35 protein-coding genes (1 of these 35 running past the window's edge) are annotated in these 42,415 nt (G+C 69.6%); 19 read left to right on the top strand and 16 right to left on the bottom strand.

Annotated elements, in window-relative coordinates:
- The 7 genes from DFO65_RS15715 to DFO65_RS15685 form a co-directional block, all read left to right on the top strand.
- Positions 1 to 1,441 (top strand): sensor histidine kinase (locus DFO65_RS15715; protein ID WP_147233383.1); only part of this gene is annotated, 1,441 nt, incomplete at its 5' end.
- Entirely contained in the window at positions 1,429 to 2,073 is a 645-nt protein-coding gene (locus tag DFO65_RS15710) for a response regulator transcription factor (RefSeq protein WP_113905388.1), read from the top strand. The genes DFO65_RS15715 and DFO65_RS15710, both read left to right, overlap by 13 nt.
- A gap of 1 nt (position 2,074) precedes the next feature.
- The gene (locus DFO65_RS15705) at positions 2,075 to 3,124 is read left to right on the top strand and encodes a DUF4097 family beta strand repeat-containing protein (RefSeq protein ID WP_113905387.1); all 1,050 of its coding nucleotides are present in this window, start codon (positions 2,075 to 2,077) and stop codon (positions 3,122 to 3,124) included.
- Positions 3,125 to 3,267: 143 nt separating this feature from the next.
- Positions 3,268 to 4,152 carry a helix-turn-helix transcriptional regulator gene (locus DFO65_RS15700; protein ID WP_113905386.1) on the top strand — a complete coding sequence of 295 codons (885 nt, stop codon included), beginning with the start codon at positions 3,268 to 3,270 and terminating at the stop codon, positions 4,150 to 4,152.
- Positions 4,153 to 4,259: 107 nt separating this feature from the next.
- On the top strand, positions 4,260 to 5,210 hold the full coding sequence (locus DFO65_RS15695; protein WP_113905385.1) for an alpha/beta hydrolase: 951 nt from the start codon (positions 4,260 to 4,262) through the stop codon (positions 5,208 to 5,210).
- Positions 5,211 to 5,350: 140 nt separating this feature from the next.
- Positions 5,351 to 6,217 carry a ribonuclease FAU-1 family protein gene (locus DFO65_RS15690; protein ID WP_113905384.1) on the top strand — a complete coding sequence of 289 codons (867 nt, stop codon included), beginning with the start codon at positions 5,351 to 5,353 and terminating at the stop codon, positions 6,215 to 6,217.
- A 63-nt stretch (positions 6,218 to 6,280) separates the two neighbouring features.
- Positions 6,281 to 7,303: an NADP-dependent oxidoreductase gene (locus tag DFO65_RS15685; protein WP_113905383.1), complete on the top strand. Its 1,023-nt coding sequence runs from the start codon at positions 6,281 to 6,283 to the stop codon at positions 7,301 to 7,303.
- Positions 7,304 to 7,351: 48 nt separating this feature from the next.
- Here DFO65_RS15685 and DFO65_RS15680 read toward each other — a convergent pair whose 3' ends face one another.
- Positions 7,352 to 8,341: an asparaginase domain-containing protein gene (locus DFO65_RS15680; protein ID WP_113905382.1), complete on the bottom strand. Its 990-nt coding sequence runs from the start codon at positions 8,339 to 8,341 to the stop codon at positions 7,352 to 7,354.
- Between the two features lie 121 nt (positions 8,342 to 8,462).
- Here DFO65_RS15680 and DFO65_RS15675 point away from each other — a divergent pair, with 121 nt between their 5' ends.
- Complete coding sequence (locus DFO65_RS15675; protein WP_113905381.1) at positions 8,463 to 8,861, top strand: MmcQ/YjbR family DNA-binding protein; 399 nt, start codon at positions 8,463 to 8,465, stop codon at positions 8,859 to 8,861.
- A gap of 66 nt (positions 8,862 to 8,927) precedes the next feature.
- Here DFO65_RS15675 and DFO65_RS15670 read toward each other — a convergent pair whose 3' ends face one another.
- The gene (locus DFO65_RS15670; protein WP_113905380.1) at positions 8,928 to 9,890 is read right to left on the bottom strand and encodes a LysR family transcriptional regulator; all 963 of its coding nucleotides are present in this window, start codon (positions 9,888 to 9,890) and stop codon (positions 8,928 to 8,930) included.
- 123 nt (positions 9,891 to 10,013) lie between these two features.
- Here DFO65_RS15670 and DFO65_RS15665 point away from each other — a divergent pair, with 123 nt between their 5' ends.
- From DFO65_RS15665 to DFO65_RS15650, 4 genes are all read left to right on the top strand, one after another.
- Positions 10,014 to 11,009, top strand: coding sequence for an alcohol dehydrogenase catalytic domain-containing protein (locus DFO65_RS15665; protein WP_220151307.1), 996 nt, complete (start codon positions 10,014 to 10,016; stop codon positions 11,007 to 11,009).
- A 95-nt stretch (positions 11,010 to 11,104) separates the two neighbouring features.
- Complete coding sequence (locus tag DFO65_RS15660) at positions 11,105 to 12,490, top strand: MFS transporter (protein WP_245940825.1); 1,386 nt, start codon at positions 11,105 to 11,107, stop codon at positions 12,488 to 12,490.
- Positions 12,474 to 13,631, top strand: coding sequence for a flavin monoamine oxidase family protein (locus DFO65_RS15655; protein ID WP_113905379.1), 1,158 nt, complete (start codon positions 12,474 to 12,476; stop codon positions 13,629 to 13,631). The genes DFO65_RS15660 and DFO65_RS15655 overlap by 17 nt, the downstream gene beginning before the upstream one ends.
- Positions 13,632 to 13,638: 7 nt before the next feature.
- Positions 13,639 to 14,424 carry a PIG-L deacetylase family protein gene (locus DFO65_RS15650; RefSeq protein ID WP_181778754.1) on the top strand — a complete coding sequence of 262 codons (786 nt, stop codon included), beginning with the start codon at positions 13,639 to 13,641 and terminating at the stop codon, positions 14,422 to 14,424.
- Positions 14,425 to 14,474: 50 nt separating this feature from the next.
- Here DFO65_RS15650 and DFO65_RS15645 read toward each other — a convergent pair whose 3' ends face one another.
- Positions 14,475 to 15,884, bottom strand: a complete 1,410-nt coding sequence (locus DFO65_RS15645) for an APC family permease (protein WP_113905377.1) — start codon at positions 15,882 to 15,884, stop codon at positions 14,475 to 14,477.
- A gap of 202 nt (positions 15,885 to 16,086) precedes the next feature.
- Entirely contained in the window at positions 16,087 to 17,343 is a 1,257-nt protein-coding gene (locus DFO65_RS15640; RefSeq protein ID WP_113905376.1) for a MalY/PatB family protein, read from the bottom strand.
- A 112-nt stretch (positions 17,344 to 17,455) separates the two neighbouring features.
- Between DFO65_RS15640 and DFO65_RS15635 the strand changes: the two genes are divergently transcribed.
- Positions 17,456 to 17,914 (top strand): Lrp/AsnC family transcriptional regulator, encoded by a 459-nt coding sequence (locus DFO65_RS15635; RefSeq protein ID WP_113905375.1) that lies wholly within the window; start codon positions 17,456 to 17,458, stop codon positions 17,912 to 17,914.
- Positions 17,915 to 17,953: 39 nt separating this feature from the next.
- Here DFO65_RS15635 and DFO65_RS15630 read toward each other — a convergent pair whose 3' ends face one another.
- The 3 genes from DFO65_RS15630 to DFO65_RS15620 form a co-directional block, all read right to left on the bottom strand.
- Entirely contained in the window at positions 17,954 to 18,610 is a 657-nt protein-coding gene (locus DFO65_RS15630) for a hypothetical protein (RefSeq protein WP_147233381.1), read from the bottom strand.
- A gap of 113 nt (positions 18,611 to 18,723) precedes the next feature.
- Positions 18,724 to 19,104, bottom strand: a complete 381-nt coding sequence (gene trxA, locus DFO65_RS15625; RefSeq protein ID WP_113905373.1) for a thioredoxin — start codon at positions 19,102 to 19,104, stop codon at positions 18,724 to 18,726.
- 133 nt (positions 19,105 to 19,237) lie between these two features.
- Positions 19,238 to 19,846 (bottom strand): mycothiol-dependent nitroreductase Rv2466c family protein, encoded by a 609-nt coding sequence (locus tag DFO65_RS15620; RefSeq protein ID WP_181778753.1) that lies wholly within the window; start codon positions 19,844 to 19,846, stop codon positions 19,238 to 19,240.
- 178 nt (positions 19,847 to 20,024) lie between these two features.
- On the opposite strand from DFO65_RS15620, the gene DFO65_RS15615 reads away from it, so the two are divergent.
- The 5 genes from DFO65_RS15615 to DFO65_RS15595 all read left to right on the top strand — a co-directional run bounded on the left by DFO65_RS15615 (position 20,025) and on the right by DFO65_RS15595 (position 28,186).
- Positions 20,025 to 21,485 carry a DUF3375 domain-containing protein gene (locus DFO65_RS15615; RefSeq protein ID WP_113905371.1) on the top strand — a complete coding sequence of 487 codons (1,461 nt, stop codon included), beginning with the start codon at positions 20,025 to 20,027 and terminating at the stop codon, positions 21,483 to 21,485.
- The gene (locus DFO65_RS15610; RefSeq protein WP_113905370.1) at positions 21,482 to 22,282 is read left to right on the top strand and encodes a DUF4194 domain-containing protein; all 801 of its coding nucleotides are present in this window, start codon (positions 21,482 to 21,484) and stop codon (positions 22,280 to 22,282) included. Before DFO65_RS15615 ends, DFO65_RS15610 begins: the two co-directional genes overlap by 4 nt.
- The gene (locus tag DFO65_RS15605) at positions 22,279 to 25,641 is read left to right on the top strand and encodes an ATP-binding protein (RefSeq protein ID WP_245940824.1); all 3,363 of its coding nucleotides are present in this window, start codon (positions 22,279 to 22,281) and stop codon (positions 25,639 to 25,641) included. The genes DFO65_RS15610 and DFO65_RS15605 overlap by 4 nt, the downstream gene beginning before the upstream one ends.
- 13 nt (positions 25,642 to 25,654) lie before the next feature.
- Positions 25,655 to 26,935 (top strand): Wadjet anti-phage system protein JetD domain-containing protein, encoded by a 1,281-nt coding sequence (locus tag DFO65_RS15600; RefSeq protein WP_113905369.1) that lies wholly within the window; start codon positions 25,655 to 25,657, stop codon positions 26,933 to 26,935.
- A 75-nt stretch (positions 26,936 to 27,010) separates the two neighbouring features.
- Positions 27,011 to 28,186, top strand: coding sequence for an MFS transporter (locus DFO65_RS15595; RefSeq protein ID WP_113905368.1), 1,176 nt, complete (start codon positions 27,011 to 27,013; stop codon positions 28,184 to 28,186).
- Between the two features lie 61 nt (positions 28,187 to 28,247).
- Here the strand turns inward: DFO65_RS15595 and DFO65_RS15590 are convergent, their stop codons facing one another.
- The 5 genes from DFO65_RS15590 to DFO65_RS15570 form a co-directional block, all read right to left on the bottom strand.
- Positions 28,248 to 30,023, bottom strand: a complete 1,776-nt coding sequence (locus tag DFO65_RS15590; protein WP_181778752.1) for a glycoside hydrolase family 13 protein — start codon at positions 30,021 to 30,023, stop codon at positions 28,248 to 28,250.
- Positions 30,024 to 30,033: 10 nt separating this feature from the next.
- Entirely contained in the window at positions 30,034 to 32,148 is a 2,115-nt protein-coding gene (glgX, locus tag DFO65_RS15585; protein WP_113905366.1) for a glycogen debranching protein GlgX, read from the bottom strand.
- Complete coding sequence (glgA, locus tag DFO65_RS15580) at positions 32,145 to 33,611, bottom strand: glycogen synthase GlgA (protein ID WP_113905365.1); 1,467 nt, start codon at positions 33,609 to 33,611, stop codon at positions 32,145 to 32,147. The genes glgX and glgA overlap by 4 nt, the downstream gene beginning before the upstream one ends.
- 116 nt (positions 33,612 to 33,727) lie before the next feature.
- Positions 33,728 to 35,029 carry a glucose-1-phosphate adenylyltransferase gene (gene glgC / locus DFO65_RS15575; RefSeq protein WP_113905364.1) on the bottom strand — a complete coding sequence of 434 codons (1,302 nt, stop codon included), beginning with the start codon at positions 35,027 to 35,029 and terminating at the stop codon, positions 33,728 to 33,730.
- 105 nt (positions 35,030 to 35,134) lie between these two features.
- Positions 35,135 to 37,594 (bottom strand): glycogen/starch/alpha-glucan phosphorylase, encoded by a 2,460-nt coding sequence (locus DFO65_RS15570; RefSeq protein ID WP_113905363.1) that lies wholly within the window; start codon positions 37,592 to 37,594, stop codon positions 35,135 to 35,137.
- Between the two features lie 238 nt (positions 37,595 to 37,832).
- Between DFO65_RS15570 and poxB the strand changes: the two genes are divergently transcribed.
- Positions 37,833 to 39,548 (top strand): ubiquinone-dependent pyruvate dehydrogenase, encoded by a 1,716-nt coding sequence (gene poxB / locus DFO65_RS15565; RefSeq protein WP_113905362.1) that lies wholly within the window; start codon positions 37,833 to 37,835, stop codon positions 39,546 to 39,548.
- Positions 39,549 to 39,621: 73 nt separating this feature from the next.
- Here the strand turns inward: poxB and ribH are convergent, their stop codons facing one another.
- From ribH to ribD, 4 genes are all read right to left on the bottom strand, one after another.
- Positions 39,622 to 40,098 carry a 6,7-dimethyl-8-ribityllumazine synthase gene (ribH, locus tag DFO65_RS15560; RefSeq protein ID WP_113905361.1) on the bottom strand — a complete coding sequence of 159 codons (477 nt, stop codon included), beginning with the start codon at positions 40,096 to 40,098 and terminating at the stop codon, positions 39,622 to 39,624.
- A gap of 70 nt (positions 40,099 to 40,168) precedes the next feature.
- Positions 40,169 to 41,524, bottom strand: a complete 1,356-nt coding sequence (gene ribB, locus DFO65_RS15555) for a 3,4-dihydroxy-2-butanone-4-phosphate synthase (RefSeq protein WP_113905360.1) — start codon at positions 41,522 to 41,524, stop codon at positions 40,169 to 40,171.
- Entirely contained in the window at positions 41,517 to 42,320 is an 804-nt protein-coding gene (locus tag DFO65_RS15550) for a riboflavin synthase (RefSeq protein ID WP_113905359.1), read from the bottom strand. Before DFO65_RS15550 ends, ribB begins: the two co-directional genes overlap by 8 nt.
- A gap of 60 nt (positions 42,321 to 42,380) precedes the next feature.
- Positions 42,381 to 42,415, bottom strand: partial view of a bifunctional diaminohydroxyphosphoribosylaminopyrimidine deaminase/5-amino-6-(5-phosphoribosylamino)uracil reductase RibD gene (gene ribD, locus DFO65_RS15545; protein WP_245940823.1) — the final stretch only. Its footprint extends 1,024 nt past the window's final position; the window shows 35 of its 1,059 coding nt (coding positions 1,025–1,059); its start codon lies off the right edge, out of view; it ends in the stop codon at positions 42,381 to 42,383.

Here is a 42,415-nt window from a genome sequence, read left to right as displayed (position 1 = left end):
CCCCACCCACTCGGGCCCGCAGCCCGATGCCCACCCGGGCCCCCGCCCACTGCCCCCGGTGCAGCCGATGCCCTCGGCACGACAACCTCGGCGCCGGACTCCACGGGCTCAGGACATCGTCCTGCGGCCGGTGACCGGATCGCTGCCTCTGACCTCCGAGGCGACGGAGATCCCGGCCGAGGGCCCGATCGAATGGCCGCGTCGGCGGACCGGCATCGTCGGGGTCGCGAACCTGTTCCTCTCGGCGGTCATGGCCGTCGTCTGGGCGTGGATCCCGCTCGCCCTCCTCTTCACCGGGATCGGCGGCATCTTCGCCCTCGGGCTCGGCGTGCTCGCGCTCGTCGTCTGGGTCCTCGTCCAGCGCGGCGCGAATGTGTTCGAACGCTACCGGTCCGAGCTCGTCTACGCCGACCGCATCCCGGTGCCGACCATCGAACGCAGTGGACGCGAACCCGGGTTCACCCGGTTCCTCCATGACCAGTGGCTGCTCGTGAAGTCGGGATCGTTCTGGCGCTCGACCGCCCACCACTACGTGAAGATGCTCTTCGGCGCCGTCGTCGTCGGCGGAACGCTCGCGGCGATCTGCGCGTCGATCCTCGCGATCTTCGGCGCCATCAACCCCGACGGCATCACGACGTTCTTCCTCGGCGGTCCCGCCGGCGGGCTCGGCCGCATCGGCGTCGCGATCGGCGGCCTCATCGTCCTGGCCAGCTCGCTCGCCATCCTGTGGTTCGCCCCGTACCTCGATCGGGCCCTCGACCGCAGCCTCCTGCCTCCGGCCCGCACCGCGGCCCTGCAGGAGGAGGTCACCGAACTCGACCGCGCCCGCATGGCGGGCATCGAGGCCGCCGCCGCGGAACGCCTGCGCATCGAACGCGACCTCCACGACGGAGCCCAGCCGCGCCTCGTCGCCCTGAGCATGACGCTCGGGATGGCGAAGGCGAAGATCGACTACGATCCCGACCGCGCCAAGGAGCTCATCTCCGAGGCCCACGCCGAGGCGAAGGGGATCGTCAACGAGCTCCGTCAGCTCGCCCGCGGCATCCATCCCGCCGTGCTCACCGACCGGGGGCTCGACGCCGCGGTGTCCGCCCTGGCCGGGCGCTCGCCGATCCCCGTCGACGTCGACGTCCGCCTCGAGGGGCGGATCGAGCGGGAGGCCGAGGCTGTCGCGTACTTCGTCGTCGCCGAATGCCTGACGAACATCGCCAAGCATTCGTCGGCCACCCACGCCCGCGTCCTCATCGCACCGATCGACCACGCCGTCCAGATCGTCGTCACCGACAACGGCCGGGGAGGCGCCCGCATCGACCGCTCGGGCCGTCACACCGGGCTGGCCGGTCTCATCGATCGGGTCGAGGCCGCGCGTGGGACACTGAACCTGACCAGCCCCGCCGGTGGGCCGACTACTGTAGTTGTGGAGGTGCCATGCGCATCGTGATCGCCGAAGACTCCGCCATCCTCCGGGCCGGGCTGGAGCGTCTGCTCATCGACGCCGGCCACGAGGTGATTGCCGCCGTCGCCGACGCGAACGAGCTCCTCGCCGTCATCAACACGACTCCGCCGGACCTCGCCGTCATCGACGTGCGGATGCCGCCGACGTTCACCGACGAGGGGATCCGGGCCGCCGTGCTCATCCGCAAGCAGAATCCCGAGGTCAAGGCCCTCGTGTTCAGCCAGTACGTTGAGGAGCAGTACGCCTCCGAGCTCATCGCGGAGAACACCGGCGGGTTCGGCTACCTGCTCAAGGACCGGGTCGCCGACGTCGAGGACTTCCTCGACGCCGTGGAGAAGGTCGCCGCCGGCGGCACCGTGCTCGATCCCGAAGTCGTCTCGCAGATCCTCGTGCGCACCCGCAAGCGCGACGGGCTGGGCACGCTGAGCCCGCGCGAACTCGAAGTGCTCCAGCTCATGGCCGAGGGGAAGTCGAACGCCGCGATCGCCGGCACTCTCTACCTCAGCGCCGGTGCCGTCGAGAAGCACATCAGCTCGATCTTCACCAAGTTCGGTCTCACCGCCGACACCTCGGACAACCGCAGAGTCCTCGCCGTCCTCACTTTTCTCGGAGCCTAGAATGCCGTCCACAGTCCAGCTCAACCCCTCCACCCGTTCGACGCTGCGCGCCCTCATCGTCATCGCGGCGATCATCGTCATCCTCATCCCCGTCGGCATCACCGTCGCCCACGGCGTCTCCCGCCTCGGCTACGGCAAGGTCGAGGTCACCGAACCCCTGTCCGCCTCGATGACCGACCTCCAGTTCGCCCTCGACACCGGCGCCGAGGTGGTCGTGAGGACCACTCAGACGGACGCCCCGTCGGTGACGCTCACCGGAACCGGCCCTCGCGGCGAAGCGCCCGATCTCGAGGTCAGGGAGACCGGGACGACGACGATCGTCGCCGTCACCGGACGCGACTTCGAGAACGCCCGGATCGAGGCGTTCGTGCCCGCGCAGACCTCGGACGATGTCGCCCTCGACCTCAGCGGCGGCTACGGCACCATCGACGTCGCCGGTGACTTCAGGGAGGTCCTCGCCCAGAGCGACGGCGGTGAGATCGACATCCACGGCTCGGCCGATCGGGTGCGGACCACGACCGACTGGGGGATGACCACCCTGAGCGGCACCTTCGGCTCGATCGAGTCGAAGACGGACGTCGGAGCGTTCGACGGCATCGACCTCGCCGTGCGGGACCGCGTCGACGTGACCAGCACGACGGGAGCGATCTCCCTCGACTTCTCCAACCAGATGGTGCCGCTGTCCGGCATCGTCGCCAAGGCCGACGAAGGCGTCATCGAGGTCCGTCTGCCCCGCCTCGACGTCGCCCGGTCCACGATGGCCGCCGCGGCCGGGACCGGTGAAGGCACCGAGGGCACCGACGACGGCGCCGGTGCCGCTGGCGCCGAGGAGGCCGAGAACCCCGACGGTGCGGACCCGGCCGCGGCGGCCGCGCTCGCCCGGGAGCTCTTCTACCAGATCAATGCGAGCTCGACGTCGGGCACCGTCGACCTGGCGAAGGAACTCGAGAAGTACGACGCGTCCCGGGACACGAAGGACGCCGAGGGCAAGACCGTCATCCCCGTCTCGCTGAGCACCGACACCGGAACGATCGAGATCGACGAGAACTGAGCGATCGGCACCGGGCACCGGCGGCCGGCCGTCGCAGGGCGCGCGACGGTTCAGCGTCGTCAGTCCCGCGACGGCCCGGACCGCTCCAGGGGTGGGTCGGCAGCCCCTGGACGGGAGCCGGGCGAGGGACGAGGATGAATGCCATGGACGTCTCCACCCAGGTTCGAGAGTTCCTCATGTCGCGTCGAGCCAAGGTCACCCCCGAGATGGCCGGGCTGCCCCGCGGCGGCGGTCTGCGCCGGGTCCCCGGACTGCGCCGGGAAGAGGTCGCGACCCTGGCCGGGGTCAGCGCCGACTACTACACGCAGATCGAACGCGGCGACGTCTCCGGAGCCTCGGACGAGATCATCGAGGCGATCGCCTCGGCGCTGCTGCTCGACGAGATCGAACTGGGCCACCTGCATTCGCTCGTCCGCGCCAGCCGCCGGCAGCGGTCGCGGGGCCGGACGCGGCCGCTGCTGCCGCCCAACGCCCGGCGCATCATCGATGCGATGTCAGGCATCCCGGCGATCGTGCAGAACGACCGGCTCGACGTCGTCGCCGCGAACTCCCTGGGCCGTGGGCTCTTCGCCATGGTCTTCGAGTTCGCGCTCGAGGCCGGGGACGACGAGCCCAACTACGCCAAGTTCGTCTTCCTCGACGATCGCGCGAAGGATCTGTACGCGGACTGGGACGCCGTCGCCGAGGATGTCGTCAGTGCCCTGCGCCGCGAATCGGTCAGGTACTCCAACTCCCCGCTGTTCACCTCGTTGATCGGGCAGCTGTCGACGTCGAGCCCGGAGTTCCGGCAGCTGTGGGCGAAACAGGACGTCAATGCGTACAGGCGCGGTCGCAAGGTCATCCGGCATCCGATCGCCGGCGAACTGGCGCTCGACTACGAGGTCATGGTGCTGCCGGGCACCCATCAGTACTCCATCGTCACGTATCTGCCGGAACCCGGCTCCGCGAGCGAGGAGGCCCTGCGCTTCCTCGCCAGCTGGGATCAGCACTCCCACGACGCCGAGGCCCAGAGCCCGAAGCCGACCTGAGGTGGGTTGACGGCACCTGCCACCTCGAGCGGGCTGTCCCTAGGCTCGATACCGAACGGGAGAGAGCAACCCGTCACCCCAGAGACCCGATCGAGGAGAGATCTCGAATGACCGAGAAGACCGGCACCATCACGACCGTGACCATCGAGAACGAGAACATGATGTGGGACCTGTCCGCGGACATCCACTTCCCCACCGATTTCGACGAGACGAAGGCCTACCCGGCGATCGTCACCGCCCACCCCATCGGCAGCTGCAAGGAGCAGTGCTCGGGCAACGTCTACGCGCAGGCTCTGGCCGAGGCCGGTTACCTCGCGATCGCCTTCGACGCAGGATTCCAGGGCGCCAGCGGCGGTCGACCCCGGTTCAAGGAGGACCCGAACCTGCGGGTCGCCGATTTCAGCTCCGTCGTCGACCACCTCGTCACCCTCGACTACGTCGACGCCGACCGGATCGCCGTCCTCGGCGTCTGCGGAGGCGGCGGCTACGCGCTCAACGCGGCGATGCTCGAACGCCGGTTCAAAGCGGTCGTGAGCATCACCGGCGTCAACTACGGCCGGATGATGCGTGAGACAGCGGCGGAGAACGGAGGCCTCACCGCCGCCCTCGAAGCCATCGCCGCCCAGCGCACCGCGGAGGCGCGAGGTGCCGAACCCAGCATCGACGACCTGCTGCCGCCCTCGCCGGACGCGGTGAAGGAGCTCGGGCTCACCGACCCCGACCTCGTCGAGGCCGTCGACTACTACAAGACCGATCGTGGAGCGGCCCCGCACGGCTGCACGAGCTTCAACTTCGCCACTCTCGGCCCGGCACATGTGTGGGACGCCTTCGCCCATGCGGAGACCCTGCTCACCCAGCCGCTCTTCGTCGCCATCGGCGACAAGGTCGGTGCGTTCGGCGCCTACCGCGATGGGATGGAGATCTACCACCGCGCGGCATCGACGACGAAGGAGCTGCTGGTCCTTCCGGACACCACGCACTACGACCTCTACGACGGGCCGGAGGCCTCGGCCAAGGCTCTCGAACGGATCATCCCCTTCCTCGGCGCCAACCTCTGAGCCGCGGCCCGCGCTCGCCGAGGTGAGGTCGGCCCTCGGCGAGGCGACGTCCGCGCTCGCCGAGGCGCGGTCCGCCTCGAGGTGCGTCCCCGCTCGCCGGAGTTCGGCTCCCGCCAAGGTCGGATGTCTAGACTCACCGCATGGACCCCACCGACCCAGGCGCGTTCACCGATCCCTACGCCCTCGACGTCCCCGACGACGCCGGGTTCGTCGGGGAACCCCCGTTCTGGTCGCCCGGTGCCACGGTGACCTGGACGTTCAGACGCTTCGACTTCGACCGCGACGGCGCCGAGCTGCGTCGTCCGATGCAGGTGGTCGAGGACGGACCCGACGGCGCGGTGCTCTGGCTGCAGGGCGGGACGCCGACGATCGACACGCGGATCGTCGGCTGGGAGGACTCGAACCCCCACGACGTGCCCCTGCGACACCGGTTCGGACCGGCCGCTTCGGCGCCCCGGAGGGTCACGGTCGCCGGCTCCTGGCGCGGTCCCGGGGTGCTCAAGATCGTTCCCGCCCGAGTGCCGTTCTCCGTCTGGGTGCTGCTCAGGCCGGGCGGCTGGGCCGATTGGTACGTGAATCTCGAGGCCACGCATCGGCGCACGGAGTCGGCGATCCTCACCAGCGATCACATCCTCGACATCACGTTCCCGCAGGCCGGGGCTCAGCCGCACACCTCCCGCCTTCGCCCGAGCGAATTCCTCCGCCCCGAGCTGGCGGTGTTCAAGGATGTCGACGAGATCGCCGCCGCGGCGGCCTTCGGCATGTGGCCTGTCGAATGGTCGGACATCATCCGCGGCAACGGGATGAGGGTGCTCGAGAACCTCGACGACTTCGCCTGGGCTTTCGACATCCGATGGGAGAGGCTCGCCCGTGACCTCGCAACGGGAGGCCGGCAGCCCGGAGCCGCCTCGGCGAGCACTCGCGAAGCGACGCGAGGCACGGAGCCGGACGGCATCCGGGAATCACACAGAGTGGGCAGCGGTTGCTACCGACGTGACTGGATCTGATCCCCGGCCGCGAGCCCCCTCGACCGAGCCGGCTCCGGTCCACCCGTGAGAGAAAGGAAGCACATGACCTCCAACCACAGGATCCTCCTCAAATCCCGACCCGTCGGCGCTCCCACCGACGAGAACTTCCTCCACGACGAGGCGTCCGTCGAGTCCCCGCAGGACGGTGAGGTCCTCCTGCGCACCCTCTATCTCTCCCTGGACCCCTACATGCGCGGGCGGATGTCGGACGCGAAATCCTATGCCGCACCCGTCGAGATCGGCCAGGTGATGGTCGGGGCCACGGTCTCCGAGGTCGTCGAATCGAGGTCCTCGGAGTTCAGCGAGGGTGACATCGTCCTCGGATACGGCGGCTGGCAGGAGTACTCCGTCGAGAGGACGAACCACCTGCGCCGCGTCGACCCCGACATCGCACCGATCAGCACCGCCCTCGGCGTCCTCGGGATGCCCGGCTTCACCGCCTACTCGGGACTGCTCGAGATCGGCCAGCCCGAATCCGGCGAGACTGTCGCCGTTGCCGCCGCGACCGGGCCCGTCGGGTCCGCTGTCGGACAGATCGCGAAGATCAAGGGCGCCCGCACGGTCGGCATCGCGGGTGGGGAGAAGAAGGTCGCCCACATGAGGGAGCTCGGTTTCGACGTCGCCCTCGACCATCGTTCGGACAGCCTCGAGGAGGAGCTCGCCGAGGCGACTCCCGACGGCATCGACGTCTACTTCGAGAACGTCGGCGGCGAGGTGTTCTCCGCCGTCCTGCCCCGGCTCAACACCTTCGCCCGGGTTCCCGTGTGCGGGCTCGTCGCCACGTACAACCAGACCGAGCTGCCGCCCGGGCCCGACCGTTCGGGTCAGCTCATGGGCACGATCCTGTCGAAGTCGCTGACGGTGCGCGGGTTCATCCAGACGGAGTTCGCCGGCACGCTCTACGATTCGTTCCTGTCCGAGATGGGCGAATGGGTCCGTGACGGCAAGGTGAAGTACCGCGAGGACATCCGCCCCGGCCTCGAGCGCGCGCCCGAGTACTTAGGTGACCTGCTCACCGGAGGCAACTTCGGCAAGATGGTCGTCGCCGTCGGGGCCGAGGTCTGACGCAGGATCACGTGCCTCCCGCCCCGGTCGGGAGTGCGACCGTCCGGTTCACGCGACGGCGGCGAACACCTCGGCGGGGTCGAGGCCGTAGCTGAGGCTCAGCGACAGGAGCATCCGGGCCTTCCTCGCATCGAGGATGCCGGCGGGGATGAGGCCGGCGGTGAGCAGTCCGATCTCCCCGCCGGGGTAGCTGTAGGTGTCGCGCAGGCTCGCTCCTGACCCGGGGCGGGAGGCGAGGACGAGGGGCACGGTCTGGGCGAGCTCCTCGACCTCGGTGATGAGGTGCTCGGGGATGTGGCCGCCGCCGACGCCAGAGATCACGGCGCCGGCGAAGTCGGTCTCGACGATCGCCTGCAGCGCCTGCGGACCTTCGCCCATCCCCACCTCGACGAGGGCGATGGGTGCGAACGCAGCTGGCCGCCTCAGCCCGGCGAACGGCGAGGACCAGGGGCGGGGCGCATGCGGCGCGAGGACGGTCCTCTCACTGATCCAGCCGATCGCCCCGAGCACAGGACCCGAGGAGAAGGCGGCGGTCGAGGTGATGTGCGTCTTGCGCACGAACCGCGGGTCGTGGACCTCGTCGTTGAACACGAGCGTGCACGGCAGGTGACGGAGGGCGGGGCTGAGCACCGCCATGGCTGCCGCCCGCACGTTCGCGGGGCCGTCGGCGCCGGGCAGCGTGGGATTGCGCATCGCCCCGGTCGCGGCGATCGGAAGACCCGAGTCGTTGAGCAGCCAGAGACCGAAGGCGCTCTCCTCGAGCGTGTCGGTACCCTGGGTGAGGACGAGTCCGGATGCCCGCGAGGTGCGGGCGAGCTCGACGACGTCATGGAGGATGTCGAGGGTGACGTTCGCGCTCGAGACCTGGGCGACCTGTGCGAATTCGGCGTGCAGATCGGGCCAGATGTCCTCGAGTCCCGCAGCGGCGGCGATCTCGGCACCGGAGAGGGCAGGGGCCACCCCGCCGAGGTTGTTCGACGTCGACGCGATCGTCCCGCCGAGGGCGGCGAAGAGGAGGTGAGGAGCAGTGTCGGGCATGATTGCAGTGTATCGGCCACTGCGACAGAGCCGCTGTGTCCGCGTCGAGAGCCGCCGCGTCCGCGTCGAGCGGCTCGCGGCGGCCGATTCCGTGTCCGCGTCGTCTGCTAGCATCCGGCGCATGGAACCGGAGACCGTCCTCGACCTCGCCCATGACCAGGCGATGCAGTACCCGGGCGTCGACATCGAGCACCCCTTCGGCCCCGAGTACCGGGTCTACAAGGTGCGGGGGAAGATGTTCATGATGCACTTCGAGCTCCGCGGGACGCCGTGCATGAATCTCAAGATCGATCCGCTCGACGGTGAGGTCCTCAGGGACGCCTACTCCGAGATCACTCCTGGTTATCACATGAACAAGAGGCACTGGATCACCGTGACGGGGGCGGGGGAGTCAGGAGGCGCGGGCAGCAGGCTCGACGATGAGCTCGTCCACGACCTCGTTCTCGAGTCCTACTGCCTGGTCGTGGCGAAGCTGCCGATCAAGGACCGGCCGGTCGATCCGACGACCTTTGGCAGGTGAACCGGGAGCTGACGCGCGGAGCGACTCGCACCGCCTCGGCGCGCTTCTCCGCCGAGGCGCCGGCCATCACGCGCTGACGACGTCACCTAATCGGCGGCCGAGGGCATCGAGATGCCCGGCCAGAGGTGAGCGCGGATCCCACACGAGCTGATAGAAGATCTCGACGATGAGGCCCTCCTCGTCGTGGAGCAGACGGTAGTCGGATCCTGAGACCTTCGACTCGGGCAACAGGGCGCTGCCCAGGCCCAGCTTCGACCAGTCCTCGAGCACCCGATAGCTCGACGCCTCGCCCGGGTATGTGCGCAGGGGAATGCTGCGAGCGCCGAAGAGATCGCGAGTGAACTTTGTCAGCCCGCACGTGTCCGGCAGGAGAATGAGACGAGCGTCGATGAGGTCGTGGAGACTCGCCGCGTCATGACCCCCCGCCTCGGGGTCGACGAGGACGAGCGGCTCGGAATCGACGATCCTCTGCTCCCAGCGAGGCAGCGGACCGACGGAGGGGATGATCAGCACGTCGAGCTCGCCCGCCTCCAGTCCCTGCAGCAGTTCGTCGAGGTTGGCCTCGGTGAGCACGAGCTGGCCCGAGAGCCCGGTGTCACTAGGCCCGGGAGCCGATCGAGATCCGGTGAGTGCTTCCTGCCCTGTGCCCTCGTCCTGATGAGGCGTGGAGATCGCGTGCAGGGTCCGCTTGACTTCGGAGACGAGGCCGGGATTGATCAGCGGGGAGACTCCGAGGCGGACATCATCGGCTGCCGGTCCCGACCACCGGCGAGCCTCGGCGGTGATCGCGTCCACGGCGCTCACCGCCTGCTCGAGCAGCGGAAGGATCGCGTGCCCCATCGGCGTCGGGGTCACTCCGCGCGGTGACCGGAGGAAGAGCGGACCGCCGAGTCGGGACTCGAGCTTCGCGATGCCGTTCGACAGCGCCGGCTGAGTGACGCCGAGACGACGCGCCGCCGCAGTGAACGATCCGGTGTCGACGACCTCCAGGGCGTACCGCAGCCCTTCGATGCGAAACTCCTCAGCCATAAGCTCAGTTTATCGGTGCATCGACGATGGCCCACTACCGGGCGCGGCATCCCACCGCTAGAGTTCCTCAGCGGAACGATCGGGCAAGGGAGAGGCGCGAGGATGGCGACGAGGATGAGTGCGGTGGAACCCGCCAGGCTGCGGCCCCACGACTTCACCCCCGAACCGCCCGAGCCCGGCTGGGTGCGCGTCGCCGTCGCCGCCTGCGGCATGTGCCGGGCGGACCTCTCCACCGTCGAGTCGGGTGCGGGCGATCACCCGGTGATCGCCGGGCACGAGATCGCGGGAACGATTGCCGAACTCGGTGCCGGGGAGACGGGATACACCGTCGGCGATCGCGTGGCCGTGGGCTGGTTCGGCGGCAGCTGCGGTGCGTGCCGGAACTGCCGTCGGGGCGATGTCGTGCACTGCCCTGACCGCAGGATCCCGGGAATCAGCTATCCGGGAGGATGGTCGGAGTCCGTCACGGTTCCCCGGTCCGCGCTGGCGAGGATCCCCGACGCCCTCGGTTTCGCCTCCGCCGCTCCGATGGGCTGCGCGGGGGTGACGATGTTCAACGCCGCCCGCCGGATCGACGCCGGCCCGGGGGCGAAGGTCGCGGTCTTCGGCATCGGCGGCCTCGGCCACCTCGGCGTCCAGTTCGCCACGCGAATGGGATATGAGGTCATCGCGATCGCCCGCGGCCGCGACCGTGAGGAACTCGCGAGATCCCTCGGCGCGGCGGTCTACCTCGACAGCAGCGACCGGGAACCGGGGCAGGCCCTGCGGGAGCTGGGCGGCGTCGACGCCGTCATCAGCACTGCTCCAGCCGCTGAGGCGCTCGGAGAGCTGGCACGGGGACTGCGGGCCCACGGTCAGCTCATCATCACCGGGACCGGGGCCGGCGACCTCGAGCTGCCGGTGGGCGCGATCGTCTCGAACGCGCTGCGGATCACCGGCCACCTCACCGGCAGTCCGGCCGACATCGAGGACGCGATGCGATTCGCAGTGCTTCACGGCATCCGCCCGATGGTCGAGGAGAGGCCTCTCGAGGAAGCGCAGCAGGGACTCGAGGACCTCGCGGCCTCGGCGCCGCGGTTCCGCGCCGTGCTCACCACCGCACTCGGACGCGGCGAGTGACCCGCCGGACCCGGCCCGTCCGACGACCCTTCCAGCACACCACCCCACGACCTTCCCCGCTCCCCACCGTGACGACCGAGACGAATGGAGATTCGATGCGCGAGATGCCCAGCGGATCCGCGGCGATGAGCCGCGAACGACTGCAGCGCCGGACGATGATCATCCTGGTCATCACGCAGATCGTCGGCACGGTCGGGGTCGGAGTCGCACCGTCCATCGGGGTCCTGCTCGCCGGTGAGGTGACGCAGAACGAGGCCTGGGCCGGACTCGCACGCAGTTTCAGCACCTTCGGCGCCGCTCTGCTCGGGCTGCCCCTGGGCAACCTCGCCGCCCGCAGGGGCCGGCGGGTGGCGCTGTCGACCGGGTGGGGGACGGCGGCCCTCGGCAGCGCCCTCCTCGTCGTCGCCGCGCAGGACAGTCTGCTCGTGCCGCTCTTCATCGGTCTGCTGCTCATCGGGGCCGGCAGCGCCGTGAGCCTGCAGAGCCGATTCGCCGCCACCGATCTCGCCCTGACCAGGAACAAGGCGAAGTCGCTCTCGCTCATCGTCTGGGTGGGTACACTCGGCTCGGTGCTCGGTCCCAACCTCGGCGTCCCCGGCCGGTTCGTCGGGGAGGCGACGGGACTCAACCTCTATGCGAGCAGCTTCCTCATCGCCGCCGTGTGCCTGGGGCTGGCCGGTCTGCTCGTCGTCGTCCTCCTCCGCCCCGATCCGCTGCTGCGGGCGCAGGCCGATTCCCGGGAGGCGCTCACCGCGGAGGCTCCGGCACAGTCGCAGCCGACCGCATCGGAACCGGCGGCATCGGAGCTGACGACTCAGAAGCCGAGCTCCCGACGCCGAGATCCAGCGCGGAAGCCGCGGGGAAGCATCGGGCAGATCATGGCCGAGCTCAAGGCCAACACGCCCGCCCGTTACGCCGTCATCGCGATCCTCACGGCACAGATCGTCATGGTCTCCATCATGACGATGACCCCCGTGCACATCGAACACCAGGGCGGCTCGATCGAGATCGTCGGGGTCACGATCAGCCTGCACATCCTCGGCATGTACGCACTCTCCCCGCTGGTGGGCTGGACCGCCGACACCTTCGGACATCGAGCCACGATCTCCGCGGGCATCGCCATCTTCCTCGCCTCCCTCGTCATCGGGGCGCTCCTGCCCAACGGCACCGCCTGGATCATGGTCTCGCTCATCCTGCTCGGGCTCGGATGGTCGTTCGTCAACGTCGCGGCCTCCGCCCTCTTCTCCGCGGTCGTCTCTGACGAGGTCAAGGCGTCTTCCCAGGGTGGAGTCGACGCGACCTCCAACCTCTGCGGAGCGACAGCGGCCTTCATCGCCGGTCCGCTGCTCGCCGTGACCAGCTTCTCGGTGCTCTCATACATCGCGATGGCCGTACTCGTCCCGCTCATCGTGCTCACCGTCGGAGGCAGCGGACGCTCGGTCGGACGGAAGGGAGATCCGGACAGTGACAGTGGAGCCTGAGATCGTCGTCGTCGGTGCCGGACTGGCCGGCCTGTCCGCCGCGCTGGTCCTCGCTGAGGCGGGGCTCTCCGTCGAGGTCGTCGAAGCCCGCCCGCGGGTGGGCGGTCGCGCCCGCTCCGTCGCCGTGGGAACAGGGGCGATCGACCTCGGGGCCACATGGTTCTGGTCGAATGAACCCCTTGTCCGGTCACTGTGCGAGCGCTTCGGAGTCCCCACGTTCGAGCAGGATCGTGCCGGTGAGGCCATCGTCGAGCTGCCGGGGGAGGAGGTCCGCCGCCTGGGCGGCAACCCCCTCGACGCTCCGGCCGCGCGGTTCGGGCGCGGGGCGCAGAGCCTCGCGGAAGCGATGGCACGTGAGCTCGGGTGCGGCCGGATCCACCTCGGAGAGAGGATCACCGAGGTGACGGTGCTCGACGAGGGTGATCCGGGTGCCGCCGCTGCGGGCGCCGATGCCTCGAGCCGTCGGGTCGAGCTGAGGTCGGAGCACAGGACGCTGCAGTCCGATCACGTCGTCATCGCGGTGCCGCCCGCGGTCGCCGTCGACACGATGTCCTTCACCCCGGGCCTGCCGGGGCCGGTGCGCTCGACCGCTGAGACGATGGACGTCTGGATGTCAGGGATGGTCAAGGCGATCGCCGTCTACGAGCACGACTTCTGGCACCCGCACGGGCTGGCCGCGGCGGCCATGAGCCATGTCGGACCGTTCCGGGAGTTCCATGACCACAGCGGCCCCCGCGCAGGCGATGTCGGCGAACCCGCAGCCATCTTCGGATTCGCTCCTGCACAGGCATTCGTCGGCGCCGGGGGACTGAGGGCGGACGAGGCCGAGATCGCCGAGGCGTTTCGACTCCAGCTGGTGCGCCTCTTCGGTCCGGCGGCGAGCGACTCCGTGTCCATGCACGTGGCCGACTGGTCGGCCGATCCCCTGACCTGTCCCAGCCGCAGCCGGATGAGGACGACGGCGGATTTCGGGGCTCCCATCCTCCACCGGCCGAGCCACGGCCGGATCCACTGGGCCTCGACCGAGACCGCGGATGCATTCGCGGGTCACCTCGAAGGGGCGATCCGCGCGGGCATCCGCGCCGCCCGAGCGATCACCGCCGAGGCCGCCCCAACCGCACGAGCGAGTGCAGGAGAATGAGGAGACCATGACAGCCGATCAGCCCACCGAGGCGGTCACGCGAATCCCCGCGAGCGTCCTCGGAGTCTTCGCCCACCCCGATGATGAGACCTACCTGACCGCAACCCTGATGCTGCGCACACTTCGTGCCGGCGGCACCGCCACCCTGGTCACCGCGACCCGCGGAGAGGTCGGAGCGCCGCATCCGGAGCTCTCGTCCGAGGAGATCGCGGTCATCCGCGAAAGGGAGCTGCGCGAGGCCATGGCCCGACTGGGAGTCGACGACGTCAACTTCCTCGATCGGATCGACGGCGAGTGCGCCGAGTCCGATCCGCCCATCGCTCGCCTCGTCGACCTGCTGGCCTCACGGAGGCCGGAGCTCATCGTCACCTTCGGTCCTGACGGCATCTCCCGACACTCCGACCACGTCGCGGTGAGCAGGTGGACGAGCGCCGCATGGCTCCGCGCCCGGGAGCAGGGACTGCTGTCGGGGAACTCCCGGCTGCTCTACGCCACGGTGAGCGAGACATTCGCTGCTCGTCACTTCGCCGACTACCCGGACTTCCCCCTCACCCTACAGGGCGAGCCGGCCATCACCGCCGATGCCGACATCGTCCTCGACATCGAGCCGACCGCCGAGGAGTTCGCGATCAAGAAAGCCGTGCTCAGCGCTCATGAGACGCAGACCCGCGGCCCGGTCGAACTCCTCGGCGAGGACCGGTACTACGACTGGTGGCGATCCGAGACATTCCGGGAGCCCACTGCGGCGGAACTCGACGCGGCGCGCGGCGTGCGCTCCCACCTCGGCGTATGACAGAACGGGCCACGTCTTCGGACCGGAAGACGTGGCCCGCGGGCCTCAGGTCAGCCTCGGGCGCCGACCTGGGGGACGATGTCGCCGTGCGGTTCGGGGCCGTGCGAATCCGCGGCCCGCAGGTCGCCGCGGGCGGCCAGGATCCGCTTGACCCGCGGCCAGCGGACGATCGCGATGAGTCCGCCGGCTGCCATCCACACCGCACAGGCGATCCAGACTCGGGCATCGAAGTCGAGGATGAGCAGGTAGGCCTGGTAAGCGGCGATGAGCACGGCGACCACGGCGATCGTGTAGTGGACGGGAGCAGAGAGTCGGAACGGCGAGGTCGCGTAGACCCTGGGCATCCTGAACCGGATGGCGATCGATGCGGCGACGACGACGAAGAACATGATCTGGACGAACACCGAGGACGCGGTTCCGATGACAGACACGTCGACGCCTGCGAGTGCGGGGACGATGCCGATGAAGTAGAGGATGCAGAGCAGCCAGTGCGGGGTGCCGAAGCGCCTGTTCACACGGCCGAGTCCCGAGGGGATCCAGCCGTCATCGCTGGCAGCCAGCAGTGACTTCGTTCCCCACAGGAGTTCCGCATTCATCGTCGAGATGATGGCGATCATCGCCCCGCCGAGGATGAAGAACAGCCACAGCCCGGTCGGCAGGACCTCCTTGGCGACGGTCGACAGCGGCTGCCCGGCCACCTCGACGATGGGCAGGACACCGGCAGCGGGGATCGCGACGATGACGTAGATGATGCCGACGAGGCCGGTGCCGCCGATCATCGCCAGCGGGATGTCGCGGCCGGGGTTCTTCATCTCTCGGCCGAGCTCACCGACGCCGTAGGCTCCGGCGGTGGCGAAGGACAGGAGAGCCGCCGCACTGAAGAGCTCGATCATGCCGTTGGGCAGCATCTCGGGGTAGATGTCCCAATTCACCTCGGCCATGCCGAAGAAGCCGAAGGTGAGGAAGCCGATGATCATGACGATCATGAGGACGACTCCCAGGCGCGACGAGATGATGGCCCCGGCGATGTTGGAGAGGAAGAAGATCGACACCAGGGTCACCGCGACCCACACCTCGTTGAACCAGGGGTTGATCGCGTGCATGTACTGACCGGCGGCCAGTCCGTAGAGGGACAGGGATCCTTTGCCCAGCGACGTCAGCCAGGCGAGCAGGAAGCCGATCGAGGGGTGGAGGAGGCGGGCGGGCCACGTGTAGACGCCGCCGGCGACGGGGTACGCCGCGGCGAGTGAGGCGTAGGGCACCGAGGTGATGATGACTGCGAGAGCGGCGAGCACATAGGCGATCGAGACACCGCCGCCGGTCATCGCGATGGCGACTCCGGTCAGCGAGACGATCCCGCCGCCGATGATCTGGTTGACGGAGATGCCGATCGCGCCGGGGAGGCCGATCGTGCGTTTGAGGTTGTCCTGATTGAGCTGCGGCTCGGTGGGGGTCGACATGAGGGTTCTCCTGGCTTCGTCGTTGAAGGAAGAGGCGACGTCACGTCGCCGAGTTGCGCAGGCGCGCACGTGTGTCGGTGGATGACGACGGATGTCGGGGCGCACTCATCCGGAGCACGGGGCGCATTGGCCCCGCACTCGGATGGCGGTGCGGTGAAGTGGTTCTCTGAGGTGAGTCCTCAGGGCCGATTCGGCACGAGGCTCAGTGAGCAGCCCTCCAGGCGTCGACGGCGGCCACGAGTCGCTCGATCGCCTCGTCGACTGTCGAGCGCGGGCAGCCGAGGTTGACGCGCATGTATCCGTGGCCCTCGAGGCTGAACTTCTGGCCCTGATCGAACCAGATCCGCGCTTCGGTGAGCATGAAGTCCTGCAGTTCTTCGGCATCCATGCCCAGTCCGCGGCAGTCCATCCACGCGAGGTAGAGGGAGTCGGCCGGAATCACGGTGATCTCGGGGATCCGGGCGTTGACCTCGGCCGCGAAGTGCTCGTGATTGGCACGGACATAGGCGACGAGGTCGTCGACCCAGGCTTCACCGTGGGTGTAGGCGGCCTCACAGGCGACCATCCCCAGGACATTGACCAGGGGGAACATGTTCCGTTCGTAGGCGCGCCGGAACTCGGCGCGGATCTCCGGGTTCGGGATGATCGTGTTCGCGCACTGCAGTCCCGGCAGGTTGAAGGTCTTCGACGGGGCGGTGCACGTGATGGAGTTGGCGGCGAACTCCTCACTGAGCGAGGCGAACGGGATGTGGCGCTTGTCCGGGTTCATGATGAGGTCCTCGTGGATCTCATCGGAGACGACGAGGACTCCATGCCGGGCGCAGATCTCTCCCATCGTGCGCAGCTCGTCCTCGCTCCAGACATTGCCCGTGGGGTTGTGCGGGTGGCTGAGGATGAAGAGCTTCGTGTTCGGGCGGATCGCGGCCTCGAACACCTCGGGGTCGAAACGGTATCCGGTCTCGGTCCGCTCGAGCGGGGCGAACGCGGGGATCCGCCCGTTGAGGCGGACGTCGTCGTGGAAGTGCGAGTACACCGGCGGCTGCATGAGGACCGAGTCCCCGGGAGAGGAGAACGCCTGCACGGCCACCTTGAGGCTGGTGATGATGCCTGCGGCCGGTGTCACCCAATCCGTGTCGATCGTCCAGCCGAAGCGCCTGGACTGCCAGCCGGCGACGGCGGCGAGATAGCTCGGGGTGGGGCCTGCCGGGTAGCCGAAGACTCCGTGGTCGACGGCGGTGTGAAGGGCGTCGACGACAGCCTGCGGGGCCTTGAAGTCGGTGTCGGCGACCCACATGGGCAGCGGGTAGGCCGCGGCCTGCTCTGCGGTGAGCATGCGTGGCCCGGCGAGCCACTTCATCGAGTTGCTGCTGCGACGGTCGACGACTTCGTCGAAATCCGGATGCGAGAGGGAGTCGGAGGTGGGCGGAGTGGAGGTGTTCGGCGCGGAATCGACGCTCATGGGGTGGGTCCTGTCTGCAGTGGTGGTGGATGAGATCAGGCTATGGGAAAGTCGGGGCAAGGTGTTCGCCACTTCAGCCCTGAAACGTCGCATCAGGGCTAAGATCGCACGCATGGATGCCATTGACCGCAAAATTCTTTCGCTGCTGCAGGAAGACGGGCGAATCACCTTCACCGAACTCGCACGCCGGGTGCAGCTGAGCGTCTCCCGCTGCCAGCGCCGAGTGCGCGAGCTCGAGGAGGCAGGGGTGATCCGCGGATTCCGCGGAATGGTCGATGCCGGGAAGTCCGGTTTCGGCTTCGAGGTCATCGCCTTCGCGACTCTGCGCGGGGCCGGGGCCATCCATGAGTTCGACACCGCGATCGCCGAGGTTCCGGAGATCATCGAGGCCCACAGGCTCTTCGGCGAGCCCGACTACTTCATCCGCATCGTCGCGGTGGACAAGACGCATTACCAGCGGCTCTATGACGAGGTGCTGAGCAAGCTGCCCGGAGTGCGGGGGATGAAGTCGACGATGGTGATGAAGGAGGTCATCGCCCCTCGGCCCCTGCCGCTCCTGCGCGAGCGGTGAACGGCCGGCGGCCAGAGCACTCCTTCGACGAGCCGCCCATCAGCGGTGACGTCGCCGCTGGTCACGCGGAGGGGTGCTGCCCAGCAGCCGCGTGCGTTGGAACCCAGGGTCCGCCTCCGGCGCTCGGGGTGGGGCGAGCTTCCGCTCGTGGACCTCCTTGACGAACGAGACGATCACGACGACGACGGTGAGGGCGAGGAATGGGATCGCGGCGATCCACTGATCGCCGATCGTGGCAAGCCCGGTAGCAGAGGGGGACGGCTCACCGGAAGCCGAATGGTCGGGAGCGAGGAACGCCATCGCCACCGTCGCGACCGCCGCGGCGAGATTGACCCGGAAGTACCCCATCCAGACCCGTGAAGGCAGCTCGGTGCGAATCGCGAACTGGACGATCGAGAGGGCCGCCGACGCTCCGGCGATCGTCAGGCATGCGATCAGTGGGAGCGGGAACAGGGGGTGGCGGAACGGCGCTTCCCACTTCGGGCTGCCAGACGGGGAGACCTGCCCGCCGGTGAGGGCGAGCGAGCCGAGCAGGAAGACGATGAGCAGGACCGGGACGAGACAAGTGACGGTGAGGTAGGCATTGGACCAGCGCTCCGCTCGCTTCGGCAGCGGACCGAGCACGAGACGGAGATACTCCTCCGTCTGCGGGGACGATGGGGCTGCCTCGGTCCGAGGTCGCGGAGTGTCGGGCATGCTTGCAGTGTATCGGCCACTCGGTGTGGCGCGACTCCGCCTATTCCGGGCTCACCGACTGTGCCGGGTTCACGGAATGACACCGGAGCGGAGTGAACCCGCTTCGGAGCCGGTCACTGCTCCGGCTGCTGGGACTCCTGCTCCTTCTCGATCTCGGCCCGCACCGCATCCATGTCGAGGGCCTTGACCTGCGCGATGAGGTCGTCGAGGGCCGGGGCGGGAAGCGCTCCCGGCTGGGAGAACACGAGCACCTGCTCACGGAAGGCCATGAGCGTCGGGATCGAGGAGATCCGCGCCGCGGCCGCCAGCGACTGCTCGGCCTCGGTGTCGACCTTGCCGAAGGTGATGTCGGGGTGCGCTTCGGAGGCGGCCTCGAAGGTGGGGGCGAACGACCGGCACGGGCCGCACCACTCGGCCCAGAAGTCGACGAGGACGATGTCGTCGGTGGAGATCGTGTTGGTGAAGTTCTGCTCGGTGAGGGCGACTGTGCTCATGGCTGCGATGGTCCGTTCTCATCGGGGTTCTCGGTCATCGTTCCCATCCAGCGTGTCACAGTCATCACCCCGAGGCCAAGGGCCATTGTCTCCGCATCCCCTCAGAGTCCCGGCCGGAGAGAATCCCGGCCGGTCAGAACTCCAGCCGTCCTGTGATCTCCCGTTTGAGTTCGAAGAAGTGCTCGTGGCCGGTGAGGGTGACGTAGGCGTCGAAGAGCTCGAGCGCCTGCTCGCCCGCCGGCCTGCGGGTGAACACCGGGCCGAAGTAGGCGCGTTCGCGCTCGCCGAGGCGGAGGATCGGCAGCCCGACACCTGAGCCGGTGAGGCCGAGGGCATCCCGGGTGCTCGACTCGAGATCGGCATCGAGACTCTCGTCGTCCGCGGCGTCCTCGAGCTGTGCGGGGAGACCGGCCTCGGCGAGCGCCTCGGCGATGATCGCGTCGACGTCGTCGCGACCTCCCGGATGAAGCCGCTGACCCAGCGCGGAATAGAGCGCGGCGATCGGCTCCTCGCCGTGGTCCCGCCGGGCACGGACGACGACGCGCCCCATCCGATGACCCTGCCGGTGCTCCTCGGAGGTGTCCTCGTTCCCAGGGGTGGAGTTGAGCACCTTGAGGCTGAAGGACCTCCAGTTCACGGTGCATCCCCGCTGAGCGGCGACGTCGGTGATCCACCGGCTGGTCACCCAGGTGAACGGACAGATCGGATCGAACCAGAAGTCGATCGTCGACGGCTGCTGCATGAGATGCTCCTTCTCTGTCGCTGTCGCCGGTCGGTGTCGTAGGCCGACTCTGGGCACCAGTCTAGGGGCGGACCGGGCGCCGCGGAGGAGGGTTTCCGGCGGGACCCGTGATCTGACGGACCGTCTCTCGCCGCCACCCGATTCGCACCGCCTGCACGGCTGCGCGACAATGGAATCCATGTCCGCACTCTCCTCCGCGCTCGCCTATCGCCGTCTGCTCGACGACAATGCGACCTTGCGGATGCTGCGGGCCGACCACCTCGCGGTCATGGCCGCGACCCTCGACGCCCACCTCGGGCAACCGGGAACCCGCATCCTCGCCGAGGACCTCCACGAGGCCATCGACGCCGACCTCGAGGTTCTGCGCGACCACTTCGACCTCTCGACGCGCACCGCGAAGGCCTACTGCGACGACTGGCGGCGAGCGGAGATCATCATCCGCCGGCCGGCCACCTCGGCGCGCGGGGAGACCTACGAGCTCTCCGCCGCCGGCTTCGACGCGATCCGCATCCTCGAGCAGCTGCGGACCCCGCCGCAGACCGCCACCGAGTCGCGCCTGGTCAGCCTGGCCCAAGCGGTGCGTCAGCTCGCGATCGACACCGACCCGGACACCTCGCGCCGCCTGCAGTCCCTCGAGGCGCAGCGCCGCCGCATCGACGCCGAGATCGCCCGGGTCCGCCGCGGCGACCCGCGCGCGACGCTCGACCGCAGACGCGCGACGGAACGCGTCAATGACATCCTCGCGCAGGCGCAGGGCCTGCCCGCGGACTTCGCCCGGGTCCGGGCCCGGTTCGAGGAGCTCAACCAGGAGCTGCGGACCTCGATCCTCAACGTCGACGAGACGCAGAGCCACGTCCTCGACGAGGTGTTCCGCGGCGTCGACCTCATCGAGTCGAGCGACGAGGGCCGGACCTTCGCCGCCTTCTCCGCCCTCATCCGCGACCCCGAGTCCTCGGCGGCCTTCGACGAGGACATCGCGGCGATCCTCGACCGGGACTTCGCCGTCGTCCTCGACCTCGAGACCCGCCGTGCGCTGCGCTCGCTCATGCGGCAGATGAAGGACGGCTCCCGCGAGGTCCAGGACATCCTCACCGAGTTCGCCCGCGGCTTGCGCCGCTACGTCCACTCCCACGAGTTCCAGCGCGACCGGCTCATGCGCACTCTGCTCCAGGACGCGCTCGCCGCCGCCGCTCCCGTCGCCGAGGTGCGCCGACCGTACGAGGACCTCGGGCTGAGCCTCGAGCTCTCGACCGTGCCGATGTCGAGCGCCGGAGAGGTCAGCCTCCACGACCCCGAGGAGTTCGACGCCGGGGCCGCCCTCACCGAGGCCGCAGAGGCGAGCTTCGACCTCGAGGAGCTCAAGGCCGTCGCCCGGGAGTCCGAGATCGACTTCTCCGAGCTCATCGACAACGTCAACGACGCCCTCACGACCGCGTCGGAGGTCTCCGTCGCCGAGGTGCTCGACCGTCACCCGGCCACCCGGGGCCTGGCGAGCGTCGTCGGCCTGCTCTCGCTGGCCGCCACCCACGGTCGCCTCGACCCCGAGACGGTCGACGACCTGACCTGGACGGGAGTGGACGGACGGTCCCGCTCGGCGTCCGTCCGCCGCCACTTCTTCACCGAGGACATCTCCGCATGAGCACTGATTCCACGTCCACCGCCGACGCGACCGCCGCCGGAGACCCGTCCGCGGGGGCGAGTGTCGCCGGCACCTCCGCCGCGTCCGTCGTGCCCGGGTCCGCCGAGGAGACCCAGGGGCCTGGCGGCCTGTGGACCGGTGACACGGGGGTGCTCGGGGAGCGCACCCGTCGAGTGCTGCTCGAACTGCTCAAGGGACCTTACGTCTCGGGTGCGCAGAGCCCGCAGCTGTGGTCGGCCCTCGTCGCCGACGAGGACCTCGTCCGCTCCCGTCTGCACGAGCTCTTCCTCGACCTTGTCATCGACAAGGTCGACGAGTTCGCCTTCACCCGCAAGGTGCTCACCGAGGAGATCGAGGTCCCGGCGGCCGTGCGCAGTGAGAGGCTGACCTTCATCGACACCGCGATGCTCCTCGTCCTCCGCCAGCTCCTCCTCGCCGCGCCGGGGGAGAAGCGCGTCATCATCGACCGCGAGGAGGTCTTCGAGCGCCTCGAGATCTACCGCCGAGGCGATGAGTCGACGTTCCTGCGCAACCTCAACGCGGCATGGACGCGGATGAGCAACAAGCTGCGCGTCCTCCACAAGGCAGGCGAGGGCCGCTACGAGATCTCGCCGATGGTCCGCTTCCTCGTCGACGAGGACCGGGTCCGCGAACTCACCGAGGTCTACCGGCGGATTGCCGTGGGGGAGAGCGGAGTCGGGGACCACCTCGGCGAGGATGCCGTCGCGGACAGCAGCGACGACACGACTGACACCGACACGGTTTCAGCCGCCGACGCCGGGGAGGACGCGGAATGATCGAGCAGCCCCTCTTCGACCTCGACCCGTCGATGCTCCCCGCAGCCGAGCTCCCCGGCCCCGGAGCGCGTCCCGACGTCGGAGCCCAGTGGCGGCTGGCCGAGGTCCAGATCGCCAACTGGGGGACGTTCTCCGACTCGATCCATCGGATCCCCATTGCCTGCCGCGGCCACCTCATCACCGGACCGTCCGGTTCGGGCAAGTCCTCGCTCCTCGACGCGATCGCCGCCGTCCTCACCCCCGACAAATGGCTGCGATTCAACGTCGCCGCGCAGTCCGCCGGCGCCCGCAGCGATCAGCGCAGCCTCGTCAGCTACATCCGCGGAGCCTGGACGCGGACCACCGATGACACCGAGGACCGGGTCGTGAGCAAGTACCTGCGTCCGCGCGCGACGTTCTCGGGCATCCTCCTGCGCTACAGCGACGGGGCCGACGGCGAGCTCACCCTGTGCCGACTCTTCTTCCTCAAGGGCAGCGGCACCCGGACCTCGGACATCAGCGACCTGTGCCTGTGCGAGCAGACCGGCCTCGACCTCGCCGATCTCCAGCAGTACGCGCAGAACGGACTGGCCACCCGGGCGCTCAAATCCGATCGCCCCGAGGCTCTGGTCACCTCGAACGGCTCGCACGCCCGGTTCTACGCGCGGATGCGCAAGATCTTCGGCATGGCCGGCGAGTCCGCCCTCCAGCTGCTCCACAAGACCCAGTCGGCGAAGAGCCTCGACAGCCTCGACCAGCTCTTCCGCGACCACATGCTCGAGGAGCCCGGCACCTTCGCCCTCGCCGAGACCGCGCTGGCCCAATTCGACGACCTCAAGGACGCCCACGACCACGTCGTCCAGCTGCGCGAGCAGCGCGACCACCTCACCGAGCTCAAATCCGCAGCGACCGTCTACGAACGCGCGCACGCCGCGGCCGCGGAAGCGCTCGAGCTCACCGGCAGCCTGCGCCCCTACCAGAGACGGCGCGAACTCGACCTGCTGCGCGCCGATGCCGCGAGCCTGGCCGAGAAGCTCGTCGACCTCGAGGTCGCCGCGGAACGGGCGCACACCGAGAAGCGCCTGGCGATCGACGACTACGATCTCGCGCACCGGGCGACCCTCGACCTCGGCGGGGCCGAGACCGAGCACCTCCAGCAGCGCATCGAGGAGGCGGAGAACGCCCGCCGCGGGGTCGCCGAACGGTGGGCGACGCTCGCCCGCCAGCTCGCCCAGGCCGGCATCGACGAGGCGCCGACCACCTCGGCGGAGTTCGCCGAGCTCCAGGCGCAGATCGCCCGGACCCTCGAAGCCGGCCTCGAGGAGACCGGGGCGAGCCATGCCGAGCACGACCGATTCTCCGCCGCCCGCAGCCGGGTCAAGGCCCTCGAGGCCGACATCGACTCCCTGCGCCGCTCCGGATCGACCGTGCCGACGGCCCTCCTCGAGGTCCGCTGGGCACTGGCCGAGGGGTGCGGGCTGAGCGAGTCGAGCCTGCCCTTCGTCGCCGAGCTCATCGAGGTCGACCCGCGCTGGGCACAGTGGACCGGAGCGATCGAACGCGTGCTGCGGCCGCTGGCGCTCACCGTCCTCGTGCGCACCGAGCATCTGTCGACCGTGCGGTCCTGGGTCGACGGCCACCGGATCAGGGCCCGGCTGGTGTTCGAGGAGATCCCCGCCTCCCCTCCCGCGCCGAAGCCCGCGCGCAGTGAGAAGTCGCTGGTCAACAAGGTGACGGTGGCGGAGTCGACGTTCGGGGACTGGGTGTCGTGGACGCTGTCCGAGCGCTTCGACGTCGCGTGCGTCGACACCTTGTCCGAACTCGACGACCATCCCCGCGCCGTCACGCTGGCCGGGCAGATCAAGACCTCGCGCACCCGGTACGAGAAGGACGACCGCCGCCGCATCGACGACCGCAGCCAGTGGGTGCTCGGCAACCGCGAGTCGAAGCTCGAGGCCCTCATCGAGCAGCTGACCAAGGCGCAGCAGGAGCTCGCCGCCGCCGAGGAGGTCGTCACCGCGGCCGGCGCCGCGCAGGCCCGGGCGCAGCGGCGCATCGGCATCCTCGCCGGCGTGCGCGAGCAGTCCTGGCGCGACGTCGACCGGCAGGGAGCCGAGGCCGCGGTCGAGGCGCTGGAGCGGCAGCTGCGCGAACTCGAGACCGCCGACGGCGATCTGCAGACGGCGATCGCCGCCGAGCGAGAGGCCCGGGCCCGCAAGGAGGCCGCCGAGGACGCCGCGCGCGAGGCCGACTATGCGAAGAGACGCGCCGGTGAGGAACTCGACGCGCTCCGCGCCCAGGTCGAGCGCCTCGAGCGCGCCATCGCCGCAGGCGAGATCGCCGAGGTGGACGATTCCGTCGCCGCCGAACTCGACTCCCGCTTCCGCCGCGTCCAGCGCCGGATCACCCGCGACGACCTCGCCGACGTCGCCGCCCAGGTCTCCCAGACACTGCAGGAGGAGCGCGACCGCTCGCAGAACCAGGCGAGCGGAGCCGCCTCGGCGGTGACGAGGCTCGCCGCCGAATTCAAGGCACGGTGGAGCTCGGTCGCCTCCGACCTCACCGCCGACGTCGCCGATCGCGGCGCCTACCTGCGGATGCTCGACGAGATCAGCGCCCACGGCCTGCCCGACCACGAGCACCGCTTCCGGGACCTGCTCCGGCAGCGCTCACGCGATCTCATCGGCGAACTCCTCGGCGAGATCCTCTCGGCCCCGCGGGAGATCACCGAGCGGGTCGAACCGATCAACTCCTCCCTGCTGCGCTCGAAGTTCGACGAGGGCCGGTTCCTCCGCCTCAAGGTGAAGACGCGACGCTCGGAGACGGTCACCGCATTCATCGACTCCCTGCGGACGGTCGCCGAAGGCAGCTGGGGCGACGAGGACATGGCCGCGGCCGAGGCCAAGTACGCCACTCTGGCGGAGATCATGCGGCGCTTCGCCTCGAGCGAGCACGTCGACCGGACGTGGCGCACCGTCTGCCTCGACACCCGGCAGCACGTGAGCTTCCTCGCCGAGGAGATCGACGAGACCGGCAAGGCCCACGCGACCTACGATTCCGGAGCGGCGATGTCGGGCGGGCAGCAGCAGAAGCTCGTCATCTTCTGCCTCGCCGCCGCGCTGCGCTATCAGTTGGCTGACCCCGACGAGCCGGTGTCGAGGTACGGCACGATCATCCTCGACGAGGCGTTCGACAAGGCCGACACCCGCTACACCCGCATGGCTCTCGACATCTTCATCGAGTTCGGCTTCCACATGGTGCTGGCCACCCCGCAGAAGCTGCTCCAGACGATCGAGCCCTATGTCGGGGCGGCCACCTCGGTGGAGAACCCGAGCCGGCAGAAGTCGCTGGTGGCGACGATGACCTGGGGCGAGGACTGAAAGGCGAGGATTCGTGATCACCGTCGAGGAGGCGCGCGACACCGCCGGCGTCCGCCTGCGCAGGAACCTCGCCGTGTGGGTCGCCGAGGCGGCGATCGCGGTGGTGGCCGACGGTGAGGACGGGCGCGGGCGGAGTTCTCCTCCCGCTTTCCACCTCGGGCTGCGTCCGCCCACTCAGAAGCAGGTGCTCGCCGATCAGGCGGCGGCCGAGTCGTGGGCACGTGACTGGCGCGAGGCCGAGCGGCGGCACCGGGTGAGCATCGACTGGGAGCCGCGCTCGTGGCGGGCCGTCGGCCGCCAGGACGTTCCCGTCCGCCTCACCGTGGGCTCTCCCGACGACCTCGCCGCGTTCGTCGGCGGACAGACCCTCCGGGACTGGCGCCGACTCCGTGACCGGGCTGCCGCGATCCGCACCCGCTGGCCCGGCCCATCGCACCCTGTCGTGCCAGGTCCCGGCGAGCCCGACGCGCCCCTGTCAGGTCCCGGCGGGCCCGGGCCATCCATGCGGGCTCCCAGCGAGTCCGGTGCCCACGACTTCGCGGCCGTCATCCGAGCCCAGGCGAAACCGCTCCTCGGCCTCGGCGACGAGGAGTTCACGACCGTCCTCGACGTCGTCGACTGGCTCGCGACGCATCCGCTGGGCACGATGCGACCGCGGCAGCTGCCGATCCGCGGAGTCGACTCGAAATGGTTCGGCCGCCACCGCACCCTGGTCACCGCCCTGCTCGGCCTCACGCATGCGCCGGCTGAGCTCGACATCCTCGATGCCGAGGCGACCGTGCGGATCCGCATCTGCGACCCGGGAATGCGACCGGGAGGACTGCGCGATCTCAGCTCCCCGGTCGACCAGCTCGCCGAGCTGCCGGTGTCACCGCACACGGTGCTCGTGGTCGAGAACCTCGAAACCGTGCTGGCGCTGCCGGACCTGCCGGGCGTCGTCGCCGTCCACGGCTCCGGGTACGCGGTGGATGCGGTGGCGCGGATCCCGTGGGCCGCCTCGGCGAGGATGCTCTACTGGGGTGACCTCGACTCACACGGCTTCGCGATCCTCGGCCGCCTGCGCAGCCATGTCCCCGAGGTGCGCTCATTCCTCATGGACGAGGACACCCTGCTGGCGCATCGTGACCTGTGGGTGAGCGAGCCCAAGCCGTTCACCGGTCGGGTCACCGCCCTCACCGGCAGCGAACAGCGAGCCCTCGACCGGTTGCGTGCCGAGGGGAATGTCCGCCTGGAACAGGAGCGCATCCCCTGGGCCCGCGCGCTCGAGGTCATCATGGAGGTGGCGAGCAGCTGAGAAGGCGCTGCCTCACCCGCTCCCACCTGGCATTGAGTAGGGTGGAACCGTGAGAGGCACAGAGGACGGACGCCGATGACCGATCGGCCACGCGGCGGCCTGCTCGCCCTCTGCATCGCCGAGCTCGCCAGCTGGGGGCTCCTCTACTACTCGCTGCCGGTCGCGGCGACCCCGATCGCCGCGGACACGGGCTGGAGCCTGACGACGATCACCGCGGCCCTCTCGGCGGGCCTCGTGGTCTCGGCGCTCGCAGGCATCCGCGTCGGCCGGATCCTCGACGCGCACGGCCCGCGCCTCGTCATGACCACCGGTTCGCTCATCGGAGTGCTCGCCCTGCTGACGGTGGCATGGTCGCCGAACCTCGTCGTGTTCTTCGCGGCCTGGCTGCTGGCCGGTTTCGCCCAGTCGGCGACCCTCTACCCGCCCGCGTTCGCCGTCATCACCCGTTGGTACGGGACCGAGCGGGTCAAGCCGCTGACGCTGCTCACCCTGGTCGGAGGGCTGGCCTCGACGGTGTTCGCGCCGATCATCGCCTTCCTCCTCGACACCCTCGGCTGGCGGATGTCCTACGTCGTCATGGCCGGCATCCTCGCCGTCCTCGCCGTCCCGATGCACGGGCTCTTCCTCAACCGCCGCTGGACCGACGAGGCGGCTGCGGTCAGGGAGGACACCTCGGCGGCCGATCGGCGCGGACAGATCCGGGCAGTGACCCGGACGCCGAGGTTCATCCTCCTGCAGATCGCGATGGCCCTGGCGACGTTCACCCTGTTCGCGGTGACGATCAACATCATCCCCCTGCTCATCCACCGCGGAGCCGGCTTCGGGCCGGCGGCGATCGCGCTGGGGCTCGTCGGGTTCGGGCAGGTGGCCGGTCGCGTCGGCTACCTCGGCCTGGCCAAGCGGACCTCGCCTCGAGGCCGGATGATCGTGCTCTTCGCGTGCGGGGCGACGGGGCTGTGGCTGCTCGCCTTCGTGCCGGGTCCGCTGTGGCTGCTCGTCGGCATCGCGATGGTCTGCGGAGGTGTCCGTGGCTGCCTCACCCTGCTTCAGGCGACGGCCGTCGCCGACCGGTGGGGAACGGCGAACTTCGGGGCCGTCAACGGCGTCTTCATCGCCCCGATCACGGCGCTGACCGCGCTCGCGCCCGTGGCCGGTCCCGCGCTCGCCGGTGTTCTCGGCGGCTATCCGGTGATGGCCCTCGCGATGGCCGCCGTGCTCACCGCCGCCACGCTGCTCTCCACCCGGACGTGAGCGGCGCGGTCTGCCTCTGTCGCTCCCGAGAACGCGCGGCCGTCCGGCCCGTCGCGCGGTCTCACCCGATCGCGAGCCACACGGCGCAGTCGGTCGGCACCCGGTCGGTGACCGTGGGATCGCTGGCGGCGAGGACCTCGGCGTCCGCGGGAATCGGCCACGCCGTCGCGCCGAGGTTGAGCACGACCCGCGTGGTGCCGACCGCGGCCGTCACGTCGAACGCGAGGATGTCCGCGCACGGTCCTGCCGCGGTGCCGCCGGTCGAACCGTCCCTGAAATCGGCAGCCGCGGCGGAGCCGGCAGCGGCGGCGTCGGACCCCTCGGCCGAGGAGTCCGGGCGGGGGTCGACGAAATCGAAGGATCCGGTGCCGAGGCCGCGCTCGGCGCGCAGGGCGAGGAGCCGGCGGACGAGCTCCAGGTGCGAACTCCCGCAGCCCTTCTGCTGATCGACGGCGAGATCGCCGTAGCCGGCGGGCTGGGGCAGCCAGGCGGCTCCGGACTCGCTGAAGCCGAAGGCGGGAGCCCCGCGCTCCCAGGGGATCGGCACCCGGCAGCCGTCGCGGCCGAGCCGCCGCCCGGAGGTGCGGTGGAAGGTCGGGTCCTGGCGCACCTCCTCGGGGAGGTCGAGGACCTCGAACAGGCCCAGCTCCTCACCCTGGTAGAGGTAGGCGCTGCCCGGCAGGGCGAGCATCGCCGTGGTGGCCGCCCGTGCGCGGCGGGCGCCGAGCTCGCGATCGGGCGCGGGGACGGCGGCGCCGAGCTGAGAGGTGAAGTGCTCGGGGTCGAGGGCGAGCCGGGTGGCCGGGCGGATGACATCGTGGTTCGACAGCACCCAGGTGGTCGGGGCGCCGACGACGTCGTTCGCGCGGAACGACTCCTCGATGCACTCCCGCAGCGCCGGCGCGTCCCACGAAGCATCGAGGAAGGAGAAGTTGAACGCCTGATGGAACTCCCCGGGGCGGACGTAACGGGCGATCCGGGCATAGGGCTGCACCCATGCCTCGGCGACGAGCACCCGCTCGCCCGGGTACTCGTCGAGGAGCCGACGCCAGTCGAGGTAGATCTCGTGCACCCCGTCCTGGTCCCAGTACGGGGCAGCGCCTGTCGCCATCCCGTCGCCCTGCATCTCCTCGGTCGTCTGGGCGGCGTCCGGCAAGCCGGCCGCCTTGACGAGGCCGTGGGCGACATCGACGCGGAATCCGTCGACCCCGCGATCGAGCCAGAACCGCAGGACATCCTCGAACGCCTCCCGCACCTGCGGGTTCGCCCAGTTGAGGTCGGGCTGCGAGGAGTCGAAGAGGTGCAGATACCACTGTCCGTCGGGTGTCGTCGACCAGGCCGGTCCGCCGAACACCGACTCCCAGTTGTTCGGCGGCCGCTCCGGGTCCTCGGGGTTCGCGTCGCGGAACAGGTACCAGTCGCGCTCCGGCGAATCGGGACCGGCGGTCAGCGCGCGCCGGAACCAGGGGTGCTGGTCGCTGGTGTGGTTGGGCACGAGGTCGACGATGATCCGCAGGTCCAGCTCGTGGGCACGGGAGATGAGCGCGTCGGCGTCGGCGAGGGTCCCGAACAGTGGATCGACGTCGCAGTAGTCGGAGACGTCGTATCCGGCATCGGCCTGCGGAGAGGGGTAGAAGGGCGAGATCCACACGGCATCCACCCCGAGCTCGCGCAGGTGGTCGAGCTTCGCCGTGATGCCCGGGAGGTCTCCGATCCCATCGCCGTCGGCGTCGGCGAAGGACCGCGGGTACACCTGGTAGATGACGGCGCTGCGCCACCACTCGGCGGTCTCGGCGGAGGGGTGGAGAGGACCGCGGGAGGGGGAGTGCTGGGTCACGGGATTCCTTTCAGCGGGAGCCTGGGTGACGATCGGAGTCGGGGTGACGATCGGAGTCGACGGACATCACGACGACCGACTGGGCGAGGACGGGATAGGGATCGCGGACGGGGCCGGCGGCCGCGGGGCGGGCGGAGTCGACCTCGAGGTGCCAGCTTGGGGCTTCGGGCAGACGCACCTCGGCGTCGTCGCCGACGTTGAGGACGACGAGGACGACGTCCCCGATCGCCTCGCCGTCGGGATCTCCGGCCGCCCCACGCAGCTGAGCGGCGATGAGACGGAACTCGGGATCGTGCCAGTCCTCGGCTGTCGGGACCTCACCGTCGGCGCGGCGCCAGATGACGTCCTGGTGGCCGTCGGCACGCACATTGCCGTGGAGGAACGAGCGCTGACGCAGCACGGGGAGGCGGCGGCGCACGGCGATGACGCGGCGGACGAATGCCGCCAGGTCGGCATCGGGGGAGGACCAGTCGATCCAGCCGATCGGGTTGTCCTGCGCGTAGGCGTTGTTGTTGCCGTTCTGGCTGTTGCCGAGCTCGTCACCGGCGAGCAGCATCGGCACCCCCTGGGAGACGAGCAGGGTCGTGAGCATTCCTCGCACCCGCCGGGCGCGCCGGGAGCGGATCCGCTCGTCATCGCTGGGACCTTCGACGCCGAGGTTGTCGGTGTGGTTGTCGTCATGACCGTCGCGGTTGTCCTCGAGATTCGCCTCGTTGTGCTTGCCCGCATAGGACACGACGTCGGCCAGCGTGAAGCCGTCGTGGGCGGTCACGAAGTTGATCGACGCGGTGGCGCCGCGATGCGAGTGATCGAACAGTCCCGCGGAGCCGAGCAGTGCCGAGGCCAGCCCCACCTGACCGAGGGGGTCACCGCGCCAGGCCCTGCGCACCCCGTCGCGGAACCGGTCGTTCCATTCCGACCACGGATGGCTGAAGTGCCCGAGCTGGTAGCCGCCCGGCCCCAGGTCCCACGGCTCGGCGATGAGCTTGACCCCGGCGAGGACGGGATCCTGCCGCACGGCCTGGAAGAACGGTCCCGTCGGGTCGAAGCCGCCCGCGGTGCGCCCGACGGCCGCCGCCAGATCGAAGCGGAACCCGTCGGCGCCGTAGTGCTCGACCCAGTGACGGAGGCTGTCGAGGACCAGGCGCAGGACCATGGGCCGGTCGACGGCCAGGGTGTTGCCCGTCCCGGTGTCGTTGACGTAGTGGCGCCCATCGTCGTTGAGTCGGAAGTAGCCCCGATTGTGCAGACCGCGGAGGCTGAGCGTCGGGCCGTGCTCATCGCCTTCGCCGTTGTGGTTGCAGACGACGTCGACGATGACCTCGATCCCCGCCTCGTGCAGGGTGTGGACCAGGGCGCGGAGCTCGGCGTCGGCATCCTCGGCCCGCCGGGCGAAGCGCGGTTCCGGCGCGAACCAGGCGATCGGCTGGTAGCCCCAGTAGTTCCTCAGCCCCTTCTCGACGAGGTGCCGGTCGTCGAGGAACGCCTGGACCGGGAGGAGCTCGACGGCGTTGACGCCCAGGGTCCGCAGATGGTCGATGACCACCGGATGCGCCATGCCGGCATAGGTGCCGCGAAGCTCCTCGGGCACGCCGGGATGGACGGCCGAGATCCCCTTGAGATGGGTCTCGTAGACGACGAGATCGGCCAGGGCATGATGCGGGCGGTTGAGGGTGGGATCCGGTCCGCGTGGCGGGCCGACGACCACGCCCTTGGGCACCACCGGTGCGCTGTCGCGCCGGTCCCTGACGAGATCGCCGGGGCCGACTTCGCAGCCCGACATCAGCGGATCCCAGCGCACCGGCGAATCGAGCAGTCGCGCATAGGGATCGACGAGCAGCTTGTGCGGATTGAACCGCAGTCCCTCGCCCGGGCTGTGGGGGCCGTCGGCGCGCAGACCGTAGCGGGTGCCGACGGCGACCCGCGAGACGTGCGCGTGCCGGACATCCCCGTCACGGTACGGCAGACGCACCCGCACCTCCGCGGTATCCTCGGCGAAGAGGCACAGCGTCACCTCGGTGGCCTCCGGTGCCCACACCGCGACGTTCACCCCGTCCCCGTCGACCGTGACCCCGAGCGGCCAGGATCTGCCGGCTGTCACCTCGCGGCGACCGCGGTCGGTCATCGCATCATCTCGTCGAACAGTTCACAGTAGCGCTGCGCCGAGGTGCCCCAGTCGACGGGCTCGCGCATCGCGCGATCGCGCAGTCGCCTCCAGGCGTCGCGGTCGGCGAACAAGTCGACGGCACGTCCGAGGGCGAAGCCGAACCCGCCCGCGTCGACGGTCCCGCCCAGTCGACGGTCGCCGAAGGTGAACCCGGTGGCCGAGCCGTTCGCGAGGTTCTCGTCGGTCGCATCGATGACGGTGTCGCGCAGCCCACCGGTCGCGGCCACCACGGGCACGGCCCCGTAGCGCAGCCCGTACAGCTGGGTGAGTCCGCACGGTTCGAAGCGGGAGGGCACGAGGACGAGGTCACCGCCGGCGTACATGCGGTGGCTCAGCGGTTCGTCGTATCCGATGCGCACCCCCACCGAGGTGGGGAAGCGGGAGGCGAGCACACCGAGGTCGTGCTCATAGCCCGGGTCGCCGGAGCCGAGGACGACGACCGCCCCACCCGCCTCGACGAACCGCGGCAGCGCGTCGAGCAGCAGGTCGACGCCCTTCTGATGCGTGAGCCTGGTGACGACGACCGCGAGCGGACCGGCGGGCTCGCCGAGCAAGAACTCGTCGAGCAGGGCGCGGCGGTTCGCGGCCTTCCCGGCCGGGTCGTCGGCGGAATAGGGGAGGACGGCGGGATCGGCCGCCGGATCCCAGACGGTCGTGTCGATGCCGTTGAGGATCCCGGTCATCTCGCCCCGGTCGCGCCGCATGCGGGCGACGCCCTCGAGGCCGAACCCGAACTCCGGGGTCGTGAGCTCCTCGGCGTAGGTGGGGCTGACGGTCGTGACCTGCGAGGCGTGGACCATTCCCGCCTTGAGGGTGCTGACCTGCCCGTGGTACTCGAGTGCCTCGGGATGGAAGTCCCACGTCGGCAGGCGCAGGCGGTCGAGCTGGTCGGGGCCGAACAGTCCCTGGAACGCGATGTTGTGGATCGTCAGGAGCGTCGGCACGGCCGAGCCCGCGTACCTGAGGTACGAGGGCACGAGGCCGGACTGCCAGTCGTGGACGTGGACGATGTCGGGCCGCCAGCCCTCGACCGTGCCGTGGAGGGCGAGCTGGGCGCCGACCCAGGACAGCGCGGCGAAGCGCACAGGGTTGTCCGGGTGATCGTGTCCGTCGACGGTGTACGGTCCGCCGGGGCGGTCGAACAGGTGCGGGGCGTCGAGCAGGAGCAGGTCGAGTCCCTGATGGGCGCCGGAGCGCACGACCGCACGACCGCCGTGGAGGTCCTCGTCGTGCCAGACCTCGTCCGTGTGGCCGACCTGGTCGAGGATGCCCCGATAGGCGGGAAGCAGGATCCGCGACTGCCAGCCGTACTCGGCCAAGGCGGCGGGCAGGGCGCCGACCACGTCGGCCAGACCGCCCGTCTTCAGCAGCGGTGCGCATTCCGAGGCCACGGACAGCACCCGACGATGGTCGTGCGACATGGGGACCCTTTCTCTTCACGGGTTCTGAGCGGTGGGACCGGCATCGTCGGTCACCGGCGATGCGGGGACGGGAACCGCCTCGGCAATTCATTCGAGGGCGGTCCCGCCTCGACGATTCATTCGAGGGCGGCGGCGCGGCGGTCGAGCATCGGCTGGGTGATGAGCACGATGCCGTCCTTGGTCCGCCGGAACCACTTCTCGTCCTCCTCCGGATCCTCTCCGACGACGAGGCCGGCGGGAATGCGGACCCGATTGTCGAGCACGGCTCGGGTGATCCGAGCCCCGCGACCCACGTCGACGTAGGGCAGGGAGACGACGTGGTCGAGGGAGGCGTAGGAGTGGACACGGGCGCCGGTGAACAGGAGGGAGTTGTGCACGTCCGCGCCGCTGATGATGCTGTTGCCCGAGACGAGCGACTGGATCGCCTGCCCGCGTCGCCCCTCGTCGTCGTGGATGAACTTGGCGGGCGGGGCCAGTTCGGAGTACGTCCAGATCGGCCATTCGTTGTCGTAGAGGTCGAGGGCGGGCACGAACTCGGTGAGGTCGATGTTCGCCTGCCAGAAGGCGTCGATCGTGCCCACGTCGCGCCAGTAGGGTTCGGTCTCCAGGCCGCTCATCACACAGGACTCGCTGAACCGGTGGGCGTAGGCGCTGCCGTTCCGCACGATCGCGGGGATGAGGTCATGGCCGAAGTCGTGGCTCGAGTTCGTGTCCTCGGCGTCGGCGAGCAGCAGGTCGCGGAGGAAGTCCCAGTCGAAGACGTAGATGCCCATCGATGCGAGCGCCATGTCCGGGTCGTCGGGCATGCCCGGCGGGTCGGCCGGCTTCTCGAGGAAGTCGACGATCCGGCCGGTCTCGTCGACGTCCATGACGCCGACGGCCGAGGCCTCCTCGCGGGGGACGGTCAGGCAGCCGACCGTGACATCGGCACCGGTCTCGACGTGCTGATGGAGCATGACCTCGTAGTCCATCTTGTAGACGTGGTCGCCGGCGAGCACGATGACGTACTCGACCTGGTAGTCGTCGACGATGTCGATGTTCTGCGTGACGGCGTCGGCGGTCCCCAGGTACCACTTGTTCTCGGCGACGCGTTGGCTTGCCGGCAGGATGTCGAGGTATTCGTTGCGTTCGGCGCGGAAGAAGCCCCAACCCCGCTGCACGTGCCTGATCAGCGAGTGCGCCTTGTACTGCGTGGCGATCGCCATCTTGCGGATCCCGGAGTTGAGGGCATTCGACAGCGGGAAGTCGATGATGCGAGATTTCCCGCCGAAGTGGACCGCGGGCTTGGCGCGCCTGTCGGTGAGCTCCTCCAGCCGGCTGCCGCGGCCACCGGCCAGGACGAATGCCATGGCCTGGCTGCTGAGACGCAGGTGCGCCCCTGAGGGACTGTCCGTGTGGTTCCGAGAACCATTGACCATCTCGACTCCTTCGTCCGCAGGATACTGGTCCAATCCAACCACGGAACTCCGCCGCGCGGCACCATCGGGTGCCGAGGCGTCGGACGAGCGTGCAATGGTGCGGACCTACAGCGCCGCGGGGATGTCCCAGATCCGGCTCATGTACTCCCGGATCGAACGGTCGGAGCTGAAGTGACCCATGCGGGCGATGTTGAGGATCGCCATGCGCTGCCAGTGGTGGGAGTCCCGGTAGGCGCGATCGACCTCGTCCTGAGCGGAGTCGTAGGCGTCGAAGTCCGAGGCGACGAGGAACCAGTCGCTGTTCCACATCAGGTCGACGAGTCTCCCATGACGGTGCGGCTCGTCGGGGCTGAACGCTCCCTCCGCGACGGACTGGAGCACGTCCTGCAGCGGTCGGCTGGCCATGATCGCGGTGCGGGCGTGATCGGCTTCGGACCTGCGTGCCGCGACCTCGTCAGTGGTGAGTCCGAAGAGGAAGAAGTTGCCGGCGCCGACGTGCTCGCGGATCTCGACATTGGCCCCGTCGAGGGTGCCGATCGTGAGCGCGCCGTTGAGCGCGAACTTCATGTTCCCGGTGCCCGAGGCCTCCATGCCGGCGGTGGAGATCTGCTCGGAGAGATCGGAGGCGGGGATGAGCTTCTGGGCCATGGACACGCCGTAGTTCGGCGGGTAGATGACGCGCAGGAGGTCCCTGGTCTCGGGGTCGTCGTTGACGATCCGGGCGACGTCGTTGATGAGGCGGATGATCTCCTTGGCCGTGTCGTAGCTGGGTGCGGCCTTGCCGCCGAAGATCTTCACCCGCGGCACCCACCCGGCTCCGGGATCGCGCTTGATCCGCTGGTAGCGGGCGATCGTCCACAGGATGTTGAGCAGCTGGCGCTTGTACTCGTGCAGGCGCTTGACCTGGGCGTCGAACAGCGCGTCGAGCGGCGCCTCGATATCGTGCTCGGCGGCGAGCCAGTCGGCGAAGCGGACCTTCGCCAGGCGCTTCGTCCGACCGAACGCCTCCTGGAATCCCGGATCGTCGGCGTGCTGCTCGAGTCCGCGCAACCGGTCGAGGTCGGTCTCCCACCCGCTGCCGATCGTGTCGGTGATCAGCTCGGACAGGGCGGGATTGGCGAGCTTGAGCCACCGCCGCGGCGTGATGCCGTTGGTGATGTTGACGATGCGGCCGGGATGCAGTTCGTCGTGGACGGGGAAGAGGTCCTTCCGGACGAGGTCGGTGTGGAGCGCGGAGACGCCGTTGACCTTGTGGCTGACGGCGAATGCCAGGTCGCCCATGTTCACCTGATCGCCGCCGATGAGCCGCACGGGGTCGGGCCGCTCTCCCTGGAGCTCGACGAACTGGGTGTCGAGTCCCTCGATGATCTCCAGGTGGCGCGGCAGCACGTGGCGCATGAGGCCGACCGTCCAGCGCTCGAGCGCCTCCGGCAGCAGGGTGTGGTTGGTGTAGCCGAGTACCTGGGTGGCGATGCCGGCGGCCGCGTCGAAGCCGAATCCGTGCTCGTCGACGAGGAGCCGGATGAGCTCGGGACCCGCGATCGCGGGGTGGGTGTCGTTCATCTGGATCGCGACGGACTCGGGCAGGCGGCGGAGGTCATCGTGCGCGCCGAGGTGGCGGGCGAGGATGTCCTGCACCGAGGCGGAGGAGAGGAAGTACTCCTGCGACAGTCGCAGCTGCTTGCCGCCGTCGGTCGTGTCGTTGGGGTAGAGGACGCGGGTGAGGCTGCGGGCGAGCGCTTCAGCCTCGGAGGCCGCGGCGAAGTCGCCGGCGTTGAAGCGGTCGAGGTCGAAGAGCTCGGCACCGGGCATCGCCGCCCACAGGCGTAGGGTGTTCGCCCACCGGGCCCCGTAGCCGACGACCGGGGTGTCGTGCGCGGCGGCGAGCACCCGGCTTCGCGGAACCCAGATCCGGCGTCCGCCCTCCTCGATGACCTCGCCGCCGAACCCGACCCGGTAGGCGGTCTCCGGGCGCGTGAAGTCCCAGGGGTTGCCGGTGGCCAGCCAGTTCTCCGGCGTCTCGACCTGGCGGCCGTTCTCGAAGCTCTGCTCGAACAGGCCGTGCTCGTAGCGCAGCCCGTAGCCGTAGCCGGGGCAGCCGACAGTCGCCATCGACTCCAGGTAGCACGCGGCGAGCCGGCCGAGGCCGCCGTTGCCGAGGGCCGCATCGGGTTCGCCCTCGGCGATCTCGGTGAAGCTGAGGCCGAAGCCGTCGAGCACCTCGTCGATCGTGTCCCGCAGGCCCAGGTTGATCGCGGCGTCCTCGAGGATGCGCCCGATGAGGAACTCCATCGACAGGTAGTGGACGCGCTTGCGGTCCTCGGCCTCGGTGCGTCGAACGGATTCGAACCACGGGTCGACCGCCCGGTCGCGGATCGTGTGCGACACCGCCATGCGCCAGTCGAACGCCGAGGCGCGCTCCGGGGTGGTGCCGACGGTGAAGCGCAGGTGGTGGAGCAGTGCGTCCCGGAGGCTCGCGGCAGTAGGCGCGGGCAGGGCCGTGGACTCCGGCAGGGCAGTGGACTCGTGTCGGTCGCTGCGCACTTCGTCGAGGCTCTCTGACATGGGTCTCCTGTACCTGAAGGGGCCGGGTCCCGATCCGGAACCCGCACTGGATCTCATCATAGGTGCAGTCCGCACCGGCACCGTCCGAACCGACACCATCCCAACCGCTGTCGGCCGCACGGCAGTCCGGGACAGGCGGAGCCCACGCGCGCGGCAACGACGTCCGGACTCTCCCGGGACCGCGGCCACGGGACGGGTCTAGACTGGCGGCGATCCATGTTTCAAGGGAAGGAAGCTCATGCCGACCGTCGCCAGGAACATCGTCGATACGCTCGTCGCGAGTGGGGTCAAGCGGGTTTACGGCATCCCCGGGGACTCCCTCAACGGTTTCACCGACGCCCTGCGCGTCAACCCCGAGCTCCAATGGGTGCATGTCAGGCACGAGGAGGGTGCCGCCTTCGCCGCGAGCGGTGAGGCGGCGATGACGGGGGAGCTCGCCGTGTGCGCCGGCAGCTGCGGCCCCGGCAACCTCCACCTCATCAACGGACTCTACGACGCGCAGCGCTCCCGCGTCCCGGTGCTCGCGATCGCCGCCCACATCCCCAGCGACGAGATCGGGTCCACCTACTTCCAGGAGACGCACCCCACCGAGCTGTTCCGCGAGTGCAGCGTCTACGTCGAGCACGTCGCGACACCGGAGCAGATGCCCAGGCTCCTGCGCATCGCGATGCGGGAGGCGGTGGAGAAGCGCGGGGTCGCCGTCCTCGTCATCCCCGGTGATGTCGCGCTGCGGGAGATCGATGCCCGCGCCGAGGCGATCCGGGCCCACCCCTCCCGCGTGATCCCGGCGTCCTCCCAGATCGCCGCGGCCGCCGAGGCGCTCAACTCGAGCAGGAAGGTGACGATCCTCGCCGGCGCGGGGACGGCGGGAGCCCATGACGAGCTCATCGCGATCGCCGAGAAGCTGCAGGCCCCGATCGTCCACACGCTGCGCGGCAAGGAGTTCGTCGAGTACGACAACCCGTATGACGTCGGGATGACCGGGCTGCTCGGCTTCTCCTCCGGATATCACGCCCTCAAGGACTGCGACACCCTGCTCATGCTCGGCACCGACCTGCCCTACCAGCAGTTCTACCCCGAGGACGCGACAGTCATCCAGGTCGATGTGCGCGGCGCCCAGCTCGGTCGCCGGACGAAGGTCGACATCGGCCTGGTCGGGACGGTGGCCGACACCGTCGGGGAGCTCCTGCCGCTCATCGACTCGTCCCGCAGTTCCTCCCATCTCAAGGCGATGACGAAGCACTACGCGAAGACCCGCAAGGGCCTCGACGACCTCGCCTCGGCATCGAAGCGGACGATCCACCCGCAGTACCTGACGAAGCTCATCGACGATCTCGCCGATGACGATGCCGTCTTCATCCCCGATGTCGGTTCGCCCGTCGTCTGGGCGGCGCGCTACCTGGGGATGAACGGCCGACGACGACTCATCGGCTCCTTCAGCCACGGGTCGATGGCCAATGCCCTGTCCCAGAGCGTGGGCGTCCAGGCGTCGCACCCGGACCGGCAGGTCATCGCCCTGGCCGGGGACGGCGGTCTGGCGATGCTCTTGGGGGAGCTTCTCACGCTCACCCAGAACGACCTGCCCGTCAAGGCGGTCGTCTACAACAACTCGTCGCTCAACTTCGTCGAACTCGAGATGAAGGCCGCGGGATTCGTCAACTTCGGCACCGACCTGTCCAACCCCGACTTCTCGGGCATCGCCGAGGCGGTCGGGATCAGGGGATTCCGCGTCGAGAAGTCCTCCCAGCTGCCCGCGACGGTGAAGAAGTTCCTCGCCCACAGGGGACCGGCCGTCCTCGACGTCGTCACGGAGCGGCAGGAGCTGTCGATGCCCCCGTCGATCAGCGCCGAACAGGCGAAGGGGTTCGCGCTCTACGCGATCCGCACGGTGCTCTCGGGTCGCGGCGACGAACTCGTCGACCTCGCCCGTTCGAACATCCGCCAGCTGTTCTGAGGTCGTCGCCGAACTTCCATCACATTTGGTGCTATACATCTGTTTTGAATCAGATGTATAGCACCAAATGTGATCAAGCTTGCGTGAGCGGGTAGTCGGCGAGGACCTGGGCGGTGGCCAGGGCGGCGGTCATCGCCTCGTGCCCCTTGTCCTCCCGGGAGCCCTCGAGACCGGCCCGGTCGAGACCCTGCTCTTCGGTGTCGCAGGTGAGGACCCCGAAGCCGACGGGTGTGCGGGAGTCGATGGCGACCCGGTTGAGTCCGTCCGTCGCCGCCTGGCACACGTAGTCGAAGTGGGGTGTGCCACCGCGGATGACGACGCCCAGCGCCACGACCGCATCGAAGTGCGGGACCAGGCGGGCGGCGGCCACGGGCAGCTCGAAGCTGCCGGGCACCCGGATGAGGGTGGTCTGGGCGCCGGCCTCCTCCGCGGCCCGCTGCGCGCCGGCGACGAGGCCGTCCATGATCTGCGTGTGCCAGGATGCGGCGACGATCGCCACCGAGAGGTCGCGGGCGTCGAGGGAGATGTCGGGTGCTCCGAAATGGGCCATGGGTGTTCCTTCGGTCGTGGTGGATGCTGCGGTCGAGATGAAGTCGGGTCGTGCGGGCGGTCGGCCCGAGTCACCCGGCGAGGGTCAGCGTGTGGTGCATGCGGTTGCGCTTCGTCGCGAGGTACTTCGAGTTCTCCGGCCGGGCGGGGATCTCGATGGGCACGACCGCCTCGACGGTGATGCCCAGGGCCTCGAGGGCGTGGGTCTTCTCCGGGTTGTTCGTCAGCAGCCGGATCCGCGTCAGTCCCAGGGCGTGGAGGAACTCGGCGGCTGCCCGGTAGTCGCGGACGTCGTCGTAGAAGCCCAGCCGCAGGTTCGCCTCGACCGTGTCGAGCCCCGAGTCCTGGAGCGCGTACGCCTTGATCTTGTTGCTCAGCCCGATCCCGCGCCCCTCGTGCCCGGTGAGGTAGACGACGGCCCCGCCCTGCTCGGCGATCAGCGACAGGGCGAGTTCGAGCTGCTCCCCGCAGTCGCAGCGATAGGAGCCGAACACATCGCCGGTCAGGCACTCGGAGTGCACCCGCACGAGCGGAGCCGGAGCGGATCCGGAGTCCGAGCGTGAGGCGTTCTCCAGGTCGAGACCGGTGTAGACGCCGAGGTGGTCGTGACCGTCGACGGTGAACGCGCGGGCCGTGAAGGTGCCGTACTTCGTCGGCAGCGGCACCTCGGCGGGCAGATCCTTCGGAACGGCGGGGCGGCCATCGGTCTCCTCGAGATACTCGACGAGCTGCTCGATCGACACCATGACCAGACCGTGCGCCGTGGCGAACTCCCGCAGGGCGTCGAAGCGCATCATCGAACCGTCGTCGTGGACCACCTCGGCGATCATCGACACGGGCTGGGCGCCGGCCAGGCGCGAGAGCTCGACCCCGGCCTCGGTGTGACCGGGGCGCTCGCGCACCCCGCCGGACTTGGCGATGAGCGGGAACACGTGGCCCGGGCGGGTGATCGCCGCCGGGTCGGGGTCGGCCGTCGCCAGCGCCCGCCCGGTCAGGGCGCGTTCGGCGGCGCTGATGCCGGTGGTCACCCCGACGGCGTCGCAGCTGATCGTGTACGCGGTCCCCTTGGGGTCCTCATTGTCGGTGACCATGGGCGGCAGGGCGAGTGCCGCGGCGCGATCGGCCTCCATCGGGGCGCAGATGACGCCGGAGGTGTAGCGGACGAAGAAGCCCATCGTCTCGGCGGTGGCGAACTCGGCGGCGATGATGAGATCCCCCTCGTTCTCGCGGTCCTCATCGTCGACGACGACGATGGGGCGACCGGCGGAGATCTCCGCGATGGCGGCCTCGATCGGATCGAGTCCGCTGCCCGCGCCGGCACCGGTGCCGACGGTCTTTGCCGTGGTGGAGCCGACAGGCTGCGCCTGGTCGGAGACGTCGCGCGCGGGCTGCTCCTCGCCGGGGCGGTCGGGGGTGGTGTCAGACATGGTCGTTTCCTTGTGCGGTAGGGGTGGCGGAGAGGGACGCGGAGCCGGCGACGGTGTGGACGCCGGCGGACGCGGGCCCGCCCGTGAGCGGGGAGATCGTGGGGGTGCGGAACGAGAGCAGGCGCGCCGTGTACTTCGCGAGCACGTCGACCTCGATGTTGACGGGAGCGCCGATCGGCAGTCTCCCGAACGTGGTGTGGGTCAGCGTGGCGGGGATGAGCCCGACCTCGACCCAGGAGCTCGCCTCGTGCGGCGCGGAGACCGCGGTCAGGGTGAGCGAGACCCCGTTGAGAGCGATCGATCCCTTGACGGCGGTGTAGGGGGCGAGCTCGTTCGGGATGCCGATGCGCAGCGTCGACCAGTCGTCGTGGTCGGTGCGGCTGAGCAGCTGACCGCAGCCGTCGACGTGGCCCTGGACGACATGCCCGTCGAGGCGACCGGAGGCCGGGGTGCAGCGTTCGAGGTTGACCTCGTCGCCGACCTCCAGGGATCCGATCCCGGTCAGCCGCAGGGTCTCGCCCATGACCTCGGCCCGGAAGCGTCCCGCCGCCGAGGGGGCAGCGCCGGCCGCATCCGCATCGCTCCCCGCCGCGGAGGCGGCAGCCGCGCCTGCGGGGTCAGCGCCGGTCGCATCCGCGGCGCGGATCGAGGTCAGGCAGACCCCGTTGACGGCCAGGGAGCCGCCGAGGTCGAGATCGGCGACGAGGTCACCCGCGTCGATCGTGATGACGGCCGAGTCGGCGCCGAGCTCGATGGCCTCGACGCGACCGAGGCGTTCGATGATTCCGGTGAACACGTGTCCTCCTGTGCGGTTGATGCGGATGGATGAGAGAGCCGGCTGCCGGGCGTGCGGAGGTCAGATGGCGAAGGTCGGAGCCGGCGGTGCGGGCG

It is taken from the genome of Brevibacterium sanguinis (genome assembly GCF_003315415.1).
Classification (GTDB): Bacteria; Actinomycetota; Actinomycetes; order Actinomycetales; family Brevibacteriaceae; genus Brevibacterium; species Brevibacterium celere_A.
Note: the sequence above shows the minus strand (reverse complement) of the source record. Positions and strands in the feature narration are given on the sequence as shown.

What these genes read in the sequence shown, in the direction of transcription:
- DFO65_RS15710 (WP_113905388.1), top strand. Translation starts at nt 1,429, where the DNA reads ATGCGCATCGTGATCGCCGAAGACTCCGCCATCCTCCGGGCCGGGCTG.
- DFO65_RS15675 (WP_113905381.1), top strand. Translation starts at nt 8,463, where the DNA reads ATGGAACCGGAGACCGTCCTCGACCTCGCCCATGACCAGGCGATGCAG.
- trxA (WP_113905373.1), bottom strand. Translation starts at nt 19,104, where the DNA reads ATGAGCACAGTCGCCCTCACCGAGCAGAACTTCACCAACACGATCTCC.
- DFO65_RS15635 (WP_113905375.1), top strand. Translation starts at nt 17,456, where the DNA reads ATGGATGCCATTGACCGCAAAATTCTTTCGCTGCTGCAGGAAGACGGG.
- DFO65_RS15685 (WP_113905383.1), top strand. Translation starts at nt 6,281, where the DNA reads ATGACCTCCAACCACAGGATCCTCCTCAAATCCCGACCCGTCGGCGCT.
- DFO65_RS15650 (WP_181778754.1), top strand. Translation starts at nt 13,639, where the DNA reads ATGACAGCCGATCAGCCCACCGAGGCGGTCACGCGAATCCCCGCGAGC.
- DFO65_RS15680 (WP_113905382.1), bottom strand. Translation starts at nt 8,341, where the DNA reads ATGCCCGACACTGCTCCTCACCTCCTCTTCGCCGCCCTCGGCGGGACG.
- DFO65_RS15630 (WP_147233381.1), bottom strand. Translation starts at nt 18,610, where the DNA reads ATGCCCGACACTCCGCGACCTCGGACCGAGGCAGCCCCATCGTCCCCG.
- glgX (WP_113905366.1), bottom strand. Translation starts at nt 32,148, where the DNA reads ATGACCGACCGCGGTCGCCGCGAGGTGACAGCCGGCAGATCCTGGCCG.
- glgC (WP_113905364.1), bottom strand. Translation starts at nt 35,029, where the DNA reads ATGGTCAATGGTTCTCGGAACCACACGGACAGTCCCTCAGGGGCGCAC.
- DFO65_RS15595 (WP_113905368.1), top strand. Translation starts at nt 27,011, where the DNA reads ATGACCGATCGGCCACGCGGCGGCCTGCTCGCCCTCTGCATCGCCGAG.
- DFO65_RS15610 (WP_113905370.1), top strand. Translation starts at nt 21,482, where the DNA reads ATGAGCACTGATTCCACGTCCACCGCCGACGCGACCGCCGCCGGAGAC.
- DFO65_RS15700 (WP_113905386.1), top strand. Translation starts at nt 3,268, where the DNA reads ATGGACGTCTCCACCCAGGTTCGAGAGTTCCTCATGTCGCGTCGAGCC.
- DFO65_RS15660 (WP_245940825.1), top strand. Translation starts at nt 11,105, where the DNA reads ATGCGCGAGATGCCCAGCGGATCCGCGGCGATGAGCCGCGAACGACTG.
- DFO65_RS15570 (WP_113905363.1), bottom strand. Translation starts at nt 37,594, where the DNA reads ATGTCAGAGAGCCTCGACGAAGTGCGCAGCGACCGACACGAGTCCACT.
- DFO65_RS15705 (WP_113905387.1), top strand. Translation starts at nt 2,075, where the DNA reads ATGCCGTCCACAGTCCAGCTCAACCCCTCCACCCGTTCGACGCTGCGC.
- DFO65_RS15690 (WP_113905384.1), top strand. Translation starts at nt 5,351, where the DNA reads ATGGACCCCACCGACCCAGGCGCGTTCACCGATCCCTACGCCCTCGAC.
- DFO65_RS15695 (WP_113905385.1), top strand. Translation starts at nt 4,260, where the DNA reads ATGACCGAGAAGACCGGCACCATCACGACCGTGACCATCGAGAACGAG.
- poxB (WP_113905362.1), top strand. Translation starts at nt 37,833, where the DNA reads ATGCCGACCGTCGCCAGGAACATCGTCGATACGCTCGTCGCGAGTGGG.
- DFO65_RS15670 (WP_113905380.1), bottom strand. Translation starts at nt 9,890, where the DNA reads ATGGCTGAGGAGTTTCGCATCGAAGGGCTGCGGTACGCCCTGGAGGTC.
- DFO65_RS15620 (WP_181778753.1), bottom strand. Translation starts at nt 19,846, where the DNA reads ATGCAGCAGCCGTCGACGATCGACTTCTGGTTCGATCCGATCTGTCCG.
- DFO65_RS15640 (WP_113905376.1), bottom strand. Translation starts at nt 17,343, where the DNA reads ATGAGCGTCGATTCCGCGCCGAACACCTCCACTCCGCCCACCTCCGAC.
- DFO65_RS15615 (WP_113905371.1), top strand. Translation starts at nt 20,025, where the DNA reads ATGTCCGCACTCTCCTCCGCGCTCGCCTATCGCCGTCTGCTCGACGAC.
- ribB (WP_113905360.1), bottom strand. Translation starts at nt 41,524, where the DNA reads ATGTCTGACACCACCCCCGACCGCCCCGGCGAGGAGCAGCCCGCGCGC.
- DFO65_RS15645 (WP_113905377.1), bottom strand. Translation starts at nt 15,884, where the DNA reads ATGTCGACCCCCACCGAGCCGCAGCTCAATCAGGACAACCTCAAACGC.
- ribH (WP_113905361.1), bottom strand. Translation starts at nt 40,098, where the DNA reads ATGGCCCATTTCGGAGCACCCGACATCTCCCTCGACGCCCGCGACCTC.
- DFO65_RS15605 (WP_245940824.1), top strand. Translation starts at nt 22,279, where the DNA reads ATGATCGAGCAGCCCCTCTTCGACCTCGACCCGTCGATGCTCCCCGCA.
- glgA (WP_113905365.1), bottom strand. Translation starts at nt 33,611, where the DNA reads ATGTCGCACGACCATCGTCGGGTGCTGTCCGTGGCCTCGGAATGCGCA.